This window comes from Pseudomonas sp. Q11 (genome assembly GCF_024494355.1).
In the GTDB taxonomy this organism is placed as follows: Bacteria; Pseudomonadota; Gammaproteobacteria; order Pseudomonadales; family Pseudomonadaceae; genus Aquipseudomonas; species Aquipseudomonas hefeiensis.
In genome coordinates this window covers 122,145-179,815 of the sequence record NZ_JAKNQY010000003.1, presented here as the reverse complement: position 1 = coordinate 179,815, position 57,671 = coordinate 122,145, and the positions used below count along the sequence as shown (strand labels likewise).

The following is a 57,671-nucleotide window of genomic DNA, read 5'->3' as shown; positions in this document are numbered from 1 at the left end:
GGCGAACACCCCAAGGGCCAGCATCAGGGCGCCGATCAGGGCAAACCCCAGGAACGCCCGCGGCGCGATATTCATATTACGTAGGGACATGGAAAGTACCGGAAGGGGGCGCGTCCGTGCGGGGGTGGTGACAGTTGTTCCCTGACTTATCGGTCATACGACTAAAGTCTTGAGGTGCTGCGTGCTTTTGTCGCAGGGCAGCGCCTGCTGCGCGACGAAGGGCGGGAACCAGATCAGCCATTCACAGTCTTTACAGCTCGCCAGCGAAGCACCGCCGCCCCAAGTCGTGGCATTGACGGTGACTTTTCTTTATCGTACGCGCCCCCTTGAAAAAGCCTGGAAATCAATATGTTGGAAACATCCCTCAGCCAACTGGAACAACTGGTCAACGACCTGGTGCAACAGAATCGTCACCTCGCCGGCCTGAATGAGACGCTGAACGCGGAACTGGCCAAGGCCAAGGATGATAATGAAAGCCTGCAACTGAGCTTGATGGAGCAGGAAGAACTGCACGGCACTACCGCCGCGCGCATTCAGGCCCTGATCGAGCGCGCCAGCGCCGGGCCTGTCAGCGCATGAAGCACGGCGCCGACGGGGTGACGGTCGTCTCCATTCTGGGAGAGGACTATTCAATCAAGGCACCAGTCGGGCAGGAACAAGCTCTGCTGGACGCCGCTTCGATGCTCAAGGCCGCCCTGGCCGACACTAAAAGGAAATACCCGACGCTGATCGGTGATCGCCTGTTGGTGCTGGCGGCCATGAACCTGTGTTCGCAGCAGATGGAAATGCAGAAGCAACATCAAGCGGAACTCGACCGTTACCAAGAGCAAGTCAGCGCCACGGTCGAGGTCATTGCCAAGACGATTCAACAGGCTTGAAGGCTGAAGGCTAGCGCAGACCCAACTGTGGGAGCGGGCTTGCTCGCGAAGACGGCGTGTCAATCGCAATTGATTTGTCTGATGCACCGCTTTCGCGAGCAGGCTCGCTCCCACCGTGGATATGTTGTGAACGCAAATGTTGTGTTCACTGAGGATCCCTGTGGGAGCGAGCCTGCTCGCGATTGGGCTTGAGCCGCGCTGCAAGGCTCGGATCAGAACCACTCATCCCGCATCCCAAGGCAGGTATCATCCCGCGCCTCAAGCAGCGCCAGCTCATGCTGACAACCCGGCACTTCCCAGGTCAGGAAATACCGCGCCGCTTGCAGCTTGCCTTTATAGAAGTCGGTGTCCGCCGCGTTCCCCTTGGCCAGGCCTTCCTCGGCCCGAATCGCCTGTTCCAGCCAGCGCCAGCCAATCACCATGTGCCCAAACACCCCGAGATAGAGCGCCGAGTTAGCGAGGCTGCTGTTGACCTTGCCTTGAGCCAGGTCCGTCAGCAGGCCGAGGGTGACCGTTTGCAGGCGCGCCACCAGGGCTTCCAGTGGTTGGCGCAAAGGCGTCAACGATTCGTACGCCTGGGCGCGTTCGCTGGTGTCGGCCACCAGGCGGATCAGTTGCTTGAGCCCGGCACCGCCGTTTTGCGCCAGTTTGCGTCCCAGCAGGTCCAGGGACTGGATGCCGTGGGTGCCTTCGTGAATGGGGTTCAAGCGGTTGTCGCGGTAATACTGCTCGACCGGGTATTCGCGGGTGTAGCCGTGGCCGCCCAGAATCTGGATCGCCAGCTCGTTGGCTTTCAGGCAAAACTCCGATGGCCAGGATTTGACGATGGGGGTCAGCAGATCCAGCAACTCATGGGCGCGTCTGCGCTCGGCTTCGCTTTCAAGAGTGGTGGTGTCGTCGAACAGGCGTGCGGCGTACAGACCCAGGTCAAACGAACCTTCGACGTAGGCCTTCTGGGTCAGCAGCATGCGGCGCACATCGGCGTGCTGGATGATTGCCACGGGAGCGGTGGTGGGGTCCTTGCTGTCGGGCACCCGGCCCTGCGGGCGTTCACGGGCGTACTCAAGGGAATACAGGTAGCCGGCGTAACCCAGCATTACCGCACCCATGCCAACGCCAATCCGCGCTTCGTTCATCATCTGGAACATGTAGCTCAGGCCGTGGTGCGCTTTTCCTACGAGGTAACCGACGCATTCGCCGTTGTCGCCGAAATTCAGCGCCGTGGAGGTGGTGCCGCGCCAGCCCATCTTGTGGAACAGCCCGGCCAGCAGCACGTCGTTACGCTGGCCGAGGCTGCCGTCGTCGTTGACCAGGAACTTGGGCACGATAAACAGCGAGATGCCCTTAACGCCGGGTGGCGCGTCCGGCAGTTTCGCCAGGACCATGTGTACGATGTTTTCCGACAACGGATGATCGCCGCCGGAGATGAAGATCTTGTTGCCCTTGAGCCGATAAGTGCCGTCGGATGCCGGCTCTGCACGGGTACGAATATCCGACAGCGAAGAGCCTGCGTGGGGTTCGGTCAGGGCCATGGTGCCGAAGAAGCGGCCATCGATCATCGGTTGCAGGAAGCGTTGTTTCTGCTCTTCGCTGCCGAAGCTTTCGATCAGGTTCGCCGCGCCCATGGTCAGGAACGGGTAAGAGGTCGAAGCGGCGTTGGCCGACTGGAAATGCGCGAAGCAGGCCTGGGACAGCAGCGTCGGCAATTGCATGCCGCCGGCGTCGAAACTGCGTGCAGCGTTGAGAAAACCGGCTTCCAGGAAGGCATCCACCGCCGGCTTTACTTCCGGAATCAGGATCGCCTGACCGTCCTCGTAGCGCGGTTCGTTTTCATCGTTCTTGCGATTGTGCGGCGCGAAATATTTTTCGGCGATGCTGCGGGCGGTGCCGATGGCCGCGTCGAAGGTCTCGCGATTGTGCTCGGCGAACCGCTCGCGCTGGGTCAAGCCCTCGGCATCAAGGACTTCATACAGCTCGAAAGCCAGATTTCGGGAACTGAGCAACGTCTCGGACATGGCGGCTTACCTTTTTTTGGAATGGGCCGAGTCTAGGCGTGGCAATAGAGGCTGAACAGGATGATTGATGGAGGTGATAGAGCGGCACAAGCGGCAAGCGGCAAGCGGCAAGCGGCAAGCGGCAAGCGGCAAGCTACAAGCTACAAGCTACAAGCTACAAGCTACAAGCTGCAAGTAAGAGCACTGGCTTTCACTTGCAGCTTGCAGCTTGCAGCTTAAGACTTGCCGCTGCTGTTATCCGATGGTCATCAGGCTGGCGTTACCACCCGCCGCAGCGGTGTTGACGCTCAAGGCGCGCTCGATCACCAAACGTTCCAGCGCAATGTTGGTTTCGCCCTGGGACAAACCATGCACCCCGACGATGGCGCCGGCACGCTTGGCCACTTGCTGGCAAACGCTGCGCAGTTGATCCGAGTCGCCATGATGCAGGACCGCGTCGTATACCACTTCGTCCTTGGCCCAGTCGGAAACCCGCTGGATGCGCGCCTGAATCTCTTTCGGCAAGCGTGCGAACAGAGCTTTGCTGGTATCGGTTTCCGGCCACACAGCCGAGCCGCCTACCGCCAGCACCGCCGCCAGTTGCGTCAGCAGGTCGCCCTCTACGTCCGCCAGGCACAGCACGTGCTCGCGGGGCAGGATGGCGTAGCTGTTGCGTTCGCCGGTCGGGCCGGTCAGTTGGCGGGTGATACCGCTTTGCGACTGGGCCGCGAACTGTACGCACAGGGCGCTCAGTTCGGCGAGCTTCTGGCTGTCTGCCCAGGCTTGCAGGGCGGTCAGCGGTTTGCTCATGGCGTCGCGCAACCGCAGGTCTGGCGCGTTGAGGGCGTCGTCACGGACGAACGATTGCTGGATCGCATCGGTAGGACGTGTCGACAGCAGGCGGTACAGGTACAGCGGACCACCGGCCTTGGGACCAGTGCCCGACAGGCCTTCGCCACCGAACGGTTGTACGCCGACCACGGCACCCACGATGTTGCGGTTCACGTAGACGTTACCGGCATGGACGTTATCGATCACCTTGGCGATGGTCTCGTCGATGCGGGTGTGTACGCCCAGGGTCAGGCCATAACCGGAGGCATTGATCTGGTTGATCAGTTGATCCAGTTCCTTGCGCTTGTAGCGCACCACGTGCAACACCGGACCAAAGATCTCGCGCTGCAGCTCATCGAAGCTTTCCAGCTCGATCAGGGTCGGCATCACAAACGTGCCACGCTTGCACTCGGCGCTGTCGGCGATTGCCATCTGATAAACCGTGCGACCTTTATCGCGCATGGCCTGGATGTGTTTCTCGATACCGGCCTTGGCTTCGGCGTCGATCACCGGGCCGATGTCTACCGACAGGCGTTCAGGGTTGCCGAGACGCGATTCAGCCATGGCACCCTTGAGCATTTCGATGACGCGGTCGGCGGAGTCTTCCTGCAAGCACAGAACCCGCAAAGCGGAGCAACGCTGGCCGGCGCTGTCGAATGCCGAAGACACCACGTCGATGACCACCTGTTCGGTCAGGGCCGAGGAGTCGACGATCATGGCGTTCTGGCCACCGGTTTCGGCGATCAGCGGGATCGGACGACCCTGGTTGTCCAGGCGCCCGGCAATGTTGCGTTGCAGCAGGCGAGCGACTTCGGTGGAGCCGGTGAACATCACGCCTTTGACCCGATCGTCACCCACCAGGCGGGCACCGACGGTTTCGCCACGGCCCGGCAGCAGTTGCAGCACGCCTTCCGGAATGCCGGCTTCGAGCATCAGGCGCACGGCTTGGGCAGCCACCAGCGGCGTCTGCTCGGCAGGCTTGGCCAGTACCGGGTTACCGGCGGCCAGTGCGGCGGCCACTTGGCCGCTGAAAATCGCCAGCGGGAAGTTCCACGGGCTGATGCAAACCACCGGGCCCAGTGGGCGGTGGGCATCGTTGGTGAAGTCGTTGCGGGCCTGCACTGCGTAGTAACGCAGGAAGTCCACGGCTTCACGCACCTCGGCGATGGCGTTGGCGAAAGTCTTGCCGGCTTCACGGGCCAACAGGCCCATCAACGGCTGGATCTCACCTTCCATCAGGTCGGCGGCGCGCTCCAGGATTGCGGCGCGTTCAGCCGGCGGCGTGGCCTGCCAGATCGGTGCAGCGTTGAGGGCGCATTGGATGGCATTGTCGACGTCTGCGACCGTGGCTTCCTGCACATGGCCGACCACGTCACGGTGATCGGACGGGTTCAGCACCGCTGCCGGTGTTTCTTCGCTGGCTGCGCAACCGAGCATCGGCTCGGCTTTCCAGTCGTTATGGGCGGTGGCCAGCAGGGCGCAGGACAGCGAGGCCAGGCGATGTTCGTTGGCCAGGTCGATGCCGCTGGAGTTGGCGCGTTCGCTGCCATACAGGTCACGTGGCAGCGGAATACGCGGGTGTGGCAGGCCGAAACCGCCTTCCTGCGTCGCCATCTGCTCGATGCTGGCAACCGGATCGGCCACCAGTTCCTGAATGGAAATTGACTGGTCGGCGATGCGGTTGACGAACGAGGTGTTGGCACCGTTTTCCAACAGGCGACGAACCAGATAAGCCAGCAGCGTCTCGTGGGTGCCGACCGGAGCATACACGCGGCACGGACGGTTCAACTTGCCTTCGGAAACTTTGCCTACAACCTGTTCGTACAGTGGTTCACCCATGCCGTGCAGGCACTGGAACTCATACTGGCCCGGGTAATAGTTCTGACCGGCAATGTGGTAGATGGCCGACAGGGTATGGGCGTTGTGCGTGGCGAATTGCGGATAGATGGCTTCCGGCACCGACAGCAGTTTGCGGGCGCAGGCGATGTAGGAAACGTCGGTGTACACCTTGCGGGTGTAGACCGGATAGCCTTCCAGGCCTTCGACCTGGGCGCGTTTGATCTCGCTGTCCCAGTAGGCGCCTTTCACCAGGCGGATCATCAGGCGGTGACGGCTACGGCGGGCCAGATCGATGACGTAGTCGATCACGTACGGGCAACGCTTCTGGTACGCCTGGATCACGAAGCCAATGCCGTTCCAGCCGGTCAACTGCGGCTCGAAGCACAGACGCTCCAGCAGGTCCAGGGACAGTTCGAGGCGGTCGGCTTCTTCGGCGTCGATGTTCAGGCCGATGTCGTATTGCTTGGCCAGCAGGGTCAGCGACAGCAGGCGCGGGTACAGCTCCTCCATGACGCGCTCGTACTGGGCGCGGCTGTAGCGGGGATGCAGGGCCGAGAGCTTGATGGAAATGCCCGGGCCTTCATAAATCCCGCGGCCGTGGGACGCTTTGCCGATCGAGTGGATGGCTTGTTCGTACGAGGCCAGGTACTTCTGGGCGTCATGTTCGGTGAGTGCGGCTTCACCCAGCATGTCGTAGGAATACCGGAAGCCCTTGGTCTCGAATTTGTTGGCGTTGGCCAGGGCTTCGGCGATGGTTTCACCGGTGACGAACTGCTCGCCCATCAGGCGCATGGCCATGTCGACGCCCTTGCGGATCATCGGCTCGCCACTCTTGCCGATGATGCGGCTCAGGGAGGAGGTCAGGCCCGCTTCATTATGGGTGGCGACCAGTTTGCCGGTCAGCAGCAGGCCCCAGGTAGCGGCGTTGACGAACAGCGACGGGCTGTTGCCCAGGTGCGGGTGCCAGTTACCGGTGCTGATCTTGTCGCGGATCAGTGCGTCGCGAGTACCTTTGTCCGGGATACGCAGCAGCGCCTCGGCCAGGCACATCAGCGCCACGCCTTCCTGGGACGACAGGGAAAACTCCTGCAGCAGGCCCTGAACAATACCGGCACGACCACCGGCACTCTTCTGGTTACGCAGTTTTTCAGCAATCGAGGCGGCCAGCTTGTTGGTGGCTTCGGCCATGTCGACCGGCAGGCGTGCCTGCTCGATCAGCATCGGCACCACTTCCGGTTCCGGACGACGATAAGCGGCGGTAATAGAGGCGCGCAGGACCGATTGCGGCAAAATACTTTCGGCAAACTCCAGGAAGCACTGGTGCGCGTGGTCGGCCTGGACGTCGCCGGCCTCATCGTTGTCGGCGCGGGTCGAACCGTTCAGCTCGGTCAGGGTTGCACCACCCTCGAGTTTTTCCAGGTAATTGAAAATTGCCTGCTTGATCAGCCAATGGGGCGTGCGATCAATCGAGGTTGCGGCCGCCTTGAGGCGTTCGCGGGTCGGGTCATCGAGTTTGACCCCAAGGGTGGTGGTAGCCATATTTTTATCCTCATGTTTACCACGTATTGCGTGGCATCAGCTGGCGGCAAGATTAGCTGCGAGCTGATCGAGGTGCAACCGGGTGCAACCCTTTTTTGTCGAAAAAATAAGCAGCTCATCAGGAAAATAAAATTCGCGGGTCGAACGGCGCATCTGCTTAGTGCATTGGATTCTAGGCAGAGGTCAATACCGCACTAAAAGGGAGCAAAAAACAGTCATTTGGCGAAAAAACCGACTAGGTGCAACTTATTCGAGCGAAACTGGTTGCACCTTATTTCATTTGTTGAATAGCATTCGCCGCCAAGGTGCAACCGGCTCGAAGTCGAGGGGCATCGGCTGATGGCTTTCCTGGGGAAACATCAGTCATAAATTCGCGGGTCCTGGAAACGTCAAACAAGGTCTATGGTTGTCTTGTCGGCGCTTCCTACTGCCACCGCTACATAAAAACAAAGCCAGGGCGTAACTCATGAGTGTTAGTAATCCCACCTTGATCACTTTCGTGATCTATATCGCAGTAATGGTCCTGATCGGCCTGATGGCTTATCGTTCCACCAATAACCTTTCCGATTACATCCTGGGCGGCCGCAGCCTGGGCAGCGTCGTGACTGCATTGTCCGCCGGTGCCTCCGACATGAGCGGCTGGCTGTTGATGGGCTTGCCCGGTGCTATCTACATGTCCGGCCTGTCGGAAGGCTGGATCGCCATCGGCCTGATCATCGGTGCCTACCTGAACTGGCTGTTCGTGGCCGGTCGCCTGCGGGTACAGACCGAGCACAACGGTGATGCGCTGACACTGCCGGATTACTTCTCCAGCCGTTTTGAAGATACCAGCGGCCTGCTGCGGATCATCTCTGCGGTGGTGATCCTGGTGTTCTTCACCATCTACTGCGCTTCCGGCATCGTGGCCGGTGCCCGTCTGTTTGAAAGCACCTTCGGCATGTCCTACGAGACCGCGCTGTGGGCCGGTGCGGCGGCAACCATTGCCTACACCTTCATCGGTGGCTTCCTGGCCGTGAGCTGGACCGACACCGTACAAGCGACCCTGATGATCTTCGCGCTGATCCTCACGCCGATCATCGTGCTGCTGGCTACTGGCGGCGTGGATACCACGTTCCTGGCCATCGAAGCGAAAGATCCTACCGCTTTCGACATGCTGAAAAACACCACGTTCATCGGCATCATCTCGCTGATGGGCTGGGGCCTTGGCTACTTCGGCCAGCCGCACATCCTGGCGCGTTTCATGGCTGCCGATTCGGTCAAGTCCATCGCCAAGGCCCGTCGTATCTCGATGGCCTGGATGATCCTCTGCCTGGGCGGCACCGTGGCTGTCGGCTTCTTCGGTATCGCTTACTTCTCGGCACACCCGGAAGTGGCCGGTCCTGTCACCGAGAACCCTGAGCGCGTGTTCATCGAACTGGCCAAGTTGCTGTTCAACCCATGGGTTGCCGGTGTACTGCTGTCGGCCATTCTGGCGGCCGTCATGAGCACCTTGAGCTGCCAGTTGCTGGTGTGCTCCAGTGCCCTGACCGAAGACTTCTACAAGGCTTTCCTGCGCAAGAGTGCTTCCCAGGTGGAACTGGTCTGGGTCGGCCGTGCCATGGTGTTGCTGGTGGCGTTGGTTGCCATCTTCCTGGCTGCCAACCCGGAGAACCGTGTCCTGGGTCTGGTGAGCTACGCCTGGGCCGGTTTCGGTGCGGCCTTCGGCCCTGTCGTCCTGATCTCGGTGATCTGGAAAAACATGACCCGTAACGGCGCGCTGGCAGGCATCCTGGTGGGGGCGATCACCGTGATCGTCTGGAAACACTTCGAGCTGCTGGGCCTGTACGAAATCATCCCAGGCTTCATCTTCGCCAGCCTGGCTATCTACTTCGTCAGCAAGATGGGCTCGCCTACCGCCGGTATGCTGCAGCGCTTCGACGCGGCTGAAAAAGATTTCCGCCTGAATCAGTAAGACTTCCAGCGAGGCCTTGATGGCTCGCGTGAAGGTTCTGAAATAAAAAAACGGCCCGTCCTCCATGGAGACGGGCCGTTTTTTATGGGCATCAATCCAGCTCTGCGTCGGGCTGGTTGAGGAAGATCAGCACGCCCAGTAGCGCCATGTAGAACCTGAAGGCTGCATCCTGGCCATTCCAGATTTCTGATTGCCACATCAGAAACCATTCCCCCCCGATGACCATGAAGCCAAAGAACCAGACGAAGAAACCCACCGTCAAACCGATGATGGTGCAGCGTTTGGCCTGCGTGAAAACCACGCTCGGGGTTTTACGTGCCTGCCATAGTTTGAGTGCGCCATAGCCCAGCAAGCCTGCGGTGAGCGCTTCGCCGAGAATGATCAGCCAGTAGGCGCCGTGCCATGCCCAAGGCTGGTCGATGGCGCGATACCGCGCGGCATTGTCGGGGAAGGTGGTGTCCATACTCAGTACGTGATGGACGAAATTGAAATTGGAGTGGTAGTCCGTGATGTTGTTGAACACGGTCAGCAAGGCGAAGGCGGCGAGCGCCAGGGTCATTGCGATTTTTGCGTAGCGAGTCGTCATGGGTTGCGTCCTTGGCTTTTTTGCGACGAAAACAACGTTATCACGGCCTTTTGCAGTCCCGGGGGCCGTCAGGTTGTAGGAAGTTGCTGATTGTTTCGTGCGGCGACTTCGGTAACTGCCAGGCGAGGAATGTCTGTCGGAAAACACAGCGCGCGATGCGGCTTTTATCTCCTTGGATGTAAGGCAAATCTGTTTTTCATGCCCGCCCATCAACTCTCCCTGTTGCTCATGCAGAATCGGCCGCTTTTATTCAGCAGAGGCACATCGGATGTTCGCGCCTGCCAACCAACCGCGTTTCACCCTGGCACTCGACAGCGGGCCGAATGAACTCAAGGTGCTTGAGTTCAGGGGCAAGGAAGCCATCAGTCAACCTTATTGCTTCGATCTGGAACTGGTCAGTGAGCGGCCGGATCTGGCACTGGAAGAGCTTTTGCATCGTCAGGCCTATCTGGCTTTTGGTGATCAGGGTTGTGGCATACATGGCCAGGTTTACAGCGTGGCCCAGGGGGATTCAGGCAAGCGCCTGACCCATTACCAGATCAGTCTGGTGCCGCGCCTGGCTTACCTGGGGCACCGCATCAACCAGCGGATCTTCCAGCATCTGAGTGTGCCGGCGATCATCACCTTGATCTTGAAGGATCACGGCATCCAGGGCGACGCGTTCCAGTTCAGTCTTGGTGGGCAGTATCCCGAACGCGAATACTGTGTGCAGTTTGGTGAAAGTGACCTGGTTTTCATCGGACGAATCTGCGCCGAGGTCGGGATCCACTATCACTTCCGGCACAGCCCCGACGGTCATCTGCTGGTGTTCGGCGACGACCAGACGGTGTTTCCTCGTCTGCCCGAGTCGACGTTGTATCTGCCCGGCAGTGGCATGGCCGCCGACGAGCCAGCGATCAAGCGCTTGGCTGTGCGACTGCAGACCCGGACCACTGCGGTGACGCTACGTGACTACGATTTCCACAAGCCGGGTCTGCTGTTGCAAACCAGTCTGGACAGTCAGCAGCAACCGATTCTGGAGGAGTATCGCTACCCCGGCCGGTTTTCCGACCGCGACCATGGCAGGCATCTCGCCCAGCACGCACTGGAACGCCATGGCGCCGACCACCGTCTGGCCGAGGGGCGCAGCGACCAATGCGCACTCGTCACTGGGCACTTCCTCCAAATCAACGGGCATCCCCGAGCGCAATGGAATGATCTCTGGCTGCTCACGCACATCACCCACCATGGTCGCCAGCCACAAGTGCTGGAGGAAACGGTCAGCGACAGCCCGGATGAGTTCCGGGGCTACAGCAATACGTTCCTCGCCACCCCGTGGGACGTTTTCTTTCGTCCGTCCCTGTCCCACGAAAAGCCACCGGCCCATGGTTATCAGTCGGCAGTGGTGACGGGGCCGGTGGACAGCGAGATCCATTGCGACGAATACGGACGGGTCAAGGTGCAACTGATCTGGGATCGCGACGGTCAGCGCGACGAGCACTCCAGTTGCTGGTTAAGGGTGGCCACGGGGTGGGCCCATGATCGCTACGGCAGTGTGATGATTCCCCGGGTCGGCATGGAGGTGCTGGTGGGCTTCATCGATGGTGACGTGGACAAACCGCTGGTGGTGGGTTGTTTGCCGAACGGCGCCAACCCGGTGCCCCTTGACCTGCCGGCGGATCAAACCCGCAGCGTCTTGCGCAGTCAGAGCAGCCCTGGCGGGGGCGGCTATAACGAGTTGCGCATTGAGGATCGCAAGGGCGCCGAGGAGATTTACCTGCGGGCTCAGCGCAACTGGACCCAGCATGTGCTGCATGATCAGCGGGTGCAGGTCGATCACGAGCGCAGCATCGTCGTCACCGGCACCGCGCGGCATGAGCTCCAGGCCGATGAGTTGCGCGTCACCCATGGCCAGCGCCAGGCTGAGGTCAGGCAGGATGATCATCTGGTGGTGGTCGGTGAGCGGCATATTCGGGTAACCAGTCAGGCCCTCAATGCCACCCAGCAATTTCACGTCCGCGCCGGGCAGCAAGTGGTGCTGGATGGCGGCGTCAGCGCGACCATTCAGGCCGGTGGGCATTGGATCAACATCGGGGCGGGGGGGATTTTCAGCAGCGTGCCGATCCAGGTCGGTGGTGCGGCCATGACGGCCATGAATGCCGCGCCAGGCTCACCCGGCAGTCCCGAAAAACTTGTCGCGGCCGCCGCCGCTCAACTTTCCCTTGCGCAAGTTTTCAGCCTGCAAGGGCAGGCGCCATTCTGCGAGGAGTGTGAGCGTTGCAAGGGGGGTGTCTGCGGAGCATCGTCGGTCGCCCGCAAGCCCGCCCATATTCAGGAGCGTCCATGAGCACCGGTCAAAATCCCCGCACTTGGCTTGAGCAGCATCCTTTGCAGGCATCCGAGCAGCTCTACGCCATTTTCAGCAGCGCCAGTACTGCCAAACCGCTGATGGCCTGGAGGCGATCGATGACTTCGGCGCCCACCCCGATCTGGGCCGATACGCCTTACGCCGACTGGGAAACGGTCATGCCCTATGTCGGTGCTGTCGCCCCGGACAGTGAGTTTCTTGACTGGGTCGCGACGACCGATTCGCTCGATTGGGGCTGGCTGGCAGTGACCTCTTGCAACCAGCAAAGCCTTGCCGAACATTTACGCGGGCTCACACAGGTTCTGCTGCCTGGTGGCAAGTCGGTGTTTTTCCGCTTTTGGGATGGGCGTTTTATCCAGCCCATCCTGCGATCGGACGTGGTGGATGTCGGTCGGCTATTACCCTCCATCAGCCGTTGCCTGATCAACGGTCGGTCCTTTGATATCACGGGAAATGCCCTGCACCCGGCCCGGACGTTCCCGTGGTGGGAAGTGCCTGCGCTGTTGTTGCAGGAGCTGGCCGGGGATACGACGGACTGCCTGCTGAATAACCTGCTCAAGTGGCTGGGCGAAGAGCACCCATATCTGTTCGAACAGGTCGACGAGAGCATCCTGCGATGCAAGATCAGGCATTTTCTTGGGGAGCCAGGGATGGCCCATGGGCCAAAAGCCCCCCTGCAAGAATATTTGCTACAGGAATTGAGCGGATGACCACCGGGTCTGGTCACGGTCCGTCCGCTCGGCTGCGAACCCCTGACGTTGGGCGCGCTTCAAGGTAAACTCCTCGGCCTTCGCAGGAGTCGCCATGAATTATCGCCACGCCTTCCACGCCGGCAATCACGCCGATGTGTTCAAACACCTGACCTTGACCCGTCTCATCGCTTTGATGTCGCGCAAGGAGCAGCCCTTCGCCTATCTCGATACCCATGCGGGCATCGGGCTGTACGACTTGCAGGGCGACCAGGCCAATCGTACCGGCGAATACCTTGAAGGCATCGCGCGGTTGTGGGGTCAGGAGGATCTGCCGGCGCTGACCGCCGACTACATGAAAGTGCTGCACGAGATGAACCCGGACGGTCAGTTGCGTTACTACCCGGGGTCACCGGAGCTGGCGCGGCGCCTGACCCGGTCGCAGGATCGGGTGCTTCTGAACGAAAAACATCCAGAAGACGGTGTGCTGCTCAAGGACAACATGAAAGGCGATCGTCGCGTGGCGGTGCATCTGGGCGAAGGCTGGCATGTGCCCCGGGCGCTGCTGCCGGTGGCGGAAAAACGTGGCCTGATGTTGATCGACCCACCCTTCGAACAGCTTGACGAGATGCAACGTTGCGCCGCATCCCTCAAGGAGGCCATTGGCCGGATGCGCCAGACGGTGGCGGCGATCTGGTACCCAGTGAAGGACCAGCGGATGTTGCGCCGCTTCTACCAGGACCTGGCCGGCACAGGGGCGCCGAAATTGTTGCGAGTGGAGCTGCTGGTGCATCCGCTGGCGACGCCCAATAGCCTGAACGGCTCCGGTTTGGCGATTGCCAATCCGCCATGGGGGCTGGAGGAAGAGTTGCGTGAACTGCTGCCTTGGTTGTCGAAGAAGCTTGGGCAGACTCAGGGCGGCTGGCAGATGGATTGGTTGATCGCTGAAAGCTGATCAGATGCATTGATACCGCCTGATAGGGCGCCTTCGCGAGCAAGCCCGCTCCCACATGAGTTGCGGGGTGTTCGCAGGAACTGCAGCTGCCACAAATCCCTGTGGGAGCCGAGCAAGCTCGGCTCCCACACTGGGTCTGGGGCTTGAAAGTCAGATCGGACAAGTCACGCCCGTACCGCCAATCCCGCAATAACCTTCAGGATTCTTCGCCAGATATTGCTGGTGATAGGCCTCGGCGAAGAAGAACGTCGGGGCTTCTTCGATTTCGGTGGTAATGACGCCCTTACCGGCCTTGGTCAATTCAGCCTGAAAGACTTGCGCGCTGTGTTTGGCGGCAGCCAGTTGGGTTGGGTTGGTGGCATAGATCACCGAGCGGTACTGGGTACCGATGTCATTGCCCTGGCGCATGCCCTGGGTCGGGTTGTGCAGCTCCCAGAACATCTTTAGAAGCTGCTCGTAGCTGACTTTTTCCGGCTCGTAGACCACCAGGACCACTTCGCTGTGGCCGGTAAGGCCCGAGCAGACCTCTTCATACGTCGGGTTCGGCGTAAAGCCACCGGCGTAACCCACCGCTGTACTGACCACGCCTTCGCGCTGCCAGAATTTACGTTCCGCGCCCCAGAAACAGCCCAGGCCGAAGATCGCGAAATCCACGTCCATGGCAAACGGACCCAGCAGTGGCGCATCGTGGACGAAGTGTTTTTCCGGCACGGTCATTGGGGTTTCGCGGCCAGGCAAAGCTTGTTCTTGAGTAGGGAGCACGTTTTTGTTCACCAGGATTTCCGAGCGCAAGACCATCATCAGTCCTCTTAGGAAGGCAGCTGCGAGTTTCAAGCTGCAAGCTACAAGTGGTGAGAGTGTGCCACTGTTTGCTTGAAGCTTGAAGCTTGAAGCTTGAAGCTTGAAGCTTGAGTTATACGAGAGGACCGCGCGGGTAACGCTTGAGCTTTTCGATCAGCTCCGCTCCCGGGATCGGCCGGTCGAACAGGTAGCCCTGGCCGACGTCGCAGCGGTGGCGCCGCAGGAACGCCAGTTGCTGTGCGGTTTCGATACCTTCGGCCACCACCTTGAGTTTCAGGTTGTGGGCCATGGCGATCACCGCGGAAGTGATTTCCATGTCGTCCTGGTTGTCCGGGATCTCGTGGATGAAGCTGCGATCGATCTTGATGATGTCGATCGGGAATTTTTTCAGGTAACTCAGGGATGAATAACCGGTGCCGAAGTCGTCCATGGCCAGGGTCAGGCCCAGGCGCTTGAGTTGGTCGAGCTGCAAGTGGGTATCTTCGGTGGCCTCCAGCAGCAGGCCTTCGGTCAGTTCCAGTTCCAGCAGGCGGGCCGGCAGTTGTTCTTCCTTGAGGATGCTGGCGATCGAGGCGACCAGATCCGGGTCGGAGAACTGCTTGGGCGACAGGTTGATCGCCACTTGCAGGTTGCCCAGGCCGGCGGCGGTCAATTGCTTGCTCATGCGGCAAGCCTGACGGGCGATCCATTTGCCGATGGGGATGATCAGGCCGGTTTCTTCGGCGACGCTGATGAATTGGTCCGGGCGAATCATGCCCTTCTCGGGATGGTTCCAGCGCAGCAGCGCCTCCATGCCCAGCAGACGACCGCTGCGCAGGCACAGTTTTGGCTGATAGAACACGTCCAGCTCGTTCTGGGTCAAGGCGCGGCGCAGGTTGTTTTCCACGAACAGCTTGTAGCTGGCCTCGGCGTTCAGCGCCTCGGTGAATACCTGGACCTGATGCTTGCCGTTGGCTTTGGCTTTGTGCAGGGCGAGTCCGGCGTTGCGCATCAGGGTCTGGGGGTCGCGGCCGTGCAGTGGCGCGCAGGCCAGGCCCACGGAGCCGGTCACGCTGATCAACTGGTTGTCGACGAACATCGGTTTGTCGAGCGTCATCAGCAACTGGCTGGCGATCTGCTGCCCTGCCTCCAGGTCGGTGTCGTCCAGCAGTACGGCGAATTCATTACTGGCGAACCGTGCCAGGCTGCCACTGGGGCTCAGGCTATTGCGCAGGCGCCGGGCCAGGCTGATCAGCAGCTTGTCTCCGGTCTGATGGCCGAGGCTGTCATTGATGCGCTTGAAGTTGTCGATGTCCACCAGCAACAGGCTGATGGGCGAATCGCTGTCCCGGGCAAAGCGCTCATCGAGGTTGCGGATGAACGCGGGGCGGTTGCCCAGGTTGGTCAGGTTGTCGGTATAGGCCAGGCGCTCGATACGCTGCTGGGCCAGTTTGGTCTGGGTGATGTCTTCGTAAATACCGATGTAGTGGGTCAGTTCACGGTTATCGCCATAGACCTTGGAAATCGACAATTGGCCCCAGTAGGGTTCCAGATTCTTGCGCCTGCTCTTGAATTCGCCCTGCCAGCTGTTGCTCTGGGCCAGGGCCGACGGAGCATCGAACAGCAGTTCGCTGAGGTTTTCCAAGGCCGGCAGTTCCGACAGGCGCTGGCCGTGGACTTCCTCGGTGGAATATTGGGTGATGGCGGTGAAGCTGGGGTTGACGTATTCCACCACACCGTCGCAATTGACCAGCAGGAACGCGTTGGCGCTCTGCTCCACGGCGCGCTGGAACAAGTGCAAGGCGTTGGTGGCGGTCCGTCGGTTGTGGTTGTTGATGACCTGGGCGAACTGGTCAGCCAGTTCACCGGCAAAGGCGATCTCGTCCGACTGCCAGGCGCGGGTGACGCCTATTTGCTCCAGGCACAGCACGCCCACCACCTGGCCGTCGATTCGGACGCTGGCATCGAGCATGGCGTTGACTTCCCGCGTGCGAAGGCTTGCGGCCATTTCCCGGGTACGCGGGTCGCGCATCGCATTGTGCGCGTCGATTGCGCGGCAGGTCTGCAGCGCCTCCATGTAATCAGGAAACTCGTTGGCGTTGATCACGTCTGGCAGAAAGTAGTCCTGAGAGGCGCGGTTATAAGCCGAAATCGGCACCAACTGGCCGTCTTCCAGGTTCCAGATGCTGGCGCAATCAATCTGGTAGATGTCGCAGGCGCTGCGGGTGATGAGCTCGGCGGCTTCCTGCAGGGAGTTGTTGGCGCTGTAGCGCTGACGGGTCAGCAGCAGGATCAGGTCCTGTTGCGCGCGCACCCGGTCCAAGTGTTGAAGCTGTTCCTGCTGGGCGCGTTGGTTCAGTTCCAGGGCAATTTGCAGGCGTGAGTTCTGGGTTTCCAGGTCCAGGGCCGGTGCCGACGGCTCGCTTGTCAGCAAATCGTCCACTGCCAGCAGATAGCCGCGTAGTAGATGGCGATTGTGCTGTTTATAGGACTCGCCCATTTCCAGCAGGTTCATGGGACCCTTGGCGGTGTGGAGCGTGTAGCGGATCAGGTAATGCGGGGCTTGGGCCAGTTGCTGCTGGATCGTATCGTGGAGTTGATAGCGCGCTTCGGGTTCCATCAGGCTGGCGTAGGGCGAACTGACCAGCGAGCAAAGCTCTACTGCCGGCAGGCCGAAATAACGTTCGCAGTTGGGATCGAGGAACAGCAGCGCCCAGCTCGCTTCATTCAGCCGTTCGAAACGCAGCATGCCGAGCCGCGAAGGCACCGGTAACTGCGTCACTACCTCGGCCGCCATACGGCTGGCGGCATCGGGTTGGCTTTTCATGGGGAAACTCGCTTCGAAAATGCTGATCGCGCCGGGCTGACGCCCTCGTTATTACGGACTGCCGCAAGGTTGCATCATTGCGGCACTGGCTGACAAGAGAGATGAAGGCCAAGTGCTATAAACCTTTTATCGGCCGACAAGAGGATTTCTCCAGCCGTCACCCGATCAGAGGGCTTGAGTGGTTATACCACTCGTCCGCGCAACGGGATATCAACCGTCTGTAATGAAGTGCCATCACGGTCGTGAAAAGTGACCCGAACGCTCTGGTCCGCGACATGCAGGCGTGCGAAATTGTCCTGGCTGATCACCTTGCCGGTCAGTTCGTACTGGTATTCACCGCCCCCGGCCCGGGCCATGGCTCTGTCGAAAATAAAATCGGATGGTTTTGCGAAGGGCAACAGCTTGCTGTTGTAAAACGGCGAGGCAACGACGGTATGGACTTCGAAATCGGGGTCTTGGGTGTGACCCAGGCGGCTGGTCATGGAGCCATGAATGTCGCCCGACACGAAAATCACATTCTTGATCCCATGGCCTCGGATGGTTTCCAGAAGGCGCAGACGTTGGGCCGGGAAGGCCTGCCAGGCATCACCGTCATTGTGTTTGCTGTCAGGGTAGAACAGGACGCTGGTCACGACGAATTTGACTCGGGCGGGGCTGTTGACAAGCCAGGTAAGCAGTGACTGCTCCTGCTCCTCGTCGAGGATGCGTCGGTCGTGCGGTGACAGGTTGCGTCGGGTCCGGCTGTCAGTGACGAACCATTCGATATCGCCGTGAGTGAATGTGTACCAGAACTGTTTCAACGGTTTCTTTAATGTGCCATTGCTTGAAAGTTCATGGGCTGGGCTATGGCTGGCTTGATAAAGTTCATAAGCGCTCATGGCATTGGCATATAAAGCTTCATCCTCGACGTTTTTGTTGGCTGGCCAGTTATCTTCAATTTCATGGTCGTCGAGGATCATGTAAGTTGGCACGCCGGACATGAGTTTTTTAATGTGTGGTTGGGAAAAAGCGGTGCGGTACTTGAGCAGAATGTCCTGATAGGTCCGGTCCGGGGCGAGCATATTCAAATCGTCGAGGTAAACCTGATCCCCGGTCATCAAAATACCGCTGATCGGCGGGTCGGCCTGGTCAACGACGCGGTTGATGCCGGCGAATGTCCGATCCCCGAGTTCGGGGGTCGATGGGGTACCGGCGGTGACCCGCAGATAGCGACAAGAACCGACGATATAGGCGCGTGTTGCGCCGATTTTGCTGGAAGGGGTGCGGAACTGGTAAATATTTGCAGGCCACTGCAGCGGCCGCTCCTGGATGGTTTCCACGGTGTGGGTCGGGCTCAGAGGGGTGAGCCAGCCGGCCTGATATTCATAAGCGGTGTCGGCTTGAAGACCTTTTAATACGATGACATCGGACATGTCGCGGTAGCTGTTCAACAGTACAAAGTGTCCCTTCGACCATGTTGTATCGCCTTGGCGCCTATGACGAATGCCGGCAAAGGTCAGGTTGCCGTTGCCCTTGTCTCCTCGCAGGAATATTCGCGCGTGATCAGTTGTCGTGTGACCCACAATGGGGCCAACAGTGGGTTTAAACATATTCGAGTCCGTTCGAAGTTCGGTGTTTTTAAAGTTTGGGTGTGTGTGGTCGGTGAACTAAGAATGCTAAAGCGTGGCGGGGAATAAATATTGATAGGGAAGGGGGCGTAAGTTGTGGGTAATGACTAACAGGGGGTGTAGTCACTAATCCCGGCTGGGGTAGGAAATGGGTCGAAGTTTCCTGTGCGTGGGCATTTTTATCCCAGGCAAAAAAAGCCCCGCCAAACGGGCGGGGTTGAGGTACGAGCGTGGCGCTCGGAAAACAGCAGTCCGAAGGGCCCTCCGTGATGGAGGGCCATGCGGTGTTACAGCAAGATGGTACGGATGTCGCCCAGCAGGTCGCTCAGACGCTTGGTGAAGCGTGCAGCGGCGGCGCCGTTGATCACACGGTGATCGTAGGACAGCGACAGCGGCAGCATCAGTTTGGGCTGGAAGGCCTTACCGTCCCAGACAGGCTGGATGGTGGCCTTGGAGACACCCAGGATCGCCACTTCCGGCGCGTTGACGATCGGCGTGAAGCCGGTGCCGCCAATGTGGCCGAGGCTGGAAATGGTGAAGCAGGCGCCCTGCATGTCGTCGGCGGTGAGCTTCTTGTTCCGGGCCTTTTCGGCCAGGGCAGCGGCTTCGCCAGCCAGTTGCAGCAGGCTCTTCTGGTCGACGTTGCGGATGACCGGTACCAGCAGGCCTTCCGGAGTGTCGACGGCAAAACCGATGTGCACGTATTTCTTGCGAATGACGGCCTTGCCGCTTGGGGCCAGGGAGCTGTTGAAGTCTGGCAGCTCCTTGAGCAGGTGCGCACAGGCCTTGAGCAGCAGTGGCAGAACGGTCAGTTTCACGCCGGCTTTTTCCGCCACGGCTTTCTGCGCGACGCGGAAAGCTTCCAGCTCGGTGATGTCGGCCTGGTCGAACTGAGTGACGTGCGGAATGTTCAGCCAGCTGCGATGCAGGCTCGACGCGCCGATTTGCATCAGGCGAGTCATTGCCACTTCTTCGGTTTCGCCGAAGCGGCTGAAATCCACCGCCGGGATCGGCGGGATGCCCGCACCACCCGTGGCGCCTTCGGCCGGAGCGTTCTTGGCCTTCTGCATCATGGCCTTGACGTAAGCCTGCACGTCTTCCTTCAGCACACGACCGTGTGGGCCGCTTGGGCCGACGGCGGACAGCTCGACACCAAATTCACGGGCCAGCTGACGCACCGCAGGACCGGCATGCACCTTGGCTCCGCCAGGTGCGGGTGCGGCGGCCGGGGCAGGGGCTGTCTCGGCCTTGGTGGCGGCAGGCGCGGCAGCCGGAGCTGGAGCAGCTTCGGCTTCGGTCTTGGCGGCAGGCGCAGCAGCCTGGGCTGGGGCAGCAGGCGCCGCAGCACCGGCCACTTTCAGCTTCAGGATCAGATCACCGGTGCCAACTTCGTCTTCCAGCTTGATCTCGACGCTTTCCACCACGCCGGCGGCCGGCGACGGGATTTCCATGCTGGCCTTGTCGGATTCCAGGGTGATCAGCGACTGGTCGGCTTCGACGGTGTCGCCGACCTTGACCAGCACTTCGATGATCTTGGCCTTGCCCGACGAGCCGATGTCCGGGACATGAATGTCCTGGACCGTGGCAGCGGCAGGCGCGGCGGCAGGGGCGGGAGCCGCCTCGGCAACCGGTGCAGCGGCAGGCTTTTCAGCCGCCGCCGGGGCAGCAGCAGGAGCTGCCGCTTCAGGCGCCGCAGCAGCGCCCTCGACTTCCAGCTCCAGCAGTTCGTCGCCTTCTTTCAGGCGATCACCCAGCTTCACTTTCAGGCTTTTAACGATACCGGCCTTCGGCGCAGGCACTTCCATGCTGGCCTTGTCCGATTCAAGCGTCAGGATGCTCTGCTCGGCTTCGATACGGTCGCCGACCTTCACAAACAGTTCAATTACTTCACCTTCACCGCTGCCGATGTCAGGTACGCGAATGAGTTCGCTCACGGAAATTCTCCTCAGCAGTCCAGTGGGTTGCGTTTTTCCGGATCGATGCCGAACTTGACGATGGCCTCGGCCACCACCTTGGGTTCGATATCGCCACGGTCAGCCAGGGCTTCCAGGGCTGCCAACACAACGAACTTACGGTCGACTTCGAAGAAGTGACGCAGCTTCTTGCGGCTGTCGCTACGACCGAAGCCGTCGGTGCCCAGCACCTTGAATTCCTTGGAAGGAACCCACTGACGGATCTGCTCGGCGAACAGCTTCATGTAGTCGGTAGAGGCGATGACCGGACCTTTGCGACCGTTCAGGCATTCTTCGACATAGCTCAGTTTCGGCTTCTGGCCTGGGTGCAGGCGGTTGCTGCGCTCTACGGCCAGGCCGTCGCGACGCAGTTCGTTGAAGCTGGTAACGCTCCAGACGTCGGCGCCGACGTTGAACTCTTCACGCAGGATCTTCGCCGCTTCACGCACTTCGCGCAGGATGGTGCCGGAGCCCATCAGCTGGACGTGGTGCGCCGCTTCGCGGGTGTCTTCCTCGAGCAGGTACATGCCCTTGATGATGCCTTCTTCCACGCCGGCCGGCATGGCTGGCTGCTGGTAGGACTCGTTCATCACGGTGATGTAGTAGAAAACGTCCTGCTGCTCTTCGGTCATCTTCTTCATGCCGTCCTGGATGATCACCGCCAGCTCGTAGCCGTAGGTTGGATCAAAGGTGCGGCAGTTCGGGATGGTGGCAGCCAGGATGTGGCTGTGACCGTCTTCGTGTTGCAGGCCTTCGCCGTTGAGCGTGGTTCTGCCTGCGGTACCGCCGATCAGGAAACCACGGGTACGGCTGTCGCCAGCGGCCCAGGCCAGGTCGCCGATACGCTGGAAACCGAACATCGAGTAGAAGATGTAGAACGGCAGCATCGGCTGGTTGTGGCTGGAGTACGAAGTGCCGGCGGCGATGAACGAACTCATGGCGCCCGCTTCGTTGATGCCTTCTTCGAGAATCTGGCCCTTCTTGTCTTCCTTGTAGAACATCACCTGGTCTTTATCGACTGGCTCGTAGAGCTGGCCGACGGAGGAGTAGATGCCCAACTGACGGAACATGCCTTCCATGCCGAAGGTGCGGGCTTCGTCCGGGATGATCGGAACGATGCGCGGGCCGATTTCCTTGTCCTTGACCAGTTGCGCGAGGATCCGCACGAACGCCATGGTGGTGGAAATTTCACGGTCGCCCGAACCGTCAAGGATGGCCTTGAGGGTATCGAGCGATGGGGTCGGCACGCTGAAACTCTGCGCGCGGCGCTGGGGTACGAAACCACCCAGTGCGGTGCGACGCTCGCTCAGGTAGCGGGCTTCGGCGCTGTTGGGCTCCGGCTTGAAGAACGGCAGGTTTTCCAGTTCCTCGTCCTTGACCGGGATGTCGAAGCGGTCGCGGAACAACTTCAGGCTGTCGACGTCGACTTTCTTGGTGTTGTGCGCAGTGTTTTTCGCTTCGCCAGCACCAGTGCCATAACCCTTGATGGTCTTGGCCAGGATGACGGTCGGTTGTTCCTTGTGGTTGACCGCTTCGTGGTACGCCGCGTAGACCTTGTACGGGTCGTGGCCGCCACGGTTGAGCTTCCAGATCTCGTCGTCGGACAGATCGGCAACCATTGCCTTGAGTTCAGGCGTGTTGAAGAAGTGCTCACGGACGAACGCGCCGTCCTTGGCCTTGTAGTTCTGGTATTCGCCGTCGATGACTTCGTCCATGCGGCGTTGCAGGATGCCGTCGACGTCCTTGGCCAGCAGTGGGTCCCAGAAACGACCCCAGATGACCTTGGTCACGTTCCACTGGGCGCCGCGGAACACGCCTTCGAGTTCCTGGATGATCTTGCCGTTGCCGCGAACCGGGCCGTCGAGGCGCTGCAGGTTGCAGTTGATGACGAAGATCAGGTTGTCCAGCTTCTCGCGGCCAGCCAGGGAAATCGCGCCCAGGGATTCCGGCTCGTCGCACTCGCCGTCGCCCAGGAAACACCAGACTTTCTGCTTGCCTTCGGGAATGAAACCACGGGCTTCCAGGTACTTCATGAAACGCGCCTGGTAGATGGCCTGGATCGGGCCCAGACCCATGGATACCGTCGGGAACTGCCAGAAATCAGGCATCAGCCAAGGGTGCGGATAGGACGAAAGGCCCTGACCATCCACTTCCTGGCGGAAGTTGTTCATCTGGTCTTCGCTGATGCGGCCTTCCATGAAGGCACGGGCGTAAACGCCTGGCGAGGTGTGGCCCTGGAAGTAGATCAGGTCGCCGCCGTGTTCGTCGGTCGGGGCCTGGAAGAAATAGTTGAAGCCGATGTCGTACAAGGTTGCGCTGGAGGCGAAGCTGGAGATGTGACCGCCCAGGTCAGAATCTTTCAGGTTCGTACGCATCACCATGGCCATCGCGTTCCAGCGTACCAGCGAGCGAATGCGGCGTTCCATGAACAGGTCGCCGGGCATGCGTGCTTCGTGGGTAACGGGGATTGTGTTGCGGTATGGCGTGGTGATGGCGTAAGGCAATTGCGAACCGCTGCGGGTTGCGAGTTCGCCCATACGGGTCATCAGATAGTGAGCACGGTCTTCGCCTTCTTTGTCGAGAACCGATTCCAGGGCGTCCAGCCATTCCTGGGTTTCGACGGGATCGAGGTCTTGCATGGCTTGCTCCAGGGCGGAAAGGCTACCAGAATCGGTTGCCTGAGTTTGCGACTGGCCTTGTGGGCAGACGGTATAAATTCTTGGATTGCCGAAGGTTGTTTCGGCGGCGTGTAGTTTTACTACAAATCGTCGGCCGTTTCAGCCTTTCGAATGTATAGACGAGTAGTAAAACTACACATGAGCGGCTTGTGGCCCCTCGCTTCGTTGTGAGAATAATCGTTACTGTTGGTCGTGAGCCAACTCGTACAGGTAAAAACTTGATGTTGGCTGCCAATAAAATCAGATTTTCAGCTATTTATCATCTTTGTTCGACAGTCGATCAGGTAGTGGCATCTGAAAAAACACTACATCCAGCCTTTCCCGCGCCGATCAAGGATAGACCATGAGCCTGCCCTCGCTTACCGAAGTTCCGGTAATTCTCCAATCATTGGTCAGTCGTGCCGAGCAGTCGTTCCGTGCGGCGGTCGCTTCCCTGGGCGACGACCACGGGTTGTCCGGTTGGGCGCCTGAACGCTGGAGCGAGTTCAATCGTATCGCCGCCGCCAGTGATTTTTTTATCGAGCAGAGTGTTCGTGACCCCTCGATGCTGCTGGAGCTGGTGCGCGGCGGCGAACTGGACCGCCGCCTGGTGCCCGGCGAAATGTGCGCGCAGATTAGCGCCGCGGTCCAGGCCGCCGAGAGCGAAGACGAACTCGGCCGCGTCCTGCGTCGCCAACGCACACGCCAGCAGATACGGATCATCTGGCGCGACCTGACCCGCCAGGCCGACCTGGTCCAGACCTGTCGCGACCTCTCCGACATGGCCGATACCTGCATCGACCAGGCCTATCAATGGCTGTACCAGCGTCATTGCCAGCAATTCGGCACGCCCACCGGCCGGCGCAGCGGTGAACCGCAGCACATGGTCATTCTGGGCATGGGCAAACTCGGTGCTGTGGAGCTGAACCTGTCATCGGATATCGACCTGATTTTTGCCTACCCCGAGGGCGGCGAGACCGTTGGCGCCAAGCGTGCGCTGGATAACCAGGAGTTCTTCATTCGCGTAGGGCAGCGCCTGATCAAGGCCCTGGACCCGATGACAGTCGACGGTTTCGTGTTCCGTGTCGACATGCGCCTGCGCCCCTATGGTTCGGCCGGTGCGCTGGTGCTGAGCTTCAACGCGCTGGAGCAGTATTACCAGGATCAGGGCCGCGACTGGGAGCGCTACGCCATGATCAAGGCGCGAGTGGTGGCGGGTGACCAGGTGGCCGGTGCGCAATTGCTCGACATGCTGCGCCCGTTCGTTTATCGCCGTTACCTGGATTTTTCTGCCATCGAAGCGCTGCGCACCATGAAACAGCTGATCCAGCAGGAAGTGCGGCGCAAGGGCATGGCCGACAACATCAAGCTGGGTTCGGGCGGCATCCGCGAGGTGGAGTTCATTGCCCAGGCGTTCCAGTTGATCCATGGCGGTCGTGACTTGAGCTTGCAGCAGCGCCCGCTGTTGAAAGTGCTGGGCACCCTGGAAGGCCAGGGATATCTGCCAGCCAAGGTGGTCGATGAGCTGCGCCAGGGTTATGAATTCTTGCGTTACACCGAACACGCGATCCAGGCCATCGCCGACCGCCAGACCCAGATGCTGCCGGACAGCCCGCAGGACCAGGCGCGCATCGCGTTCATGCTGGGTTTTGCCGACTGGGCGGCCTTCCATGAGCAATTGATGTATTGGCGCGGTCGTGTGGCTTGGCACTTCGGCCAGGTCATCGCGGACCCGGATGAGGAACAGGACGGCGAGAGCGAAGTGACGGTGGGCGGCGAATGGTTGCCTTTGTGGGAAGACAGCCAGGATGAAGGGGCGGCGTGTCGTCAGTTGGAAGAGGGCGGCTTCGGCGATGCGCCCAAGGCGCTCAAAGCCTTGGCCGCCCTGCGCGGCAGTGCGCAGTTGCGTGCCATGCAGCGTTTGGGGCGCGAGCGTCTGGATGCATTCATTCCGCGCCTGCTGGCCCAGGCGGTGGAGCATGCCAACCCGGACCTGGTGCTTGAGCGCGTATTGCCGCTGGTGGAAGCCGTGGCGCGCCGTTCGGCCTATCTGGTGCTGCTGACGGAAAATCCCGGCGCGCTGCGACGTTTGTTGACACTGTGCGCGGCGAGCCCGTGGATTGCCGAGCAGATCACCCGCTTTCCCCTGTTACTTGATGAATTGCTCAATGAGGGGCGCTTGTTCAAGCCGCCCCTGGCGCCGGAACTGGCGGCGGAGTTGCGTGAGCGCCTGACCCGCATCCCCGAAGATGACCTCGAACAGCAAATGGAAGCCCTGCGGCATTTCAAGCTTGCGCACCGTTTGCGGGTGGCGGCCTCGGAAATTGCCGGCAGCCTGCCGTTGATGAAAGTCAGCGATTACCTGACCTGGCTGGCCGAGGCGATTCTCGAGCAAGTGCTGGCCCTGGCCTGGCGCCAGACTGTGGCCAAGTACGGCGTGCCGCTGCGCGCTGACGGTAGCCTGTGCGATCCTGGCTTCATCATTGTCGGGTATGGGAAAGTCGGCGGTCTGGAGTTGGGGCATGGTTCCGACCTGGATCTGGTGTTCATCCACGATGGCGATCCGCAGGCGGAAACCGATGGCCCGAAACCCATCGACGGCGCGCAGTTCTTCACCCGGCTGGGCCAGCGAATCATTCATTTGCTGACGGCCCAGACCAACTCCGGACAGCTCTACGAAGTGGATATGCGCTTGCGGCCGTCCGGGGCGTCGGGGTTACTGGTCAGCTCCCTTGGGGCTTTTGCACGCTATCAGGAGAACGAGGCCTGGACCTGGGAACACCAGGCGCTGGTGCGGGCCCGCGTGCTGGTGGGCAGCCAGGATGTGGGGCAGGCGTTCGAGAAAGTTCGTGCACAGGTGCTTGGGCGCAAGCGTGATTTGTCGACGCTGCGCCAGGAGGTCAGCGAGATGCGCGCCAAGATGCGCGACAACCTCGGCAGCAAGGCCACCGCTGCCGGAACCGCGGCGAACGCCTTTGAAGCCACGGCGCCGTTCGACCTCAAGCAGGATGCCGGAGGTATCGTCGACATTGAATTTATGGTGCAATACGCGGCCCTGGCGTGGTCCGAGGAGCACCCATCGCTGCTGCGCTACACCGATAACATCCGCATTCTGGAGGGGTTGCAAGAGGTCGGACTGATGCCGGTCGAAGACGCAACCCTGTTGCGCGAGGCGTACAAAGCCTATCGCTCCGCCGCCCACCGCCAGGCGCTACAGAACGACGCCGGGGTGATTGCAGGCGACCAGTTTGTGGATGAGCGCAGGCAGGTGCTGCGGATCTGGCGAGAACTGGGGCTGAGCTGAAGATTAGGCAGTGTGGGAGCGGGCTTGCTCGCGAAGGCGGCGGGTTAGGCAGCTTGATGTTGGATGTGCCGGCCTCTTCGCGAGCAAGCCCGCTCCCACAATGGAATTGTGGTGCTGCACCATACTTGAAGCAGATGGGTTTCCCCTGTGGGAGCGAGCCTGCTCGCGATAGCGGAATGTCAGGCAGCATGGATGTTGAATGTAATGGCCTCATCGCGAGCTGGCTCGCCCCCACAGTAGATTTGCGGTGTGTTGTAGAGTGACGGCAACAGGCAACGACCTAAGCCACAGTGATTGTCGAGGCGGGGAGGCGTAGGCCTCCCCGTATCGTTTTTGGAAGCCACATGAATATTCTGATCGTAGGGCCCAGTTGGGTCGGTGACATGGTGATGGCGCAGACACTGTTCCAGTGCCTCAAGCAGCGCCACCCACAGTGCGAAATCGACGTGTTGGCCCCCGAGTGGAGCCGGCCGATTCTTGAGCGCATGCCCCAGGTGCGCAAGGCCTTGAGCTTCCCGCTCGGCCACGGCGTGCTGGAGCTGGCGACCCGTCGACGCATCGGCAAATCCCTGGCCGGGCAATATGACCAGGCGATTGTGCTGCCCAATTCGTTGAAGTCGGCATTGGTGCCATTCTTCGCCAGCATCCCTACGCGCACCGGCTGGCGCGGCGAGTTCCGCTACGGCCTGCTCAACGACGTGCGCACGCTGGATAAAGACCGCTACCCGCTGATGATCGAGCGCTTCATGGCCCTGGCCTACGAGCCGGGCGGCGAGTTACCCAAGCCGTATCCGCGTCCAAGCCTTGCGATCGACCCGGTGACCCGCGAAGCGGCGCTGGCCAAGTTCGGTTTGAGCCTGGACCGCCCGGTGTTGGCCCTCTGCCCGGGCGCCGAGTTCGGTGAGTCCAAGCGCTGGCCGGCCGAGCATTACGCCCAGGTCGCCGAGGCGAAGATTCGTGAAGGCTGGCAGGTCTGGCTGTTCGGTTCGAAAAACGATCATTCGGTGGGCGAAGACATCCGCTCGCGGCTGATCCCGGGTCTGCGGGAGGAGTCGGTGAATCTGAGCGGTGATACCTCCCTGGCCGAGGCCATCGACCTGATGTCCTGCGCCGATTCAGTGGTGTCCAATGACTCCGGCCTGATGCACGTGGCAGCCGCCCTGAACCGCCCTTTGGTAGCGGTGTATGGTTCCACCTCGCCGGGCTTTACGCCGCCGCTGGCCGACAAAGTCGAAGTCGTGCGCCTGGGCATCGAATGCAGCCCGTGCTTCGACCGCACCTGCCGCTTCGGTCATTACAACTGCCTGCGCCAGCTCATGCCACCGTTGGTGAACGATGCCCTGGGGCGTTTGCAGGGCGCACCGGTGGAGGTTCAGTAACTTGCGGGTATTGTTGATCAAGACCTCTTCGCTGGGGGATGTGGTTCACACCCTGCCGGCGCTGACCGACGCGGCGCGGGCGATTCCCGGCATCAGGTTCGACTGGGTGGTGGAAGAAGGCTTTGCCGAAATTCCCACCTGGCACCCGGCGGTGGACAAAGTCATCCCGGTGGCCATTCGTCGCTGGCGCAAGAACCTCTGGCAAACCATCAAGAGCGGCGAGTGGCGACGCTTCAAGCAGAGCGTGCGTGCCGAGAAGTACGATCTGGTGATCGACGCCCAAGGCCTGCTGAAAAGCGCCTGGCTGACCCGCTACGTCAAAGCCCCGGTGGCAGGCCTGGATAAAGTTTCGGCCCGCGAACCGCTGGCCGCGCGTTTCTATTCCCGCCGCCTGGCCGTGGCCCGCGGTCAGCACGCGGTAGAGCGCGTGCGCCAGTTGTTCGCCGTGGCGCTGGGTTATGACTTGCCCAAAACCATGGGCAGCTACGGCCTGAATGTCGATCGTCTGGTGGAATTGCCACGCAGATACCCCTACGTGGTGTTCCTGCATGGCACGACCTGGGAATCCAAGCACTGGCCTGAACTCTACTGGCGTCAACTCGTTGAGCGCATGGGCCAGTTCGGCGTCGTGGTGAAGCTGCCATGGGGCAGCCCGCTGGAGAAAGCCCGGGCCGAGCGGATTGCCAATGGGTTGCGCAACGCCCTGGTATTGCCAAAACTGAATCTGGGCGGGATGGGCAAGGTGTTGGCCGGCGCGCAGGCCTGTGTGGCCGTGGACACCGGCCTTGGCCATTTGGCCGCAGCCCTGGATGTGCCGACCATTTCACTGCTCGGCCCCACCAACCCGGTGCTGACCGGTGCCTATGGCAAGGGGCAGATTCACCTTGCCAGCGATTTCCCCTGCGCGCCTTGCATGCAGAAACAATGCACTTATCCGCCGACCGCCGAAGATGCCCGGCGGTTTGACCTGAAACGCGAGCAGCCCCTGTGCTTCACGCGTCTGAATCCCGAGCGTGTTGCCAGCCACTTGAGCACGTTATTGGCTGAGGAGCCGCGCTGATGCAATTGGCTTTTGTCCTTTATAAATACTTCCCCTTCGGCGGCCTGCAGCGTGACTTCATGCGCATCGCCCTGGAATGCCAGCGGCGCGGTCACCAGATCCGCGTCTACACGCTGATCTGGGAAGGTGACGTCCCGCCGGGCTTCGAAGTGCTGGTGGCGCCGGTCAAGGCGCTGTTCAACCACCGTCGCAACGAGAAACTCAGTGCGTGGATGGAAAACGACCTGGCCAAGCGTCCGGTCGACCGTTTGATCGGCTTCAATAAAATGCCCGGCCTGGACGTGTATTACGCCGCTGACGGCTGCTTTGAAGACAAGGCGCAGAACCTGCGCAATTCGCTGTACCGGCGTTGGGGGCGTTACCGCCACTTTTCCGAGTACGAGCGAGCGGTATTCGCCAAGGATGCCAAGACCGAAATACTGATGATTTCCGAAGTGCAACAGCCTTTGTTCATCAAGCACTACGACACGCCGCTGGAGCGCTTTCACCTGCTGCCACCGGGCATCGCCCAGGATCGTCGCCGGCCCGCCGACGCCGATGAGGTTCGCGCCGCGTTTCGTGCCGAATTCGATCTGGCCGATGATGACCTGCTGCTGGTGCAGATCGGTTCCGGGTTCAAGACCAAGGGCGTGGATCGCAGCCTCAAGGCCCTGGCCGCGCTACCTTCGCAGCTTAAAAAACGCACCCGCCTGTTTGTAATCGGCCAGGACGACCCCAAAGTATTCCAATTGCAGAGCGCCGCGTTGGGGCTTGGTGACAACGTACGCTTCCTCAAGGGCCGCAGCGACATTCCGCGTTTCCTGTTGGGCGCCGACCTGCTGATCCACCCGGCGTACAACGAGAACACCGGCACCGTACTGCTTGAAGCGCTGGTGGCCGGCTTGCCGGTGCTGGTCAGTGCGGTGTGTGGATACGCCCATTACATCGCCGAGGCCGACAGTGGCCTGGTCTTGGACGAGCCGTTCGAACAGGCGCAGCTCACCGAGTACCTGGGGCGGATGTTGGGTGACGCCGACGCACGCGCGGCCTGGAGCCGCAACGGTCTGGCCTTCGCCGAGACGGCCGACCTCTACAGCATGCCGCAGCACGCGGCCGATGTGATATTGGCGGAGCACGCACAATGAAATTGATGCTGGCCGAACCGTTCAAGAGCCTTTGGGCTGGACGCGATGCGTTCGCCGAAGTCGAGGCGCTCAAGGGCGAGGTCTATCGCGAGCTGGAAGCCCGGCGCACCTTGCGCACGGAGGTGGACGGACGTGGTTTTTTCGTGAAGATCCACCGTGGCATCGGTTGGCGCGAAATCTTCAAGAACCTGCTGACCGCCAAGCTGCCGGTACTCGGCGCGGGACAGGAATGGAAAGCCATCCAGCGCCTGCAGCAAGTCGGTGTGCCGACCATGACCGCCGTTGCGTATGGCGAGAAAGGCCGCAACCCGGCCGACCAGCATTCGTTCATCGTCACCGAAGAACTGGCGCCGACCGTCAGTCTCGAAGATCTCAGCATGGACTGGGTCAAGCAGCCGCCACAGCCGAAACTCAAGCGGGCCCTGATCGCCGAAGTGGCGCGCATGACCGGTATGATGCACCGGGCCGGGGTCAACCATCGCGACTGCTACATTTGCCACTTTTTGCTGCACACCGATAAGCCCGTGACCGCCACGGATTTCAAACTTTCGGTGATCGACCTGCACCGTGCGCAGGTCCGCCCGGCCATCCCCCTTCGTTGGCGCAACAAGGACCTGGCGGCGCTGTATTTCTCTGCGATGGACATCGGTCTGACTCGTCGTGACAAGTTGCGTTTCCTCAAGGGGTATTTCCAGCAGCCGCTACGGCGGATCCTGGCCGAAGAAGCTTCGCTGTTGACCTGGCTCGAAGGTAAAGCCAACAGGCTTTATGCACGCAAGCTGCGGTACGGGGGCGCGCTCTGATGCCGGGTTGGGTATTGGAACCTTCCTACGCTGAGTTGGCAGAGGATTTCGGCAGTCTTGATGCCGTGTTCGCCCTAGAGGGAGAGCGTCTGACGCGGGATCTGCTGTCAGAGGTGATTCGGGTGCAGCGCAACGGCGTGAATTACTATGTCAAACGCTATACCGGGGCCGGCAAGGGGCTACGGCGATACTTGGGTAAGCCTCGGGTCAAGTCCGAATGGCAGAACCTCAAGCGCTTTGCCAAGTGGGGCATCCCCACCGCCGAAGTCGTAGCCTGGGGGCTGGAACGACGTGGCGCAGCCTATGACCGTGGCGCGATGATCACACGCGAGCTGCCTGGCACCGAAGACCTCTCGGCATTGGCCCGACGTCACGACCCGAGGCTGGCGAATCGTGCCTGGGTTGACGGGGTGAGTCGGCAACTGGCCGGCTATACGCGGACCATGCACGAAAATCGCTTCACCCATAACGACCTGAAGTGGCGCAATTTGCTGATCGACGATCAGTCACGGCTATTTTTTATCGATTGTCCGAACGGCGATTTCTGGCGCGGCTTCTGGCTCCAATACCGCATCACCAAAGACTTGGCGTGCCTGGACAAGGTGGCCAAGTATCATTTGTCGGCCACTCAGCGGCTGCGTTTTTACCTGCAATACCGTCAGTGCGACCGACTCGATGCGTGTGACAAGAAACGCATCCGTCATGTAGTGAGATTTTTCGAGGGGCGTGAATGACTGATTTTCTAGTCGCTGAAGATCGGCCATTGTTAGAGCGCTCGCTGTCGCAGTTGTTTAATTGCGCAATGGTCGGCAACTGGATGACCCGCTTGACCGCCCGGCGTAGTTACAAGGAAGCCCGTTGATGCACCTGTCCGAATTGAAACACGCTGGCCGTAGCCCCAGCCTGCCTTTGAGCCTGGAGCTGGCGGACGCTGCCGGCCCGGCGCAATTGCAGCTGCTTTCCCTGTTGCGTGTGTTGCCGGGACAGCGCTACGTCGGTGCTGGCGTCTGGCGCGGCCGTCCGGTGTTGGCCAAGTTGCTGGTCGGCAGCAAAGCGGGCAGGCATTTTCACCGTGAACTGCAAGGTGTGCGCCTACTGGCAGAACAGGGGATGACGACGCCGCTGTTGCTGGCCGATGGCCTGAAAGACGGCGAAGGTGGCTGGCTGCTATTCGAATTGCTTGAGGGGGCCGAAAGCCTCGGGGACGCCTGGAAACAGGTCGAGGGCCTGCCATTGCTCGCCGACGAACAAACGGCGGTACTGGCCGAGGCGTTGGGAGCGATTGCGCAACTGCACAGCAAAGGCCTGTGGCAGGAAGATCTGCACCTGGACAATCTGTTGCGTCACGGCGCCAAGCTCTATTTGATCGACGGCGCCGGCATCCGCGCCGAAACCCCGGGTCGACCGTTGTCGCGCAACAAAGTGCTCGAAAACCTGGGGGTGTTTTTCGCCCAGTTGCCCAAATCCCTCGAGCCTTTCAACGAAGAGTTGTTGGTGCATTACCTGCTGGGCAACGCCGAGCACGCATTGCCCATGGAGGCGCTGCAAAAACAGATCGACAAAGTGCAGGCCTGGCGTCTGAAAGACTTTCTGGAAAAGGTCGGGCGCGAGTGCAGTCTGTTCAGCGTGCAGCGCGGGCCGTTCGGGCTGCGGGCGATTCGTCGTGATGAAGAGGCGGTCATGGCGCCGGTACTGGAGCAGGCCGATGCCTTGCTTGATCAGGGCCATTTATACAAGACCGGTGGGTCGGCGAGCGTGGGTAAAGTCGATGTGAACGGGCGCTCTCTGCTGATCAAGCGCTATAACATCAAAAACTTCGCCCACTGGCTCAAGCGCTTCTGGCGTCCGAGCCGCGCCTGGCATGCCTGGCGCGAAGGTCATCGCCTGACTTTCCTCGGTATCGCCACGCCCAAGCCGCTGGCACTGCTGGAAAAGCGTTTTCTGTGGCTACGTCGCGGCGCCTACCTGGTGACCGAGCATCTGTCGGGGCCTGACATCATCCAGCGCCTGGCCCCTTACGTCGAAAGCGGCGCCGCCCCCGAGCCGGAGTTGCAGGCCCTGGACCGGCTGTTCGCCGGCCTGATTCGCGAGCGCATCAGTCACGGTGACTTCAAGGGCCACAACCTGCTCTGGCAGGACGATCGCTGGGTGCTGATCGACCTGGACTCCATGTGCCAGCACCGCAGCCTCTCCAGCTTCACCCCGGCCTATGCCAAGGATCGCGCGCGGTTCATGCGCAACTGGCCGCAGGACAGTGCGTTGTATCGGCTGATTGATCAGCGGTTGCCCAAAAGTTTTTGAATGATGCCCCGATAGCTGCTTCGGCACGTCCCCTGTGTAGGAGCCGCCGAAGGCTGCGATCTTGTTTCACCACTTGAGGTTCAAGAGGGAAAGATCAAAATCAAAAGATCGCAGCCTTCGGCGGCTCCTACGAGGCTTGCCAACGCTTTTAAGCTATAATCGCGCCCTTTAGCTGCCCCGCACCCCTGGCGCGCGGCACATCCATTTTTCGAGGCGCTTGTCGCCCGCATACAGACATTAAGAGGCTAGACCCCTGTGGCATTGACGATTCTTGGCCTGTCCGGCGCCCTTAGCCATGATCCTTCCGCAGCGCTGTACATCGACGGCAAGCTGATCGCGGCGGCCGAGGAAGAGCGCTTCGTACGCGATAAACATGCAAAGAACCGCATGCCCTATGAGTCGGCGAAGTTCTGCCTGGAACAGGCCGGTATCAAGCCGTCCGACGTCGATGTGGTGGCGATCCCGTTCGCGCCGATCAGCCTGTTCGGCGAAGCGCGCTGGCACTACGCCAAGCGTTACTGGTACGCCCCGGATCGCGCCCTCGATGCGATCCTGATGGGCAACCGTCGTTATAAGCGCTATCGCCGCAAGATCGTCTGGTGCCTGGAGCAGCTGGGTTTTGATCCGAAAAAAATCAAGATCGAACCGGTCGAGCACCACTTGGCCCACGCTTCCAGCGCCTATCACTGCTCCGGTTTTCAGGAGAAAACCGCGATCCTGGGCATCGATGGCAAGGGCGAATACGCCACGACCTTCTTCGGCTACGGCGAAAACGGCAAGATCCACAAGATCAAGGAATTCTTCGATCCGGACTCCTTGGGCGGCCTGTACGGCGCGATCACCGAGTTCCTCGGTTTTGAAATGCTCGACGGTGAATTCAAGGTCATGGGCATGGCGCCTTACGGCGATGCCAGCAAGTATGACTTCTCACGCCTGGCCTCGTTTGAAAACGGCGAACTGGTGATCAATACCGACTACGCCAACGTGATCGGCCTGCGTCGCTATAAAGAGAAGGGCAAAGGCTTCTACTTCTCGCCGAAGCTGATCGAATGGCTCGGTTCCAAGCGCGAAGGCGACATCGCCGACGAGCCGTACATCCATTACGCGGCCAGCATGCAGGCGCTGTTCGAGAAACTTGCGCTGCAGATGATCGACCACTATCTGGGCGACGTGCTCAAGGAAACCGGCAAGCTGGCTTTCGCCGGTGGCTGCGCATTGAACGTCAAGCTGAACCAGAAAATCATCGCCCGTGACGACGTCAAGGAACTGTTCGTGCAGCCGGCTTCCGGCGACGCCGGCACCGCGGTGGGCGCGGCAGCTTATGTGTCCCACGCCCGTGGCGTGCCGGTAGAGAAGATGGAACACGTCTACCTCGGCCCGGCCTACAGCAACGAAGACGTCATCGCCGCGTGCGCCCGTCATCCGAGCAAACCTGTGTGGCGCAAGATCGACAATACCCCCGAGCGCATCGCCCGGATCATGGTCGACGGTAACCCGGTGGCTTGGTTCCAGGGGCGCATGGAGTTCGGCCCGCGTGCCTTGGGCGGTCGTTCGATCATCGGTTGCCCAAGCGCCAGCGGCGTGGCCAATCGCATCAACGAACAGATCAAGTTCCGCGAGCGCTGGAGGCCTTTCTGCCCGTCGATGCTCGATACGGTCGCACCGCAGATGATCAAGGTCGATCACCCCGCGCCGTTCATGACGTTCACCTTCGAAGTGGCCGAAGAATGGAAAACCCGCGTGCCGGAAGTCGTCCACGAAGACGGCACATCCCGGGCCCAGGTACTCAAGCGTGAATACAACCCACGCTATTACGACATGATGAAGGCCCTGGAAGTACTGACCGGCAACGGCGTGTCCCTGAACACCTCACTCAACCGCCGTGGCGAACCGATGATCTGCTCGCCTACGGACGCACTGAACATGTTCTTTGGCTCCGACCTGCAATACCTGATCATGGAAGATATTCTGGTGGTCAAAGACGGGGTAGATGTTTATGACTGAGGTTTTGATCAGTGTCGTCATCCCTGCTTATAACTACGCCGATACCTTGCCTCGTGCGGTGAACTCGGTGGTGGGGCAACTGCACGATGCTCAGGCGGAGTTGCTGGTAATCGATGATGGATCTACTGATGCAACGCCACAAGTCCTGGAACAACTCCAAGTTGAGCATGCCGGTTGCTTTCGGGTTTTGCGCAAGCCCAATGGTGGTTTGTCCTCGGTACGTAATCGTGGGATCGAGGAGGCTCGTGGGCCATACCTGATTTTCCTTGATGCCGACGATGAGATGGCGCCGGGTGCTTTGGCTGCGTTGACTCGGCATATCTCCAGCAATCCCACCAGCCGCCTGATTATCGGTGGCCACTGGTCGGTATTCGCTGATGGTCGTCGTGTCCTGCACGCCGTACAACCCTTGCCCGCCACCCCGCGCGAGCGTGTACGTGGTTATCTGCTGGACAAGACGGTATCGCTGTCCAACGGTGCCTGTGCAATGCATCGAGACGTATTCGCGCCGGGCAATTACCCGGAACATTTACGCTGTGTCGAAGATATTCCAGTGTTTGCCCAGGTGCTGGCGGGTTTCCCGTGCAGTGTGCTCGATGCGCCGCTGGCGCTGATCCACAAACATGACGACAGCATGCGGCATGACCTCAAGCAAGCCCTGGCGGCTGGCGTGGGGATGGTTGACGAGGTCTTTTCTCCGACGCGCCTGCCAGAACTGCAGGATCTGCGCCGGGCTTTCCTGGCTCAACGCTGTCTGTCGCTGTTCCGCGCTTGCTACAGTGCTGGTGATTATGTCAACGCCAAGGCTTTTTATATTCAAGCCGTGCGTACCGATGTTCGCTCGCTCACGCGCTGGACCTATACGCGCAAGGCTATTCGGTTGTTGTTCAAGTGAATTCGCCGTGCCCTGGCGAAGATGTGTTCCAAGACCAAGGGTGCTGGGCACAAAAGGCGCGTGAGCTGGACCGATATCGCTGGAAATTGCTGCGCCAGCGCCATGGTCGCTTCGCCAGCCTGCTACGGCTGGGTCGTGATGCGCTGGTGGAGTTCGCGCTCGGTATGCGCGCAAGGGTATGTTTGAACGATTCGGTTGTCGCCATGCCCTGTGACGTGTTGTTGCTGCATTCGGCGCCCAAATCCATGGCGTTGCAACGCAAGAATATTCTGATCAGAGCCCTACGCAGCCGGGGGCATCTTCTGTCAGAGGCAGCGTTGCGCTCACCGTCGGATGCTTGTGCCCGACGTATGCTCATGGCGCCACCGCAGTCTGTACCGCTGCGTTATCTGGCATACGCTGCCCACGCCCAGTGGCTGGTGATGACGTATTCACCCAAGTTACTGATCAATGAGCGCAACGGTAGCCTTCATGCCCCGTTCTTGCGTTTGGCGCTGGCTGCACGTGGGGCTCGACTGCTACAACTGGCTCATGCCACAACCTTGGAATCTTCAGGGCGGCTGGGCATGAACGACTACGACTATTACGGTGTTTTTGGTCGTAGCTCGCTGGTTGCATTGCAAGAGCGAAGATTGCGGTTCGGTGAGTCGACGGTGGTGTTGGTCGGCTCTTACCTTGCGGATGAAACTTATGATCTGCCGGTCGCTGATCCTGCTCTTAAAATGTTATTGATTCTGGGGGTTGGCCCTGACCGGGAGAAAGAATCGGGTTATCAGGACACCTATCGGTTGCTGCGCGATTGGGCTGGACATAATCCGGACTATCGGTTGCTGTTCAAGCGCCACCCTCGCAGCAAAGCAAAATTCTGGAGCGATGCCGCTGCGCAGTTTGCCAACATCGAGTTGCTGGATACCCAGTGTTCACTGGCCCAGGCTCTGGCGCAGGCCAGCGTCGTCATCAATATCATGTCCAATGCGGGTATTGAGGCAGGTCTGGCGGGCCGGCCAGTGATTCACGTGAATGCGGGCAGCGATGTGGATATTTTTTCTCACTCGTTGTTTTTCGGGCCCCAAGTGAGCGATGAACAGGGCTTTTCCCGGCAGTTGAAAGCGCTTGAGCAGGATTACCAACGCCATTCGGCCCAAGCCCGACGTTTTGCTGATTACCATCTGGTGCACGGTTCCCAAGGGTTGCTGAAAACCACTCAGTTGGTCGATGACCTGCTCCGCGGCGCCGACCCCGCGTGTAACTTCGAGACCTTCAGGTTGGCCGCCGCTGGCTGACACCGGGGTCTGGAGGAGCTTAGGGGTTGAGCACCAGGTTCAACTCATGTTCGTTGCAAACCTGCTGACTGTTCAGGTAGTGCTCAAGGAATTGCTTGTCCTGGAGCAGCCACTCGCGGTCCTGGCGATAGCGCAATATATGCTTGAAGTTGCGCAGGCGAAGGCTCTTGCGAAGTGGCTTGCCCTGGAAGCGCAGGTCTGCGACATCGATCAGCCCAAGCGTGTTATGGGGCGTCAATACCACGTTGCCCAGGTGTGCGGAGCGGAAGTAGATGCCGTGCTCATGTAGGCTGGCAATGAACTCGCCCAGCCGTGCGCGAAGATCGTCATTGCCCTCAACCCCTAGCAACTGACGAAGCGTTAGCCCAGGCAATGGGTCGTAATGCACCGCGTCGCGTTCGATGCTGGGGATGCGATAAATCTGCCGAATGTTTGGGCACTCGATTTTACGTTCTTGCAGTACGCTGCAGTTGTCGGCGAAGCGCTTGGCGTAGGGTGCCCAGAGGGCAGAGGTCAGCAGGCGTTTGCGGCGAAATAGCTTGAGTATCGATCCATCGGCAAGGCGCAGAACTTTGTCGCCTTTACCGTCGGCTTCGAGAACGTCAGCATCTTCGCGCATGCTGAGGTAAGAAATGTGATCGAGCGTTTGCATCAAGGCTCCAAGGCATGCCCGTGGTAGGCAGCCAAGTATGTTACCGCAGTGTGCATGCTGCAAAAAACCGCTGTGGTATAGTCGTGCCAATTTTCAGGGGGGGCATGCCCCTGTTTGCTGGGTCGTCCGGCACTGTCACCGAGTAATTATTTTTGATTCATGTTGTTACCCTCCTATGCGCGGGCCGGTGAATAACAGGATGTTAATGTCTGCGGACTGGTCGCCCGGTGGTTATGGAACACTTTGGCAGGTGAATGCGGCCTACTTTCTGGACACCCTATGACGAAAATGCTGTTCATTTCCCTGGCCAAACATCAGGGTCTTTATTTCAATCGATTGCTTAATGAGACCGAGCTACAAGGTACAGTCGTTACTCCTCCAGAGATGCCCTGGCCGAGATCCTTACGAATATCCAGGGTGCTTTCGCAAATTGACAGCCCGGACCTGATCGAAAGGAAATGCGAGGAGCGACGCGTCAAGAATAAGAATACCGGTCGCCTGTATCGCTTATTGTTACGTCTTGAACTCCTCTGGGTTGCGTTGCGTGTCCAGGCCTTGCTCGACCGTGAGCGCCCCGACGTGCTGGTATTCTGGAATGGAGCTCATCGATACTGTCAGTTGCTAATGGCGTTGGCTGCGCCTGGGTGCAAGACGTTTTTCTTCGAGAATGGCTTGTTACCCGATACCACAACGGTTGACCCCCAGGGTGTGAACTTCCTCAACACCGTTCCGCGTGAGGCCGATTTTTACCTCAATTATCCTTATTCGGTACCTGACGACCAGTCAGCGCCTGTACTGATCCCTCGTAAACCCCGTGCCAGCGGCCCTCCCCCGATAGTATTACCTGAGCAATTCATCTTTATTCCGTTTCAGGATGACCGCGACAGTCAGGTTCGGTTGTTTTCTCCTTGGGTTCGCAACATGCGGGAGATGTTTGCCCTGGGTGAGCGCCTGGCCAACGAGACCGGTTTGACAGTGGTCTTCAAAGAACATCCATCCAGCCGCCAGTATTATCCCGAGTTGCATGAGCGCACTCACGCTCACCTGTTGTTCGCCAATGGCAACCCCACCCAGCAACTGATCGAGGCCAGTCAGTTTGTGGTCACGCTGAACTCAACGGTAGGCCTTGAAGCTTTGCTTTTGGGCAAGCCGGTGCTGACCTTGGGCCAGGCGTTCTTCAATATCGAGGGGTTGGTGATGCACGCCGATAATGCCCAGCAGCTAATGGAGCTGGCGCGCGCGTTTCCGCAATGGCCGCTTAATGATCGGTTGAGGCGTAACTTCCTTCACTACCTCTCTGAACACTACTGCATCAAGGGCGGCTGGAAGAGTGCCGACAAAGCCCAGTTGCAGCGGGTCGCTAACAGAATGCTGGGGAAAACCGAGTGCTAGCAGCAGTGAGAAGGTTCATCGACAAAGATGTACTGACGCTGTGGGCATCAATCGGATTCTTGATATTGCTATGTGGGGCGTGGGTACTGCCGAGTAACAAGCTGTATCACCAGATGTTGATTTTCCTGTTGTGGCTACCCGCCCTGTTGGCACTGTTTCGTCGGGATTTTCGCTTATTACTCAGGCAGCCGGAATGTCTGCTCTTCATCTTATTTGTGGCCTGGACACTATTGGTATTGACGCTGGAGGGGGGGGATGACGTCTTCGGCAAAAGCAAGGTGACGCTTTACGCTGCGCTAAGCCTGCTGGGCGTATTGTTGGCTGCACAGAATCGCCAGTGGCGGTTCGAGTCCATGCTGCTATACGCATCGATTGTCGGTGGTTTTTTTGCTGCGGCTTCGTGGGTCTACTTTTATCAACTGTCAGCCAAGCCATTGGAAGCACGGGTGATTGCCATAGGCTTGTGGGACTCGGCGATCATGGCCGCACATGCAGTGGGGGCTTTGGCTATTATTGGCGCCTTCACGTTTCAGACCAAGCGCTTCAGTCCCCGCGTAATGGTGTTGTTGCTGATTCCGGCCCTGGGGTATGCCCTGTTCCTTGGCTTTAGCCAGACTCGCGGTGTGTGGATCGGTTTGTTGGCTTGTCTATTTGTAATGGGGGTGGCGCGACCGTCACGCTTGGGGGCCGCGTTGATCTTTCTGGTAATCCTGGGCGTGGCATCTATTGCTCTATTCAAGCCACAGATCCTTCTCCAGCGAGGTGTTTCCTTTCGTCCAGAGCTTTGGCGCGGCGGTGTTCAGTTGATATTGGAACACTGGGCGTTGGGGTTGGGATCCCACGACTATCTCATCCCTGTTTCCGAAATCGGACGTGCATTCAAGCATCCCCATAACCTCTTTCTGGATATCGGCGTGCGTCTTGGTGTTCCTGGTTTACTGTTATTCGGATGGCTGTGGTTGGCGGTTGGCTGGCGTGGTTGGATTTCGCGCGCGCAACCGCTGGGGCAAATGTTGCTGGCTCTTTGGGTTTTTTCCGGGGCATCGTTACTGACTGATGGCATTGGCCTCTGGCTCAAACCCAACGCGGACTGGTTGATCACGTGGCTGCCGATCGCCGTGAGTATCGTATTGGCTGCTCGTGGGAACACGGGAATTACAGACGCCAAGCAAAGCGCTTCCGTTTCTTGATGCCTGCGGCGCTAATGCGAACACTGTCTCTGCGCTTCTGGCGGTCGTCCTGACTGAGCCGGTGTTGTAATGGGTTCGCTGTTACAATCCGCAGCTTGTCTCTCTTTTCAAATGTCCGAGGCGCACCGAATGGCCAATCCCGACCAGCAATCGAGCATGAAGATTTACCTGCGGTTGCTGAAATACGTGCTCCCCTACTGGGGGGCTTTTGCCATCAGTATCATCGGCTTCGTGCTGTTCGCATCCAGTCAACCGATGCTGGCGGACATGCTCAAGCACTTTCTCGACGCTTTGCAAAAGCCCAGTGACACCCAGTTCATGGGGATTTCACTGGTGCTCGGCGTACCATTGTTGATTGTGCTTATTGCGATCTACCAAGGCATAGGCTCATTTCTAGGTAACTACTACCTGGCCAAGGTCGCCCGTGGCGTGGTTCATGACCTGCGTTGTGCTCTGTTCGACAACCTGCTGACCCTGCCTAACCGCTACTTTGACAACCATAACTCGGGCCACCTGATTTCCCGTATCACCTATAACGTGACCATGGTCACCGGTGCCGCCACCGATGCGATCAAAGTGGTGATCCGCGAAGGCCTGACCGTCGTATTCCTGTTCGGTTACCTGCTTTATAGCAACTGGAAAATGACCCTCGTTTTGCTGGCGATCCTGCCTTTCATCGCGTTGATGGTCAGTAGCGCGAGCAAGAAATTTCGCAAGCAGAGCAAGAAAATACAGGTGGCGATGGGTGATGTGACTCACGTGGCTTCGGAGACGATCCAGGGCTACCGTGTAGTTCGCAGTTTCGGCGGTGAAACCTACGAAATCGAACGGTTCCACAAGGCCAGTGCCGACAACATGAACCGCAGCCTGGGCATGACCCGCACCCAGTCGATCTATACGCCGATGCTGCAATTGGTGATTTATATTGGTATGGCCGTACTGATGTACTTGGTGCTTTATCTTCGCGGCGATGCTTCTGCCGGTGAACTGGTCGCCTACATCACTGCTGCGGGTTTGTTGCCCAAGCCTATTCGTCAACTGTCGGAAGTCAGCGCCACGATCCAGAAAGGATTGGCGGCAGCGGACAGTATTTTCGAGCAGCTCGACGAAGAACCGGAAGTGGATACGGGGACTCAGGAAATCGCTCGTGTAAACGGTCGCCTGGAGGTGCGCAACCTGAGCTTCCAGTATCCAGGCACCGAAAAGCTCGTGCTCGACGACATTTCCTTTAGCGCCGAAGAAGGGCAAATGATCGCTCTGGTAGGGCGTTCAGGCAGCGGCAAGTCGACCTTGGCCAACCTGATTCCGCGCTTTTATCATCATGACAAAGGTCAGATCCTGCTCGACGGTTTGGACGTCGAGCAATACAAACTGACCAACCTGCGTCGTCACATTGCCCTGGTGACCCAGCAGGTTACGTTGTTCAACGACAGCGTCTCCAACAACATCGCCTATGGTGACCTCGCTGGCGCTCCCTTTGAAGACGTGCGCAAGGCTGCCGAAGACGCCTACGCGGCCGAATTCATTGAGCAAATGCCTCAGGGTTACGACACCTTGGTGGGCGAAAACGGTGTCCTGCTTTCCGGCGGTCAGCGTCAACGCCTGGCGATCGCTCGGGCCCTGCTCAAGAACGCTCCCCTGTTGATACTGGATGAGGCCACTTCGGCCCTCGACACCGAGTCTGAGCGCCACATCCAGGGGGCTCTGGATCAAGTGATGAAGGGACGCACCACGCTAGTGATCGCCCATCGTTTGTCGACCATCGAGAAGGCTGACTTGATTCTGTTGATGGACAAGGGGCGTATTGTCGAGCGAGGTACTCATTCAGAGTTGTTGGCACTGAACGGTCTATACGCCCGCTTGCATGAGAAGGATTTCATCGATGGCACCGACGATGTGACGAAAGGTGCCTTCGCCTGATTTCGGTTTTCCGCGATTCCAATATTCGCGAGAGGCTCGGCTATGGATGGGACTGTAAAGATGTCGCTACAACACCCGCGTGGGCTCTCGATCTCTCCCGAGGCCCGGGCGGCGATCAAATCCCAGCAACCGCGATGCATATGGTTGACCGGACTTTCCGGGGCGGGAAAATCGACACTGGCCAATGCGCTGGAAGTACGGCTTCACGGCAATGGCCTTCATACCTGCCTGCTTGATGGCGACAACTTGCGCCGAGGTTTGTGCAGCGACCTGGGCATGACGTCTGAAGCCCGCAAGGAAAACGTCCGGCGTATCGCCGAAGTGGCACGGCTGATGGTCGAAGCCGGACTGATTGTCATCGTTGCGGCCATTTCGCCATTTCGCGCCGACCGCGAAGCGGCACGCAAGTTGTTTCCCGAGGGAGCTTTCCTTGAGGTCTATGTCAGCACGTCTTTCGAGATTTGTGCCCGGCGTGATCCCAAGGGGCTTTATCGGGAAGCCCGTGCCGGACGGTTGAAAAATTTCACCGGCGTCGACAGCCCGTACGAAGCCCCCCTGGAACCTGATTGTGATATCGACACGGGCAACCTGGCGCTGAGCGAGGCTTGCGAGCGGTTGTGGGCATTGCTACAGCGCTGACTCCAGAACTGCTGTCGCATCCGCTTACAGCCATGCAAGAGCCTTCCTCAACCCTGTGCTAATATCGCGGCCCTGTTCATTTTGTATGTGGGATGCTCCATGAAGTTGTCCATGCCGCGATTCGATCAAGCCCCTGTATTGGTGGTCGGCGATGTCATGCTCGACCGCTATTGGCATGGCGGTACCTCACGGATTTCCCCTGAGGCGCCGGTTCCGGTGGTGAAGGTCGAGCACATCGAGGACCGTCCCGGTGGTGCCGCCAACGTTGCCCTGAACATCGCCGCCCTCGGTGCGCCGGCTTCCCTGGTGGGGGTTACTGGTGACGACGAAGCCGCCGACAGCCTGACCAACAGCCTCAATGGCGCAGGCGTGCGGGCGATATTCCAGCGCGTTGCGCACCAGCCGACCATCGTCAAGCTGCGGGTCATGAGCCGTCACCAGCAACTGTTGCGGATCGATTTCGAAGAACCGTTCGCCACCGACCCCCTGGCCCTCGGGGCTGAGGTCGATAACCTGCTCGAAGGCGTCAAGGTGCTGGTGTTGTCGGACTACGGCAAAGGGGCGTTGAAAAACCATCAGGCACTGATCCAGGCCGCTCGTGCCCGTGGCATTCCGGTACTGGCTGACCCCAAGGGCAAGGATTTCTCGATCTACCGCGGCGCGAGTGTGATCACGCCGAATCTCAGCGAATTCGAAACCATCGTCGGCGGGTGCGCCGATGAGCACGAACTGGTCAGCAAGGGCGCGCAACTGATGCAAGACCTCGACCTCGGCGCCTTGCTGGTGACCCGTGGTGAGCATGGCATGACGCTGCTGCGCCCTGATCATCCAGCGCTGCACCTGCCGGCTCGTGCCCGTGAAGTGTTCGACGTGACCGGTGCCGGCGATACCGTTATCTCCACCCTGGCCGCAGCCATCGCCGCCGGCGAGGAACTGCCCCATGCGGTGGCCCTGGCGAACCTGGCGGCGGGCATTGTCGTCGGCAAGCTCGGTACGGCCGCCATCAGCGCCCCGGAGCTACGTCGCGCGATCCAGCGCGAAGAAGGTTCCGAGCGGGGCGTGCTGGGCCTGGAGCAGCTGCTGCTGGCTGTTGACGACGCCCGCGCCCACAACGAGACGATCGTGTTCACCAACGGCTGCTTCGACATCCTGCATGCCGGCCACGTGACCTATCTCGAGCAGGCCAGGGCCCAGGGCGATCGCCTGATCGTCGCGGTCAATGACGATGCATCCGTGAGTCGTCTCAAAGGGCCGGGGCGGCCGATCAACAGCGTCGATCGGCGCATGGCGGTCCTGGCCGGTCTTGGCGCGGTGGACTGGGTGATCAGCTTCAGCGAAGGCACGCCGGAAAACCTGCTGCGCGAGGTCAAGCCGGATGTGCTGGTCAAGGGCGGTGACTACGGGATCGATCAGGTTGTGGGAGCGGACATCGTCGCGGCCTACGGCGGCACCGTGAAGGTGTTGGGGCTGGTAGAAAACAGCTCGACGACGGCGATTGTGGAAAAAATCCGCAATCATTGAGCCTTTGCTGGTGGCAATGTGTCAGGCAAGGCGCCAACCTGTGGGAGCGAGCCTGCTCGCGATGGCGTTGTGTCAGCCTCGATTTGGCTGACACATCGCTATCGCGAGCAGGCTCGCCCCCAGGGCCCATCATCAACTCGATGACGTTAACGAGCCACCTTGCGCGGTACGATCTTCTTGAGCAATTGCCGGGCCTTGCCCCTCAAGCGTGTCAGGCCCGACTCCTTGCCCGGTGGCGTCAACCCCTGCTGGCGCAGCCAGTCCTTCCAGCGAATCCGCTCGTCTCGTACCAGCCAACCGTCCTGTTTGGCGAAACTCTCCGCCAGGTACAACCCACGGGTGCTGGCCGGGTACAGTTGATCCTTCTTCAAGGTATACAGCTCGGGCAAGGGTTGCCCGTCCTGTAGCGGCATCAGGTACAGATCGGGTCGCTTTCGGTCCAGGCGCGCCACCAGTTGCTCTCCCTCCAGGCGCTCATCCACATGAAACAGGCTCAGGGACTTGGCTTCCTTGGGCACATCCAGGCGCAAATCGTAAATCAGTTGCAGCGAGGCCGTCGGCAGATGCACGTAGGCCCGTGGCCGCTCGATCAGTTGCAGGTTGGCACTGCGCACCGGGCGGGCCGAGCCGGACAGTGGCGTCAGGCGAAACGGCAAGGCTTCTCGATAATGCAGGGCGGTGGCGTAGGGCGCGGGCAACCAAGTGTCATTGAAACGTCCGCCAAGCCAGCCCTCGGGGGTTTCCAGAAGGCATTCTTCGGCAATTTCGCTGATGGCGGTGAGCAGCGGCAGGTTCAGCTCATGGGCCGGGACATAACCGGAAATCAGCTTGAGCACCACATCGCCGCGGTCCTGTCGACGCTGGCGCACCAGCACCCAATAGTCGCGGTTCTGCCAGTGCAGGGTCAGGCGCACCGAGACGCCCAGGTTCGCCAGCTCCAGGGAAAAACGCTCGGCGTCGTCCACCGTCACCGGACGGCGCCGCTGCAGGGTCTGGGAAAAATTCAATGGCATCCCGACGCTCTGGTAAGTCAGGCCTTCGGGTGTCGCTTCGACGAACAGGGGCAGAGTCTTGAAGTTGCTGGGATTTTTTCTGATGAGCGTACGCGGCATGTCGGCTCCTGCTTAATGCCGCGCAGGGCGGCGTCAGTTTCTACGAAGGACCTTGGCAGCGGTCGCGACGTTATGGGCGAGGTGCAGCGGATTGATGGTGCCGACAATAGCACTGGCGACACCGGGATGCTCAAACAACAGTTCGAAGCTGGCCCGGACCGGGTCCACACCAGGGTTCAGGCAGACGTGGCCGCTGGCCAAGGCTTTCTTCACCAGAATCGCTTTGCCATGCTCGGCTGCGTAGTCAATGACAGCCTTCTCGTTTCGTTCGTTCAGATTGTAGGTGACCATCGCGCAATCGCCTTGCTCCAGCGCTTTCAAACCGCCCTCGACGGTTTTGCCGGAAAAACCGAAGCCGCCGATCTTGCCCTCGCGCTTGAGCGCCGCCAGGGTCGGGTAGACCTCGCTGTCGTTGAGGATCGCCAGGTCGTTGCCGTCGGAGTGCACCAGCACCAGGTCGATGTAGTCCGTTTCCAGGCGCTTGAGGCTGCGTTCCACTGAGAATCGGGTGTGGGCGGCACTGAAGTCGTGGCGCGACTGGCCGTCACTGAATTCTTCCCCGACCTTGCTGACAATCACCCAATCCTGACGCTGGCCGCGCAACAACGGGCCCAGGCGTTCTTCGCTGCGGCCATAGGCCGGCGCGGTGTCGATCAGGTTGATGCCCAGCTCGCGCGCCAGTTTGAGCAGCATGCGCGCTTCGTCGTCATCGGGAATCTGGAAACCGTTGGGGTATTTGACCGCCTGGTCGCGGCCGAGCTTGACGGTGCCCAGGCCCAGGGGGGAAACCAGCGGGCCGTTATTGCCCAGCGGGCGATGCAAGTCGTGCAGGGTCGGTTGGCTCATGGCAGCAGTTGCTCCCAGGCAGGCACGCCCATGGGCGGTTTCGGCAGGTCCGGCAGTGGCGCCGGATGGCTGGGTGCGATGCCATCACGTTGCAGTGTGGCGATCACTCGATCGGCAAAGTCCGGGGCCAGGGCCAGCTTGGTCGGCCAGCCCACCAACAGGCGATCCTGTTCGGCGAGAAAAGCGTTGTCCGGGCGGGTCAAGGCCGATTGCAGCGGTTCGGCGCGGTCGACCCGTAGCGTGGCCCATTGTGCGGTGCTGAGGTCGACCCAGGGCAGCAATTGGCCAAGCTCTTTCTGAGCGGTGGCGATCTGCGCGGCGGGCTCGCGAGCCACGCCGTCGGCTTCGGCGATGTCGCCGCCCAGGTACCAGACCCATTGGCCATCGACGGCCGGGTGGGTGGTCACGGTGATGCGTGGCTTCGGCCCGCCGCCCAGGCAGTGGGCGTAAAGTGGCTTGAGGCTCGGTCCCTTGACCAGCACCATGTGCAACGGCCGGCGCTGCATGGCCGGTTGCTCCAGGCCCAGGGCGCTGAGCAGGTCGGCAGTACCGGCCCCGGCGCTGAGGACGATGCGCTGGGCGCGGATCTCGCGGCCATCAACCTTAAGGCCAATCAATTCATCGCCCTCGCGCAATGGCTCGATATCTTTCCCGGCCAGTAAACCATCGCCGGCCAGGTCCGCCAGCCGTGCAAGCAGGCTGGGGACGTCCACCACCAGTTCGGCCAGACGATAGACCTTGCCCTTGAAGCGCTTGTCTTGCAGGGCCGGCGGCAGTTGCTCGCCCTTGACCTGATCGACCCGCCCGCGCACGGCCTTGCTGGCGAAGAAGCTGGTGAGGTTGCCGGCCAGGGTGCCGGGAGACCAGAGGTAATGAGCTTCGGACAGCAGGCGCACGCCGGACAGATCCAGTTCACCCTCGCCGCTCAGGGCTTCGCGCCAGCGGCGCGGCATGTCGGCGATGGCTTCCGAGGCTCCGGTGAGGGCACCGTGCAAGGCGTACTTGGCGCCACCATGGATGATGCCCTGGGATTTGATGCTCTGCCCGCCGCCGAGGCTGGCGCTTTCCACCAGCACGGTCGAAAAACCCTGGCGGCGCAGGCGCGCATTCAGCCAGAGGCCGGCGACTCCGGCGCCGACAATCAGAACGTCGGTGGAAATAACGGATGGCATGCAGCGACCTCGCGGGAAATGAAGCGGCAAGTTTCAAGCTTCAAGCTGCAAGTTACAAGCAAGAGGGATAGCCTTTGCTTGCAGCTTGCAGCTTGCAGCTTGCAGCTTGCAGCTTGCAGCTTGCAGCTTCAGTGCCCTGCAGTTTTGGAAAAAAGTTGAATCACCACAACCCCCAGCACAATCAACGCCATCCCCAGCATTGCCGGGACGTCCAGCTTCTGCCCGTAGATGAACAGCGCCGCCACGCTGACCATGACGATACCCATCCCGGCCCAGACCGCATACGCCACGCCCACCGGGACGGTGCGCACCACCAGGGTCAGCATCCAGAATGCGATGCCGTAGCCGGTGATGACCAGCAGCAGAGGCAGGGGTGTGCTCAAGCCTTTGATCGCTTTCATCGACACGGTGGCGATCACTTCGGCGCAGATGGCGATGGCCAGGTAGTAGTAAGCGTTCATAGGCGAAAATCCTCTTGAAGGGGTGTCTTTCGATGTCGACATTTTAGGGCGCGGTCAGATGGGGTAAAGTCATTACCTATCTGTATACGAGATAGGTTGCGCCATGAGTGTTCAGTGGAATCTGGATCAACTGCGGTTGTTTGTCGGTGTCGCCGAGAAACGTTCGTTTTCCGCCATGGCGCGGGACCAGCGCAAGGCTCAATCGGCCATTAGCAGCGCGATTGCGTTGTTGGAAACCGACCTGGGCGTGACGCTGTTCGAGCGCAGCAGTGGCCGTCAGCCGAAGCTCACCGAAGCCGGCGCGGCCTTGCTGGAAGAAGCGCGGGAAGTGCTGCGCCAGTGCGAGCGTCTCAATGGCCGGGCCCTGGCCCTGATGCGCGGTCAGGAGGCGATGTTGCGCCTGGCTCAGGATGAGGCGATGCCTTACCAGCCTGTCATCGACAGCCTGGCGGCCTTGGCCGAGCGGTTCCCGACCCTCGAGGTGCAACTGGCCAGCGCCGCGCAAGGCGATGTGGCGCGCAAACTGGTGGACCGCCGCGCTGACCTGGGGTTGTTGTTTTATCACGACCAGATCCCCGAGGCGCTGGAGCGCCGGGTGCTGGGCAGCGTCGAGATGGTTACGGTCTGCGGCCGGGGCCATCCACTGGCAAGCCATGATTACGTGACCTGCCTGGAAATGGCCCGGCATCGGCAATTGCTCATGGCGACTCAGTCCAGTGTCTACCCTGGGAGTGAACAGGCCAGTCCGCAGGTCTGGCGCGCCGACAGTTTCTACGTCTTGGCCGAATGGCTGAGGAGCGGCCTGGGCTGGGCGTGGTTGCCACGGCATGTGGTGCAGTACCCGGCGTACCAGGGGGATATGGTCGAGCTCAACAGCGAGTGGACCCCGCCGGCCCTGGTGGTGGAACTGGTCTGGCGTCGCGACGAGCCTTTGGGCCCGGCCGCGCGCTGGTTGGCGGAACGTTTTGCCGTGCAGTTGCAGGCGATCGGCTGAAAAACCGATAAACTCCGCCGCCATGAACAGAACTCTCTATAGCGCATTGTTTTATCTGGGGCTGCCACTGGTAGCGATTCGGCTCTGGTTACGGGCCCGCAAGGCGCCGGCCTATGCGCGGCGCATCGGCGAGCGTTTTTCCTGGGGCTTGCCGGTGATGGTGCCGGGAGGCATCTGGGTCCACGCCGTGTCAGTGGGCGAGAGCATTGCCGCCGCGCCGATGATCCGCGCCTTGCTGCAACGTTATCCACAGTTGCCGATCACGGTCACCTGCATGACGCCCACCGGTTCCGAGCGCATCCAGGCGTTGTTCGCCAACGAGCCACGCATCCAGCATTGCTATTTGCCCTACGACTTGCCCTGTGCGGCCAACCGTTTCCTCGACCGGGTTCGCCCGGTGCTGGCAGTGATCATGGAAACCGAGTTGTGGCCCAACCACATTCATCAATGCGCCAGGCGCGGCATTCCTGTTGCCCTGGCCAACGCACGACTGTCGGAGCGTTCTGCACGCGGTTATGCACGTTTGCCCAAACTCACCCGGCCGATGCTCGCCGAGATGAGCCTGTTCGCTGTCCAGACTGAAGCCGAGGCCGAGCGTTTCCGTCAGTTGGGTGCCCGGGCGCAAACCGTCGAGGTCACCGGTTCGATCAAGTTCGACCTGACCATTGACCCGCAACTGCTGGAAAACGCCAGCGCCTTGCGCCGTGAGTGGCAAGCGACGGAGCGCCCGGTGTGGATCGCCGCCAGTACCCATGAAGGCGAAGATGAGGTGGTGCTGGCCGCCCACCGTCGGTTGCTCGCCAGCTATCCCGATGCGTTGCTGATCCTGGTGCCGCGCCATCCCGAGCGTTTCGATTCAGTGCATCAATTGTGTGAAAGCGAAGGTTTCGCCACGGTCCGGCGTTCCAGCGCACAGCCGGTCACTGCCCAGACGTCGGTGCTGCTGGGCGATACCATGGGCGAACTGTTGTTTCTCTACGCGTTGGCCGATAGCGCTTTTGTCGGTGGCAGTCTGGTACCCAACGGCGGCCATAACCTGCTGGAGCCGGCGGCACTGGCCAAACCGGTGCTCAGCGGGCCGCATCTGTTCAACTTCCTTGAAATCGCCACGCAACTGCGGGATGCCGGGGCGCTGACGGAAGTCGAAGACGCCGAAAGCCTGGCCCTGGCGGTACAGCGCCTGTTCGAGCTGCCCCGCGATGCCCAGCGCATGACTGAGGCGGGGCTTGCGGTGATGCGCACCAATCAGGGCGCGTTGCATCGGTTGCTGGACGGGTTGGGGCGGTTGATCGCCGGACACTAATCGCTGGCCTGGCCCGTAGGAGCTGCCGAAGGCTGCGATCTTTTGATCTTTTGATCTTTTGATCTTTTGATCTTTTGCTTGGGATTCAAGTGTCTGGGAAAAGATCGCAGCCTCGTTGCACTCGACAGCTCCTACACAGCTCCTACTGCGCCGGCCGCGAGCGCAGTTGCTCCGCCGCAGCCTGCGCCAGATCCGGCGGTAAAAAGTCCCTGTCCGGGTTGTAGTCGGGTTTGAGATAGCGCGACAGGTCCTGCAAATCCGACGGGCTCAAAGTGCCCGCTGCCTGCTTGAGCCGCAGGTTGTCGAGGATGTAGTCGTAGCGGGCGTTGTTGTAGTTGCGCACCGAGGTGTACAGCTGACGCTGGGCATCGAGTACATCGACGATGTTGCGCGTGCCCACCTGGTAACCGATCTCCGTGGCTTCTACTGCGCTCTGGTTGGAGATGATGGACTGGCGTCGGGCCTGGACCTGTTCCACATCGGTGTTCACGGCCCGGTGCAGGTTGCGGGTGTTCTCCACCACCTGCCGGCGCAGGGCCTCGCGCTGCTGTTCGGTCTGAGTCAGTTGCGAATAGGATTCGCGAACCTGAGAGCTGGTCAGCCCGCCGCTGTAGATCGGGATGCTCAATTGCAGGCCGATGGTGCGTTGCTCGGCATCGCCACCATAACGCTGGCCGGTGGGGCTGGGGTTGGTGAAACCGAGGCCATCGTTGTCGCCTTTTTTGTATTGGGCGATCGCATCGAGGGTCGGGGCATGACCGGACTTGCGCTGACGCAGGGTGTCCTCGGCGGCCGTGACGGCGTAGTTGCTGGCCAGCAGATTGAGGTTCTGCTTGGCGGCCGTATCGACCCAGGCCTTGGCGTCGTTCGGTGCCGGCGGCAGGATCGGCAGCGTGTGGACGATGCCCTGGAGCGAGTTGTACTGGCGGTTGGTCAGGGTGATCAGGGCTTCGAAGGCATCGTCGACCTGACGCTGGGCCAGGATCCGGTTGGCTCGCGCGGTGTCGTAGCTGGCCTGGGATTGCAGCACGTCGGTCTTGTCCGACAGGCCCACATCGAAGCGCTCGTTGGACTGGTCGAGCTGACGCTTGAACGCCGCTTCCTCGGCCTTGGTCGAGGCCAGGTTGTCCTGGCTGCGCAGTACGGCGAAATAGCTCTCGGCGCTTTGCAGGATCATGTTCTGTTCAGTGGCCGAGAGTTGCAACGACGCTTGTTCGTTGACCGACTTCGCCGCCTGGAACTGAAACCAGCGATCGGCACGAAAAATCGGCTGGGACAGCGTGGCCTGGTAGACCGTACCGCTACGGGTGGCGGTCATGGCTGGCTGGTCGAGCTCGGTACGGGTGTTGTTCAGGTCGGCACCGGCCGACAGGTTGGGCAGCAACCCGGCGCGCGCCTGGGGCACCACTTCTTTCTGGGCGCCGTACTGGGCACGGGCGGCGGCCAGGTCGGCGTTGTTGTCCACCGCTTCCTGATACACGCTCACCAGATCGGTTTTGGTGGTCAAGGGCGCTTCGGCAGCCCAGGCCATTCCATTGGACGCACAAGACACGGCAAGGGCCAGTGAGAGTTTGCGCAGCATGAGGCGTTCCGAAGTGCTCTGTCTCACAAATACTGTTCCTTTTTGACGGTGTCTGTTGTCGCCATACGGCGTTGCCGCTCCTCGCCATAGCGGGCTATGACTCGTCGCATCGCCTTGTCTGGCAACAACAGCCACTCGCCAAAAAGGAGCGTATCTGCGAAACAGAGCACTACTTCTCAAATGATTGCGCACAAGAGGCGCGGCGTAGCGAGTGTAGTTGCGCTGGCCCATGGCAACAATCCTGTATATGCGCCATTCATCACGCCTTTTGCCGTCGCGATGGCGTTCTGCGGTGGTTGTGTCTAGACTGGCCGGGTTCTTGTCGGGGTGCCTTGCTATGAGGCTGAGATCGAATAATTTCGGATCCCGTTGAACCTGATCAGGTTAGCGCCTGCGTAGGGAACAAGATTTCTCGTCACCCGGCGAGTCCTCTTGTGCTTCGTCCGGGATGTTGTTCGACAATCGACTTTCGATCTTCGAGCATCCTCGAGCAGCAAGCACAGCGTCCGCACTCTCGTGCAGGGACGCGTCCATTCGTTACAGGTTCGCTCCGACAAAAATCCACCGCCTGGATGTGTGTCTGGAGAGCCCGTGATGACGACAAAATCAAAAAACGCGACCAACCTCAGTGATTCGGCCAAGGTCGATGAGCAATCGGTTCAGCCCTTTACCCGCTCGCAAAAAATCTATGTCCAGGGCAGTCGCCCGGATATTCGCGTGCCCATGCGCGAAATCAGCCTCGACGTGACCCCCACCGACTTCGGCGGAGAAATCAACGCGCCGGTCGTGGTGTATGACACCTCGGGCCCGTACACCGACCCGAACGTGATTATCGACGTGCGCAAAGGCCTGGCCGATGTGCGCTCAACGTGGATCGAAGCCCGTGGCGACACCGAGCGCCTGGCGGGTCTGAGCTCCAACTTCGGCCAGGAACGCCTGGCCGATCCCGAGCTGACCAAACTGCGCTTTGCCCATGTGAACAACCCGCGTCGTGCCAAGCCCGGCGCCAACGTCAGCCAGATGCACTACGCGCGCAAAGGCATCATCACCGCCGAGATGGAATACGTCGCCATCCGCGAAAACATGAAGCTGGAAGTGGCCCGCGCCGCCGGCCTGCTGGACCAGCAACACGCCGGCCACAGCTTCGGTGCCAGTGTGCCGAAAGTCATCACCCCGGAATTCGTGCGTGACGAAATCGCTCGGGGTCGCGCGATCATTCCGGCCAACATCAACCACACCGAACTGGAACCGATGATCATCGGCCGTAACTTCCTGGTGAAGATCAACGGCAACATCGGCAACAGCGCACTGGGCTCGTCCATCGAAGAAGAAGTGGCGAAGCTGACCTGGGGCATTCGCTGGGGTTCGGACACGGTCATGGACCTGTCCACCGGCAAGCACATCCACGAAACCCGCGAGTGGATCATCCGCAACTCGCCGGTTCCGATCGGCACCGTGCCGATCTATCAGGCCCTTGAGAAAGTCGGTGGCGCGGCCGAAGATCTGACCTGGGAGCTGTTTCGCGACACGCTGATTGAGCAGGCCGAGCAGGGCGTCGACTACTTCACCATTCATGCCGGTGTGCTGTTGCGCTATGTACCGCTGACCGCCAAGCGCGTCACTGGCATCGTCAGCCGCGGTGGTTCGATCATGGCCAAGTGGTGCCTGGCGCACCACAAAGAGAACTTCCTCTACACCCACTTCGAAGACATCTGCGAAATCATGAAGGCCTACGACGTCAGCTTCTCGCTGGGTGATGGCCTGCGTCCGGGTTCGATTGCCGACGCCAACGACGAAGCGCAGTTCGGTGAGCTGGAAACCCTCGGTGAGTTGACCAAGATCGCCTGGAAGCATGACGTGCAATGCATGATCGAAGGCCCGGGCCATGTGCCGATGCAGTTGATCAAGGAGAACATGGACAAGCAGCTCGAGTGCTGCGACGAGGCGCCGTTCTACACCCTCGGCCCGCTGACCACCGACATCGCCCCGGGCTATGACCACATCACCTCCGGTATCGGCGCGGCGATGATTGGCTGGTTTGGTTGCGCCATGCTCTGCTACGTCACCCCGAAAGAACACTTGGGGTTGCCGAACAAGGATGACGTCAAGACCGGGATCATCACTTACAAGATCGCCGCCCATGCGGCCGACCTTGCCAAAGGCCACCCAGGCGCGCAGATCCGCGACAACGCCTTGAGCAAGGCGCGTTTCGAGTTCCGCTGGGAAGACCAGTTCAACCTTGGCCTGGACCCGGACACCGCCCGCTCGTACCACGACGAAACCCTGCCCAAGGATTCGGCCAAGGTCGCGCATTTCTGCTCGATGTGCGGGCCGAAGTTCTGCTCGATGAAAATCACCCAGGAAGTGCGCGAATACGCGGCCAACCAGCGTATTGAAGCGGTGGATGTGGACGTCGCCCAGGGTTTGGCGGAGCAGGCTGAGCGGTTCAAGAAGGAAGGCAGTCAGCTTTATAAGAAAGTTTAAGCGGCAAGCTCCAAGCGGCAAGCTGCAAGTTAGAAGCAAAAGCGCGATCTGCTTTTTCTTGAAGCTTGCAGCTTGAAGCTTGTAACCCTTTTTAAGCGGCAAGCTCCAAGCGGCAAGCTGCAAGTTAGAAGCAAAAGCGCGATCTGCTTTTTCTTGAAGCTTGCAGCTTGAAGCTTGCAACCCTTTTATTGAGATGAATTCTCTTGAATACCTACTCCCCCGACATCGCAATCCCCACCGACAAACGCGTCTTCGGCGCCCGCGATCTGTTTTCCCTGTGGTTCTCCCTCGGCATCGGCCTGATGGTCTTGCAGGTTGGCGCCCTGCTCGCGCCTGGCCTGGGCTTGAACGGTTCGTTGCTGGCGATTTTCCTCGGCACGCTGGTGGGCGTCCTGCTGCTGGCGGCCGTCGGGGTGATCGGCAGCGACACCGGTCTGTCGGCCATGGCTGCGCTCAAGCTCAGCCTCGGTGGCAAGGGCGCGAGCGTGCCGGCGGTGTTGAACCTGCTGCAGTTGATCGGTTGGGGCTCATTCGAAATCATCGTTATGCGTGACGCCGCCAGCCTGCTCGGCGCCCGTGCCTTCAGCGAGGGCGGCCTGGGGTCGAACCCGCTGCTGTGGACGTTGTTTTTCGGCGCACTGGCGACCCTGCTGGCGGTGAGCGGGCCGCTGACATTCGTGCGTAAGGTCCTGCGCAAGTGGGGCATCTGGCTGTTGCTGGCGGCGTGCGTCTGGCTGACCTGGAACCTGTTCGCCAAGGCTGATCTAGCGGCGTTGTGGGCGCGGGCGGGAGATGGTTCGATGCCGTTTGCCGTCGGTTTCGACATTGCGATCGCCATGCCGCTGTCCTGGTTACCACTGATTGCCGACTACTCACGCTTCGGCAAACGCGCAAAAAATGTCTTCGGCGGCACCGCGCTGGGGTTCTTCATCGGTAATTTCTGGCTGATGAGCCTGGGCGTGGCCTACACCCTGGCGTTCGCGCCGAGCGGTGAAGTCAACGCGCTGCTGCTGGCCCTGGCCGGCGCCGGATTGGGCATCCCGCTGTTGCTGATTTTGCTGGACGAATCGGAAAATGCCTTTGCCGACATTCACTCGGCGGCGGTGTCCAGCGGCATGCTGACGGGGTTGAAAGTCGAGCACCTGGCCTTGGCGATTGGCGTCATCTGCAGCTTGATCGCCTGCTTCGCACCGTTGGCGCAGTATCAGAATTTCCTGCTGCTGATCGGCTCGGTGTTCGCGCCGCTGTTCGGTGTGGTACTGGTGGACCACTTCATCCTGCGCAAGCGCGGCAGCCGGGTCGTGTCAGCGGCGTTATGCTGGCCGGCATTGTTAGCCTGGCTGGGCGGGGTGAGCACCTATCACCTGCTGGCCAACTTCTACCCCGACATCGGTGCCACCCTGCCGTCGCTGGTCCTGGCAGGGTTGCTGCAACTGATACTGGGCCGGGCCTTCAGCCTCGGCCAGGAAACAGCTCGGGCTTGAGGATGCCATTGAGGCGGGGGTAAGCGATCTTCAGTTCGATGTGGCCCAAGGCGTATGGCGCGATGGTGCTCACTTGGTACTTGAGGATCACGCCGCCGTAGGTCAGCGCCACATTCGGGGTTTTCTGGAACGGCCACTGCTTCACGAACTCCGGTTCCTGATCCAGTTTGGTGCTGATCAGCCAGGTGTTGTGGGCGACCTGTACGGCTTTCCAGAACGCCTCTTCCTGTCCCGGCAGCAGCATGTCCGACAGCGTCAATACCTTGTGCTGCTGGCGCGAATAGTTGATGAAACCGCGCCCCGGCGTACCGTGCGCCCCGCCAGTGTCCAGGTAACTGGACAATTCGATGATCACCAAGCCGTCATGCTGCTCCCGTACCTTGGCTTGCAAGTAACTGCTGTTGCGCGGCGCGGCGCTGCGCAAAAACTGCTCGCGGTAGGCGGCCAGCGTTGGCGCCACTGGGGCGTCGGGAGTCGTTCGGGTCAATTGCAGCAGGCGCTTTTCGATAATGCCGTCCAGGGCCGGCTCGGCGGGAAAACGCAGGGTGTCGATGTTCACCAATGGGCAGTCGGCGCTGGCGCATCCTGGTTGCAGTTGTTCCGAGGCATCGCGGGTGGTTTCCAGCGGGGTGCGGTAGTTGGGTTGGAACAGGCTTTGGCAAGCGCCCAGGGTCAGGGCAATAGCAGCCACGCAAAGGGTTTTGAAAAGCGACATGGGCGTCCTTCATGAAACAGGGAAAGGCGAAAAGTTACCCGCTTCGACTGTCGGCAGGGCAATCAGTTCGCCACTAAGCTCATTAGAGTGGCTTTGAGGATAGCCGTCTATCCCGATGACTGGAAAGGGGCTGCATCAAACGGTACGGGCGCGTTAGGATGGCGCGAAGCCGAGGCTGGAACCTCGCATCGATCCGCTGCAAACGAGGACTGTCATGACCGATTTCGCCAATGCCACACCGAGCGCCGTGGACATCGTCAAGCGCGAAAGCTGCTTCCAGGGTTTCTACAAACTCGATCGCGTCCACCTGCGCCACGAGTTGTTTGCCGGTGGCATGAGCCGTGAAATCAGCCGTGAACTGTTCGTGCGCCATGACGCGGTGTGCGTGCTGCCCTACGATCCCCGCCGCGATGAGGTGGTGCTGATCGAGCAGTTTCGCGTCGGCGCCATTGGCAAGACGAGCAACCCCTGGCTGGTGGAACTGGTGGCCGGCCTGATCGACAAGGACGAGCAACCGGAAGAAGTTGCTCATCGCGAAGCGCAGGAGGAAGCTGGGCTTGTCTTCGCTGCGCTCTGGCCGATGACCCAATATTTCCCATCGCCGGGCGGCAGCAATGAA

General features: G+C 60.2%; 42 protein-coding genes, 1 pseudogene and 1 riboswitch (2 of these 44 cut by a window edge). Of the genes and pseudogenes, 27 read left to right on the top strand and 16 right to left on the bottom strand.

The features are described 5' to 3' along the window. Window positions 1-24 (bottom strand): annotated as a pseudogene (locus tag MA884_RS27970) (MCP four helix bundle domain-containing protein) (its annotated part extends 633 nt beyond the left edge of the window); the annotation flags it as partial. A 324-nt stretch (window positions 25-348) separates the two neighbouring features. Between MA884_RS27970 and MA884_RS04980 the strand changes: the two are divergent. Together MA884_RS04980 and MA884_RS04975 are read left to right on the top strand one after the other, a co-directional pair. Continuing rightward, entirely contained in the window at window positions 349-579 is a 231-nt protein-coding gene (locus tag MA884_RS04980) for a hypothetical protein (protein WP_256229339.1), read from the top strand. Next, window positions 576-878, top strand: a complete 303-nt coding sequence (locus MA884_RS04975; RefSeq protein WP_256229337.1) for a cell division protein ZapA — start codon at window positions 576-578, stop codon at window positions 876-878. The genes MA884_RS04980 and MA884_RS04975 overlap by 4 nt, the downstream gene beginning before the upstream one ends. A gap of 212 nt (window positions 879-1,090) precedes the next feature. Here the strand turns inward: MA884_RS04975 and MA884_RS04970 are convergent, their stop codons facing one another. Continuing rightward, window positions 1,091-2,893: an acyl-CoA dehydrogenase gene (locus MA884_RS04970; RefSeq protein ID WP_256229336.1), complete on the bottom strand. Its 1,803-nt coding sequence runs from the start codon at window positions 2,891-2,893 to the stop codon at window positions 1,091-1,093. Window positions 2,894-3,127: 234 nt separating this feature from the next. Then, window positions 3,128-7,081: a trifunctional transcriptional regulator/proline dehydrogenase/L-glutamate gamma-semialdehyde dehydrogenase gene (gene putA / locus MA884_RS04965; RefSeq protein ID WP_256229335.1), complete on the bottom strand. Its 3,954-nt coding sequence runs from the start codon at window positions 7,079-7,081 to the stop codon at window positions 3,128-3,130. Between the two features lie 466 nt (window positions 7,082-7,547). Here putA and putP point away from each other — a divergent pair, with 466 nt between their 5' ends. Beyond that, the gene (gene putP / locus MA884_RS04960) at window positions 7,548-9,032 is read left to right on the top strand and encodes a sodium/proline symporter PutP (RefSeq protein ID WP_256229334.1); all 1,485 of its coding nucleotides are present in this window, start codon (window positions 7,548-7,550) and stop codon (window positions 9,030-9,032) included. A gap of 91 nt (window positions 9,033-9,123) precedes the next feature. Here the strand turns inward: putP and MA884_RS04955 are convergent, their stop codons facing one another. Continuing rightward, window positions 9,124-9,618: a DUF2165 family protein gene (locus MA884_RS04955; protein ID WP_256229333.1), complete on the bottom strand. Its 495-nt coding sequence runs from the start codon at window positions 9,616-9,618 to the stop codon at window positions 9,124-9,126. 268 nt (window positions 9,619-9,886) lie between these two features. On the opposite strand from MA884_RS04955, the gene MA884_RS04950 reads away from it, so the two are divergent. From MA884_RS04950 to MA884_RS04940, 3 genes are all read left to right on the top strand, one after another. Further along, window positions 9,887-11,944, top strand: coding sequence for a type VI secretion system tip protein VgrG (locus MA884_RS04950; protein ID WP_256229332.1), 2,058 nt, complete (start codon window positions 9,887-9,889; stop codon window positions 11,942-11,944). Further along, window positions 11,941-12,675: a DUF4123 domain-containing protein gene (locus tag MA884_RS04945; RefSeq protein WP_256229331.1), complete on the top strand. Its 735-nt coding sequence runs from the start codon at window positions 11,941-11,943 to the stop codon at window positions 12,673-12,675. The genes MA884_RS04950 and MA884_RS04945 overlap by 4 nt, the downstream gene beginning before the upstream one ends. A 94-nt stretch (window positions 12,676-12,769) precedes the next feature. Beyond that, window positions 12,770-13,609 carry a 23S rRNA (adenine(2030)-N(6))-methyltransferase RlmJ gene (locus tag MA884_RS04940; RefSeq protein ID WP_256229330.1) on the top strand — a complete coding sequence of 280 codons (840 nt, stop codon included), beginning with the start codon at window positions 12,770-12,772 and terminating at the stop codon, window positions 13,607-13,609. Between the two features lie 150 nt (window positions 13,610-13,759). Here MA884_RS04940 and msrA read toward each other — a convergent pair whose 3' ends face one another. From msrA to aceE, 5 genes are all read right to left on the bottom strand, one after another. Further along, window positions 13,760-14,407 (bottom strand): peptide-methionine (S)-S-oxide reductase MsrA, encoded by a 648-nt coding sequence (gene msrA / locus MA884_RS04935; protein ID WP_047226186.1) that lies wholly within the window; start codon window positions 14,405-14,407, stop codon window positions 13,760-13,762. A gap of 115 nt (window positions 14,408-14,522) precedes the next feature. Continuing rightward, entirely contained in the window at window positions 14,523-17,216 is a 2,694-nt protein-coding gene (locus MA884_RS04930) for a bifunctional diguanylate cyclase/phosphodiesterase (protein ID WP_256229329.1), read from the bottom strand. A gap of 182 nt (window positions 17,217-17,398) precedes the next feature. Next, complete coding sequence (locus MA884_RS04925) at window positions 17,399-18,805, bottom strand: alkaline phosphatase D family protein (RefSeq protein WP_256229328.1); 1,407 nt, start codon at window positions 18,803-18,805, stop codon at window positions 17,399-17,401. A gap of 305 nt (window positions 18,806-19,110) precedes the next feature. Further along, on the bottom strand, window positions 19,111-20,757 hold the full coding sequence (aceF, locus tag MA884_RS04920; RefSeq protein ID WP_256229326.1) for a dihydrolipoyllysine-residue acetyltransferase: 1,647 nt from the start codon (window positions 20,755-20,757) through the stop codon (window positions 19,111-19,113). Between the two features lie 11 nt (window positions 20,758-20,768). Then, complete coding sequence (aceE, locus tag MA884_RS04915; RefSeq protein WP_256229325.1) at window positions 20,769-23,414, bottom strand: pyruvate dehydrogenase (acetyl-transferring), homodimeric type; 2,646 nt, start codon at window positions 23,412-23,414, stop codon at window positions 20,769-20,771. A gap of 382 nt (window positions 23,415-23,796) precedes the next feature. On the opposite strand from aceE, the gene glnE reads away from it, so the two are divergent. The 11 genes from glnE (at window position 23,797) to MA884_RS04860 (ending at window position 37,585) form a co-directional block, all read left to right on the top strand. Then, entirely contained in the window at window positions 23,797-26,736 is a 2,940-nt protein-coding gene (glnE, locus tag MA884_RS04910) for a bifunctional [glutamate--ammonia ligase]-adenylyl-L-tyrosine phosphorylase/[glutamate--ammonia-ligase] adenylyltransferase (protein ID WP_256229323.1), read from the top strand. A 344-nt stretch (window positions 26,737-27,080) separates the two neighbouring features. Further along, the gene (waaF, locus tag MA884_RS04905; RefSeq protein WP_256229322.1) at window positions 27,081-28,115 is read left to right on the top strand and encodes a lipopolysaccharide heptosyltransferase II; all 1,035 of its coding nucleotides are present in this window, start codon (window positions 27,081-27,083) and stop codon (window positions 28,113-28,115) included. A gap of 1 nt (window position 28,116) precedes the next feature. Beyond that, entirely contained in the window at window positions 28,117-29,175 is a 1,059-nt protein-coding gene (waaC, locus tag MA884_RS04900) for a lipopolysaccharide heptosyltransferase I (protein WP_256229321.1), read from the top strand. Then, window positions 29,175-30,299 (top strand): glycosyltransferase family 4 protein, encoded by a 1,125-nt coding sequence (locus tag MA884_RS04895; RefSeq protein ID WP_139048600.1) that lies wholly within the window; start codon window positions 29,175-29,177, stop codon window positions 30,297-30,299. The genes waaC and MA884_RS04895 overlap by 1 nt, the downstream gene beginning before the upstream one ends. Next, a complete protein-coding gene (gene rfaP, locus MA884_RS04890; RefSeq protein ID WP_256229320.1) occupies window positions 30,296-31,102 on the top strand; it encodes a lipopolysaccharide core heptose(I) kinase RfaP in 807 nt (268 codons plus the stop codon). The genes MA884_RS04895 and rfaP overlap by 4 nt, the downstream gene beginning before the upstream one ends. Continuing rightward, on the top strand, window positions 31,102-31,836 hold the full coding sequence (locus MA884_RS04885) for a lipopolysaccharide kinase InaA family protein (RefSeq protein WP_256229319.1): 735 nt from the start codon (window positions 31,102-31,104) through the stop codon (window positions 31,834-31,836). Before rfaP ends, MA884_RS04885 begins: the two co-directional genes overlap by 1 nt. Further along, window positions 31,833-31,964 (top strand): hypothetical protein, encoded by a 132-nt coding sequence (locus tag MA884_RS04880; protein ID WP_256229318.1) that lies wholly within the window; start codon window positions 31,833-31,835, stop codon window positions 31,962-31,964. Before MA884_RS04885 ends, MA884_RS04880 begins: the two co-directional genes overlap by 4 nt. Continuing rightward, window positions 31,964-33,403 carry a lipopolysaccharide kinase InaA family protein gene (locus MA884_RS04875; RefSeq protein WP_256229317.1) on the top strand — a complete coding sequence of 480 codons (1,440 nt, stop codon included), beginning with the start codon at window positions 31,964-31,966 and terminating at the stop codon, window positions 33,401-33,403. Before MA884_RS04880 ends, MA884_RS04875 begins: the two co-directional genes overlap by 1 nt. Before the next feature lie 255 nt (window positions 33,404-33,658). Further along, window positions 33,659-35,407 (top strand): carbamoyltransferase, encoded by a 1,749-nt coding sequence (locus tag MA884_RS04870; RefSeq protein WP_256229316.1) that lies wholly within the window; start codon window positions 33,659-33,661, stop codon window positions 35,405-35,407. Then, on the top strand, window positions 35,400-36,302 hold the full coding sequence (locus tag MA884_RS04865) for a glycosyltransferase family 2 protein (protein WP_256229315.1): 903 nt from the start codon (window positions 35,400-35,402) through the stop codon (window positions 36,300-36,302). Before MA884_RS04870 ends, MA884_RS04865 begins: the two co-directional genes overlap by 8 nt. A gap of 86 nt (window positions 36,303-36,388) precedes the next feature. Beyond that, window positions 36,389-37,585 (top strand): capsule biosynthesis protein, encoded by a 1,197-nt coding sequence (locus MA884_RS04860; protein ID WP_256229314.1) that lies wholly within the window; start codon window positions 36,389-36,391, stop codon window positions 37,583-37,585. A 19-nt stretch (window positions 37,586-37,604) separates the two neighbouring features. Here MA884_RS04860 and MA884_RS04855 read toward each other — a convergent pair whose 3' ends face one another. Then, entirely contained in the window at window positions 37,605-38,237 is a 633-nt protein-coding gene (locus tag MA884_RS04855; protein WP_256229313.1) for a toluene tolerance protein, read from the bottom strand. A gap of 279 nt (window positions 38,238-38,516) precedes the next feature. Here MA884_RS04855 and MA884_RS04850 point away from each other — a divergent pair, with 279 nt between their 5' ends. The 5 genes from MA884_RS04850 (at window position 38,517) to hldE (ending at window position 44,899) form a co-directional block, all read left to right on the top strand. Next, on the top strand, window positions 38,517-39,629 hold the full coding sequence (locus MA884_RS04850) for a capsular biosynthesis protein (protein WP_256229312.1): 1,113 nt from the start codon (window positions 38,517-38,519) through the stop codon (window positions 39,627-39,629). Beyond that, entirely contained in the window at window positions 39,623-40,819 is a 1,197-nt protein-coding gene (locus tag MA884_RS27965) for an O-antigen ligase family protein (RefSeq protein ID WP_256229311.1), read from the top strand. The genes MA884_RS04850 and MA884_RS27965 overlap by 7 nt, the downstream gene beginning before the upstream one ends. Before the next feature lie 129 nt (window positions 40,820-40,948). Continuing rightward, window positions 40,949-42,739: a lipid A export permease/ATP-binding protein MsbA gene (gene msbA, locus MA884_RS04840; RefSeq protein WP_371134734.1), complete on the top strand. Its 1,791-nt coding sequence runs from the start codon at window positions 40,949-40,951 to the stop codon at window positions 42,737-42,739. 60 nt (window positions 42,740-42,799) lie between these two features. Next, window positions 42,800-43,378 (top strand): adenylyl-sulfate kinase, encoded by a 579-nt coding sequence (gene cysC / locus MA884_RS04835; protein ID WP_371134733.1) that lies wholly within the window; start codon window positions 42,800-42,802, stop codon window positions 43,376-43,378. A 99-nt stretch (window positions 43,379-43,477) separates the two neighbouring features. After that, window positions 43,478-44,899 (top strand): bifunctional D-glycero-beta-D-manno-heptose-7-phosphate kinase/D-glycero-beta-D-manno-heptose 1-phosphate adenylyltransferase HldE, encoded by a 1,422-nt coding sequence (hldE, locus tag MA884_RS04830; protein WP_047225895.1) that lies wholly within the window; start codon window positions 43,478-43,480, stop codon window positions 44,897-44,899. 146 nt (window positions 44,900-45,045) lie between these two features. Here hldE and MA884_RS04825 read toward each other — a convergent pair whose 3' ends face one another. From MA884_RS04825 to MA884_RS04810, 4 genes are all read right to left on the bottom strand, one after another. Beyond that, on the bottom strand, window positions 45,046-46,011 hold the full coding sequence (locus MA884_RS04825) for a metal ABC transporter ATPase (RefSeq protein WP_256229307.1): 966 nt from the start codon (window positions 46,009-46,011) through the stop codon (window positions 45,046-45,048). 33 nt (window positions 46,012-46,044) lie between these two features. Beyond that, entirely contained in the window at window positions 46,045-46,857 is an 813-nt protein-coding gene (locus MA884_RS04820) for an aldo/keto reductase (RefSeq protein ID WP_256229306.1), read from the bottom strand. Then, window positions 46,854-48,029 (bottom strand): FAD-binding oxidoreductase, encoded by a 1,176-nt coding sequence (locus tag MA884_RS04815; RefSeq protein WP_256229305.1) that lies wholly within the window; start codon window positions 48,027-48,029, stop codon window positions 46,854-46,856. Before MA884_RS04815 ends, MA884_RS04820 begins: the two co-directional genes overlap by 4 nt. Before the next feature lie 128 nt (window positions 48,030-48,157). Further along, a complete protein-coding gene (locus tag MA884_RS04810) occupies window positions 48,158-48,490 on the bottom strand; it encodes a multidrug efflux SMR transporter (RefSeq protein WP_256229304.1) in 333 nt (110 codons plus the stop codon). Between the two features lie 103 nt (window positions 48,491-48,593). On the opposite strand from MA884_RS04810, the gene MA884_RS04805 reads away from it, so the two are divergent. Further along, on the top strand, window positions 48,594-49,484 hold the full coding sequence (locus tag MA884_RS04805; RefSeq protein WP_256229303.1) for a LysR family transcriptional regulator: 891 nt from the start codon (window positions 48,594-48,596) through the stop codon (window positions 49,482-49,484). A 22-nt stretch (window positions 49,485-49,506) separates the two neighbouring features. Further along, complete coding sequence (gene waaA / locus MA884_RS04800) at window positions 49,507-50,787, top strand: lipid IV(A) 3-deoxy-D-manno-octulosonic acid transferase (protein ID WP_256229302.1); 1,281 nt, start codon at window positions 49,507-49,509, stop codon at window positions 50,785-50,787. A 142-nt stretch (window positions 50,788-50,929) separates the two neighbouring features. Here the strand turns inward: waaA and MA884_RS04795 are convergent, their stop codons facing one another. Further along, window positions 50,930-52,369: a TolC family outer membrane protein gene (locus tag MA884_RS04795; protein ID WP_256229301.1), complete on the bottom strand. Its 1,440-nt coding sequence runs from the start codon at window positions 52,367-52,369 to the stop codon at window positions 50,930-50,932. Window positions 52,370-52,682: 313 nt separating this feature from the next. Continuing rightward, a riboswitch (TPP riboswitch) is annotated at window positions 52,683-52,788 on the top strand. Window positions 52,789-52,963: 175 nt separating this feature from the next. Here MA884_RS04795 and thiC point away from each other — a divergent pair. Then, a complete protein-coding gene (thiC, locus tag MA884_RS04790; protein ID WP_256229300.1) occupies window positions 52,964-54,853 on the top strand; it encodes a phosphomethylpyrimidine synthase ThiC in 1,890 nt (629 codons plus the stop codon). Window positions 54,854-55,056: 203 nt separating this feature from the next. Further along, window positions 55,057-56,337: a putative hydroxymethylpyrimidine transporter CytX gene (gene cytX / locus MA884_RS04785; protein WP_256229299.1), complete on the top strand. Its 1,281-nt coding sequence runs from the start codon at window positions 55,057-55,059 to the stop codon at window positions 56,335-56,337. Here cytX and MA884_RS04780 read toward each other — a convergent pair. Beyond that, window positions 56,306-57,052, bottom strand: a complete 747-nt coding sequence (locus tag MA884_RS04780) for a DUF3298 domain-containing protein (protein WP_256229297.1) — start codon at window positions 57,050-57,052, stop codon at window positions 56,306-56,308. The genes cytX and MA884_RS04780 overlap by 32 nt on opposite strands. A gap of 214 nt (window positions 57,053-57,266) precedes the next feature. Here MA884_RS04780 and MA884_RS04775 point away from each other — a divergent pair, with 214 nt between their 5' ends. After that, window positions 57,267-57,671 carry the 5' portion of an NUDIX domain-containing protein gene (locus MA884_RS04775; RefSeq protein ID WP_256229296.1) on the top strand. It continues 213 nt past the right edge of the window, so the window shows 405 of its 618 coding nt (coding positions 1-405); its start codon is at window positions 57,267-57,269; its stop codon lies beyond the right edge, outside the window.

Bases quoted from the DNA above. Each gene is read 5' to 3' on its own strand.
- MA884_RS04980 (WP_256229339.1), top strand. From the start codon at position 349: ATGTTGGAAACATCCCTCAGCCAACTGGAACAACTGGTCAACGACCTG.
- MA884_RS04975 (WP_256229337.1), top strand. From the start codon at position 576: ATGAAGCACGGCGCCGACGGGGTGACGGTCGTCTCCATTCTGGGAGAG.
- MA884_RS04970 (WP_256229336.1), bottom strand. From the start codon at position 2,893: ATGTCCGAGACGTTGCTCAGTTCCCGAAATCTGGCTTTCGAGCTGTAT.
- putA (WP_256229335.1), bottom strand. From the start codon at position 7,081: ATGGCTACCACCACCCTTGGGGTCAAACTCGATGACCCGACCCGCGAA.
- putP (WP_256229334.1), top strand. From the start codon at position 7,548: ATGAGTGTTAGTAATCCCACCTTGATCACTTTCGTGATCTATATCGCA.
- MA884_RS04955 (WP_256229333.1), bottom strand. From the start codon at position 9,618: ATGACGACTCGCTACGCAAAAATCGCAATGACCCTGGCGCTCGCCGCC.
- MA884_RS04950 (WP_256229332.1), top strand. From the start codon at position 9,887: ATGTTCGCGCCTGCCAACCAACCGCGTTTCACCCTGGCACTCGACAGC.
- MA884_RS04945 (WP_256229331.1), top strand. From the start codon at position 11,941: ATGAGCACCGGTCAAAATCCCCGCACTTGGCTTGAGCAGCATCCTTTG.
- MA884_RS04940 (WP_256229330.1), top strand. From the start codon at position 12,770: ATGAATTATCGCCACGCCTTCCACGCCGGCAATCACGCCGATGTGTTC.
- msrA (WP_047226186.1), bottom strand. From the start codon at position 14,407: ATGGTCTTGCGCTCGGAAATCCTGGTGAACAAAAACGTGCTCCCTACT.
- MA884_RS04930 (WP_256229329.1), bottom strand. From the start codon at position 17,216: ATGAAAAGCCAACCCGATGCCGCCAGCCGTATGGCGGCCGAGGTAGTG.
- MA884_RS04925 (WP_256229328.1), bottom strand. From the start codon at position 18,805: ATGTTTAAACCCACTGTTGGCCCCATTGTGGGTCACACGACAACTGAT.
- aceE (WP_256229325.1), bottom strand. From the start codon at position 23,414: ATGCAAGACCTCGATCCCGTCGAAACCCAGGAATGGCTGGACGCCCTG.
- glnE (WP_256229323.1), top strand. From the start codon at position 23,797: ATGAGCCTGCCCTCGCTTACCGAAGTTCCGGTAATTCTCCAATCATTG.
- waaF (WP_256229322.1), top strand. From the start codon at position 27,081: ATGAATATTCTGATCGTAGGGCCCAGTTGGGTCGGTGACATGGTGATG.
- MA884_RS04895 (WP_139048600.1), top strand. From the start codon at position 29,175: ATGCAATTGGCTTTTGTCCTTTATAAATACTTCCCCTTCGGCGGCCTG.
- rfaP (WP_256229320.1), top strand. From the start codon at position 30,296: ATGAAATTGATGCTGGCCGAACCGTTCAAGAGCCTTTGGGCTGGACGC.
- MA884_RS04885 (WP_256229319.1), top strand. From the start codon at position 31,102: ATGCCGGGTTGGGTATTGGAACCTTCCTACGCTGAGTTGGCAGAGGAT.
- MA884_RS04880 (WP_256229318.1), top strand. From the start codon at position 31,833: ATGACTGATTTTCTAGTCGCTGAAGATCGGCCATTGTTAGAGCGCTCG.
- MA884_RS04875 (WP_256229317.1), top strand. From the start codon at position 31,964: ATGCACCTGTCCGAATTGAAACACGCTGGCCGTAGCCCCAGCCTGCCT.
- MA884_RS04865 (WP_256229315.1), top strand. From the start codon at position 35,400: ATGACTGAGGTTTTGATCAGTGTCGTCATCCCTGCTTATAACTACGCC.
- MA884_RS04855 (WP_256229313.1), bottom strand. From the start codon at position 38,237: ATGCAAACGCTCGATCACATTTCTTACCTCAGCATGCGCGAAGATGCT.
- MA884_RS04850 (WP_256229312.1), top strand. From the start codon at position 38,517: ATGACGAAAATGCTGTTCATTTCCCTGGCCAAACATCAGGGTCTTTAT.
- msbA (WP_371134734.1), top strand. From the start codon at position 40,949: ATGGCCAATCCCGACCAGCAATCGAGCATGAAGATTTACCTGCGGTTG.
- cysC (WP_371134733.1), top strand. From the start codon at position 42,800: ATGTCGCTACAACACCCGCGTGGGCTCTCGATCTCTCCCGAGGCCCGG.
- hldE (WP_047225895.1), top strand. From the start codon at position 43,478: ATGAAGTTGTCCATGCCGCGATTCGATCAAGCCCCTGTATTGGTGGTC.
- MA884_RS04825 (WP_256229307.1), bottom strand. From the start codon at position 46,011: ATGCCGCGTACGCTCATCAGAAAAAATCCCAGCAACTTCAAGACTCTG.
- MA884_RS04820 (WP_256229306.1), bottom strand. From the start codon at position 46,857: ATGAGCCAACCGACCCTGCACGACTTGCATCGCCCGCTGGGCAATAAC.
- MA884_RS04815 (WP_256229305.1), bottom strand. From the start codon at position 48,029: ATGCCATCCGTTATTTCCACCGACGTTCTGATTGTCGGCGCCGGAGTC.
- MA884_RS04810 (WP_256229304.1), bottom strand. From the start codon at position 48,490: ATGAACGCTTACTACTACCTGGCCATCGCCATCTGCGCCGAAGTGATC.
- MA884_RS04805 (WP_256229303.1), top strand. From the start codon at position 48,594: ATGAGTGTTCAGTGGAATCTGGATCAACTGCGGTTGTTTGTCGGTGTC.
- waaA (WP_256229302.1), top strand. From the start codon at position 49,507: ATGAACAGAACTCTCTATAGCGCATTGTTTTATCTGGGGCTGCCACTG.
- MA884_RS04795 (WP_256229301.1), bottom strand. From the start codon at position 52,369: ATGCTGCGCAAACTCTCACTGGCCCTTGCCGTGTCTTGTGCGTCCAAT.
- thiC (WP_256229300.1), top strand. From the start codon at position 52,964: ATGACGACAAAATCAAAAAACGCGACCAACCTCAGTGATTCGGCCAAG.
- MA884_RS04780 (WP_256229297.1), bottom strand. From the start codon at position 57,052: ATGTCGCTTTTCAAAACCCTTTGCGTGGCTGCTATTGCCCTGACCCTG.